The following is a 57,671-nucleotide window of genomic DNA, read 5'->3' on the forward strand; positions in this document are numbered from 1 at the left end:
AAAGCCAGGGGATGACTTGTGGATAGGAGTGAAAGGCTAATCAAGCCCGGAGATAGCTGGTTCTCCTCGAAAGCTATTTAGGTAGCGCCTCTTGTATCACCATCGGGGGTAGAGCACTGTTTGGGCTAGGGGGTCATCCCGACTTACCAACCCCATGCAAACTCCGAATACCGATGAGTGCAATCAAGGGAGACACACGGCGGGTGCTAACGTCCGTCGTGGAAAGGGAAACAACCCAGACCGTCAGCTAAGGTCCCAAAGTAATAGTTAAGTGGGAAACGATGTGAGAAGGCCCAGACAGCCAGGAGGTTGGCTTAGAAGCAGCCACCCTTTAAAGAAAGCGTAATAGCTCACTGGTCGAGTCGGCTCGCGCGGAAGATGTAACGGGGCTCAAACTATTCACCGAAGCTACGGGTTCAACAGTTTACTGTTGAGCGGTAGAGGAGCGTTGTGTAAGCGGTTGAAGGTGTGCCGGGAGGCATGCTGGACGTATCACAAGTGCGAATGCTGACATGAGTAACGATAAGGGGAGTGAGATCCTCCCCCGCCGGAAGACCAAGGGTTCCTGCGCAACGCTAATCGGCGCAGGGTGAGTCGGCCCCTAAGGTGAGGTCGAAAGACGTAATCGATGGGAAACAGGTTAATATTCCTGTACCCCTTTTGACTGCGACGGAGTGACGGAGAAGGCTAGGCCAGCACGGTGATGGTTATCCGTGTTTAAGGTTGTAGGCAAGGGTCTTAGGTAAATCCGGGTCCCTCTTTAATAGAGAATGCCGAGAACTGATGACGAACCAGCTACGGCTGGGAAGTGGTTGATGCCATGCTTCCAGGAAAAACTTCTAAGCTTCAGGTCAAAAGGGACCGTACCCCAAACCGACACAGGTGGTCAGGTAGAGAATACCAAGGCGCTTGAGAGAACTTGGGTGAAGGAACTAGGCAAAATGGCACCGTAACTTCGGGAGAAGGTGCGCCGGCTAGGGTGAAGGACTTGCTCCGTAAGCTCTGGCTGGTCGAAGATACCAGGTGGCTGCGACTGTTTATTAAAAACACAGCACTGTGCTAACACGTAAGTGGACGTATACGGTGTGACGCCTGCCCGGTGCCGGAAGGTTAATTGATGGGGTTAGACTCTCTTTTAAGAGAATCGAAGCTCTTGATCGAAGCCCCGGTAAACGGCGGCCGTAACTATAACGGTCCTAAGGTAGCGAAATTCCTTGTCGGGTAAGTTCCGACCTGCACGAATGGCGTAACGATGGCCACGCTGTCTCCACCCAAGACTCAGTGAAATTGAAATCGCTGTTAAGATGCAGTGTATCCGCGGCTAGACGGAAAGACCCCGTGAACCTTTACTACAGCTTCACAGTGGATCTTGATGTTGCTTGTGTAGGATAGGTGGGAGGCTTTGAAGTGTGGACGCCAGTCTGCATGGAGCCAACCTTGAAATACCACCCTGGCAATATTGAGGTTCTAACCCGGGTCCCTTATCGGGATCGGGGACATTGTGTGGTGGGTAGTTTGACTGGGGCGGTCTCCTCCCAAAGAGTAACGGAGGAGCACGAAGGTTGGCTAAGCACGGTCGGACATCGTGCGGTTAGTGTAAAGGCACAAGCCAGCTTGACTGCGAGACGTACATGTCGAGCAGGTACGAAAGTAGGTCTTAGTGATCCGGTGGTTCTGAATGGAAGGGCCATCGCTCAACGGATAAAAGGTACTCCGGGGATAACAGGCTGATACCGCCCAAGAGTTCACATCGACGGCGGTGTTTGGCACCTCGATGTCGGCTCATCACATCCTGGGGCTGAAGCCGGTCCCAAGGGTATGGCTGTTCGCCATTTAAAGTGGTACGCGAGCTGGGTTTAGAACGTCGTGAGACAGTTCGGTCCCTATCTGCCGTGGACGTTGGAAGTTTGAGGAGAGCTGCTCCTAGTACGAGAGGACCGGAGTGGACGAACCACTGGTGTTCGGGTTGTGTCGCCAGACGCATTGCCCGGTAGCTAAGTTCGGACGGGATAACCGCTGAAAGCATCTAAGCGGGAAGCCCCCTTCAAGATGAGACTTCCCTTGGCCCTAGAGGTCACATAAGAGACGTTGAAGACTACGACGTTGATAGGCTGGGTGTGTAAGCGTTGTGAGGCGTTGAGCTAACCAGTACTAATGACTCGAGAGGCTTGACCATATAACGCCAAAGCGATTTGCTGAATAAGCAAAGCCATACGCTAGAGAGTGTAGAGCAAGAACAAGCTTAATACTGAAAACGTTCCAGACGTTTTTCAGTACTTCCTCCATCCTTGGAGGTCGTTAAGAAACAGGATTCCAGGAATGAGAAGCGAAAGCTTCTGATTCAAAAGAATTTGCCTGGTGACCATAGAGCGTTGGAACCACCCGATCCCATCCCGAACTCGGAAGTGAAACGATGCATCGCCGATGGTAGTGTGGGGATTCCCCATGTGAGAGTAGGTCATCGCCAGGCACTAAATTAGAAAACCCTGATAGAGAAATCTGTCAGGGTTTTTTGCTGTATGCATAAAAAATACAAAGCTGGGACGCACGAAGGTAACCGTCCGGCAAACACATCTACCGATCCCGCATCAAGCCAGTAATGATGGTGTCCACTAAATGTTAAGTGGACACTTATTATGGATCAGTTAACCCCTTCGCTCCCAGCTCCTAAGACACGCCGCAGGTTCACACCTGAGTTCAAGGCCATGATCCTTAAAGCCTGCAAGGAACCTGGCAATTCTGTAGCGGGCGTAGCCCAGAAATATAATCTTAATGCTAACCTCCTTCACAAGTGGCGTCGTCAATTTGAACAAGAGCCAGCTACCGACTTCATCCCATTAACTGTCACCACTCCCCTGATTGATCAGCGTGACCAAACTGTGCGCATTGAACTACCCAACGGCACCGTTATCCATTGGCCCGCTGACCGTATCATGGAATCCGTCGACTGGCTCAAGGTCATGCAGTCGTGATTCGCATTAACCGCATCTGGCTGGCAACCGAGCCGATGGATATGCGGGCTGGGCCAGATACCTGCCTGGCTCGGGTGGTGAGCGTGTTTAGCGAAGCGAAACCTCACCAGGCTTATGTCTTTTTAAATGGCTCTTCAGGGATAACTGTGGGTAAAAATGAACATATTTTGAGATAGAGACACCAGTGGCTGACTTCTGATAGCTTTTTGTTGATGAACAAAAAAACAACAAAAGCCACCACTGATGCTGATTAAAACTATCCTCAATAAGGTTCATAAACTCAAGTCATTTGTTTATCAGGATGTAAAACTCGGCTTCTATCAAGGCTTGGAAGTGTTCTACGTGACTGTGGTTCCCCGAAAGAACAGTCATGCCCTCTGCTCAGGCTGCCAAAAACCAGCTTCAGGCTACGATCGACTTGCCGAGCGCCGCTTTGAGTTTGTTCCTCTCTGGGGTATCAGAGTTTTTCTGCTCTACAAAATGCGCCGGGTGGAGTGCAAAACGTGCGGCGTAAAAGTTGAACAAGTTCCATGGGCTGATGGCAAGAAGGAGCTCACCAAGGCTTACATGCAGTTTCTGGCAAACTGGGCCAGAAAGCTGTCCTGGAAAGAGGTTGCCTGTACTTTCAATACTTCATGGGAAAAAGTGTTCCATGCTGTTGAGTATGTAGTTGAATGGGGCAAAGCACACCGTTCACTCGACAATATCAAAGCCATTGGCGTTGACGAAGTGTCATACCAAGTTGGTCACAAATATCTGACCGTGGTCTACCAAATTGATCGTGACTGTACGCGGCTCCTGTGGGTTGGTCAGGAGCGTACTGAAGCTACGATTCGCAGTTTCTTTGCTTTCTTTGGTATAGAGCGCAGCCTGCAACTGGAATATGTCTGCTCTGATATGTGGCCACCCTATGTGAAGGCTATTGCCGAGTTTGCCAGTCAGGCACTGCATATTCTGGATCGCTTTCACATAGTAGCCATGCTGAACAAGGCTATAGATGAAGTCAGGGCGTCTGAGCACAAGCAGTTACAGGCCGATGGTTATGAGCCTGTTTTGAAAAAGACTCGCTGGTGTTTGCTCAAACGGAAAGAAAACCTGACCGAGAAAGAAGAGATCAAATTAAACACCGTGCTTCAGTACAACCTGAAAAGCGTCAGAGCCTACCTGCTCAAAGAAGAGTTTCAGGCATTCTGGGACTACATCTCACCACACTGGGCAGGAAAATATCTGGATCGTTGGTGTACAAGGGTTATGCGATCAAAGATAGAGCCGATGAAGAAAGTAGCTAAAACCGTTCGACGACACAGGCCTCTTATCCTGAACTGGTTCAGGGCAAAAAAGCATTCTCCAGCGGCATTGTAGAGGGTCTGAATACCAAGATAAAACTCACTACGAGAAAGTCATACGGCTTCAGAACTTATAAATGTGCAGAAATCGCTTTATATCATGCGCTTGGCAAGCTACCCGAACCAGAAATGACCCACAGATTTTACTGACGAGGCTTTTAAATAAGCGCGCCAACCGCATGAAGGTTCTGATACACGATGGCTTTGGTCTGTGGTTGGCTGCTCGCCGATTGCATAAAGGGCGTTTTGTTCCAGCACGAGTCTGGCAGCAACACCCTCTGGAATTAACCGACGAACAGCTTCAGGCTCTGGTCGTCGGGCTCCCCTGGTACCAGGTAGGAGCGGAACAAAGTATTGCGATCCTCTGACCTGACGCATTGCACTGGTAGAAAGGCTGGCTTCCCCGTCGTCAAACCGCTTTGGTTCGGGCACAGTAAAGCCCATGAACAAGACGACCCACCTCAATCAACTCAACGAAGAACAGTTGCGCGCACTGGTGGTGCAGCTGCAATCTGAGGTTCAGAAAAAAGAACAAACGATCACGACCATCTCGCTGGAGAACAGCAAGCTCAAACAAGAGATGTCCATCCTTAAGCGACACAAGTTCGCTCGCACCAGTGAAACCCTGAATCCACTGCAACGCAACTTGCTCGATGATCTCGTCAATGAAGACATGGCCGCAATCGAGGAACAGCTGGCCAGGCACGAACAACAGTTGCAGTCTCAAGCCAATGAAAAGCGCCAGCCCAAACGGGCATCGTTACCCCCTGAGTTACCACGCATCATTATCCATCACGAGCCGACTGACACACACTGCGACTGTGGCTGCCAGTTAAAACGGATCGGTGAAGATATCAGTGAAAAGCTCGATTACATCCCGGGCACTTTTACGGTTGAACGCCATATTCGGGGCAAATGGGTCTGCCAATCCTGTGAGACTTTAACTCAAGCCCCTGTGCCACCCCAGGTTATTGATAAAGGCATCCCGGCACCCGGTTTGCTGGCCCAGGTTCTTGTTGCCAAATACGGTGATCATTTACCGCTGTACCGACAGGAAAGCATTTTTGCCCGAGCGGGTGTTGAGATTGCCCGTTTGACCCTGGCCGACTGGGTCGGTCGCTGTGGTGTGGCATTACAACCTCTGGTGGATGCCATGCGCGAGTCCCTGCACCAACAAACGGTTCTGCATGCGGATGAAACCCCGGTGGCCATGCTGTCTCCGGGTAAGAAGACGACGCACAAAGCCTATGTCTGGGCATATACCAGTACACCGTTCGCAGGCATCAATGCTGTCGTCTATGACTTTGCCCCAACTCGATCCGGTAAACATGCCCGCCAGTTTTTACAGGACTGGAACGGGTCCTGTGGAAGAACCCTCGAAAATGACGAGTGAAGAAAATCAAAATCCTGTCGCCGAGACCAATCGCAGTGATTACATACAGCCTGAATAATCAGGCTGTATGCTCAAAGTCCATTAATCGGCAAATAGTTCAAAGCTCGCACTATTATCAGCATTGGAGTCAGCGCCTACATAAACATCAATCTTGGCAGACTGCTGCTTAAAGCACTTCTCCAGACCATAAAACGCCAGTTTTTCCGGTGTCAGGAACAGTTCAACTTCTTTGCTCTCACCCGGCTTCAGTGTGATTTTCCTGAAGTCTTTCAGTTCACGATGTGGACGGGTGGTGCTGGCGACGTTCTGACGGATGTAGCACTGTACGACTTCAGACGCTTCTACTCGGCCTTCATTCGTTACCAGCACAGTAACCTTCTGGGTTTTACCGAATGGCAGGGACTCTTTTGCCAGTTGCAGGTTCCTGTAGCTGAAGGTGCTGTAGGTCAGACCAAAGCCGAATGGGTACAGTGGCTCAACGGACTGATCCTTGTAGGGCATATAGTCCTGAAAGTCGCGCATCTTACCCAGCGGCTTACGACTGTAGTAGATCGGAATCTGGCCAGTAGAACGAGGAACAGTGATTGGCAGGCGACCGGAGGGGGACACGTCACCAAACAGTACACGGGCCACCGCATGACCGGTTTCAGTACCGGACTGCCATGCGTACAGCAGGGCGTTCGCGTATCGCTCAACATTTTCAGACGGCACTGGACGTCCAGTACACTGAACCACAACCAGCGGCCTACCGGTTTCACCGATGGCTTTAATCAACTCTTCCTGACCCGCAGGCAGAGCCAGTTCGGCAATATTACGGGCTTCGCCGGTACGGCGATGGCTTTCACCCACACACAGTACCACTACATCGGAACGATAAGCGCACTCAACCATTTCGTCGGCAAAGGCAGTGTCTTCCGTCAGAAGTTCAATATCCGGTGCGTTGGCTTTTATGCCTTCGTAAATGCTGGTGATGTCCTTCACCTTGCCGTCCAGACACCAGGAACCCAGATGCTGTCGTTTAGAGTGAGCGTGAGGACCGATCACAGCGACTTTCAGCTTCTGTTTGGCCAACGGCAGGATTCTGTAGTCGTTTTTGAGCAGAACCAGACTCTGTTCCGCCAGCTTCAGGGCTTCAGCCACATGGTCTGAACGACGCATGACTTCTTTATGACGGGTCTCATCGGCATAAGGACGCTCAAACAGGCCAGAACGGAACTTGGCTCGCAGCACACGAGTCACTGCGTCATCCAGACGCTCTTCGTTGATACGACAAGCCTTTAACAGATTGTCCAGATGATCTTCATAGGCTTCGTTGGTCATGGCCATATCGATGCCAGCGTCCAGTGCACGTTCAGCAGCGCCGTCAGTGCCTTCTGCCACACCAAAGTATGCCAGGTCAGAGATGGAACCCCAGTCGGAGATGACCATACCGTCAAAGCCCTGCTGATCTTTCAGCCAGCCCTGAACCAGTTCTTTGCTGCCGGATACCGGTGTGCCACCAAGGTCGTTAAAGCTGGACATGACCGTGCCAACTCCGGCTTTGACCGCGGCTTTAAAGGGCGGCAGATGAACATTGTGCAGAGTGTTGTCAGACAGTTCAGTGGTATCGTAGTCACGTCCACCTTCAGATGCACCGTAACCAACAAAGTGCTTGGCGCACGCCAGCAGAGAATCAGGATTCGCCGGACTCTCACCCTGAAAGCCCTGAACGACTGCTTCTGCAAACTGGCTGGTCAGGTAAGGGTCTTCACCACTGGTTTCAATGACACGACCCCAGCGAGGATCACGGGCGATATCCATCATGGGTGAGAAGGTCCAGTGAATGCCCAGAGAAGCGGCTTCACGGGCGATACCTGTATAAGCGTGACGCACCTGTTCCGGATTCCAGGACGCCGCCTGCGCCAGAGGAATTGGCAGTACCGTTTCCTGACCGTAGATAACGTCACGGGCAACGATTAACGGAATGCCCAGACGGCTGTCTTCTACCGCAGCACGCTGGATTTCATTCAGTTCAACCGGGTCAACGGTCAGGCCCGGCGCATTACCTGCCCAGGCGGTGTCTGCCAGGATACGGGACCCCCAACGACCCTGACGAACGCCTTCAAGGTATTCTTCTTTCTTTTGTTCAAACTCCAGCATCGGGGTCTGACACAGCTGGCCAATTTTTTCGGCCAGTGTCATCCGGGACAGTAGGTCTGCAATGCGCTCTTCTACGGGCAGAGTCGCATTCTTATATGAGTAACTCATGAAAATGGTTTCCTTATACTTCATTTATGGCGTGCTCAGGGAAGGCTTCAGCCATAAACTCTTCCATTTCAGCGGCCTGCTCTTCATCGCCCTGTTGAAGGCTTCTTTTCAGCAGTTCATGGGCAGCTTCCGGCACATAACGCTGATCCAGCTGAATGTAGAGATCAATAAACTCCAGCAGCTCCCCGTTAGAGACATTAGGCAGAATATCCAGGGCAGCGACCCTGGCCTGTTCATAAAAGGCAGGCCGAATGCCGAATACGCTGGACTCCCAGGTTTCAATAACCTGCTGGTAACCACCGAAGTATTCATCGTCGATACGCATTTCCAGCTTGTTCATGCCTTTGAGTGCTATAACCAGCTCGCCTTGTTTGTGCATGGCCCTGGCGAATTCAAAATAAGTGCTGGACTGACGGTAAGCGTGAATCCAGGCTGTGCAGAATGTGGTGATCACCAATAGTGCGACCAGACCAAGCTTTTTACCCGTGGTCATCTTGATAGCAGCCATTACTTAACTCCTACACCGGTAAACGCCTTGATGAAGTTCTTCTGCATAAAGAAGAACACGAATACGACAGGTACAGCGATCATGGTGGTCATTGCCCACAGCTGTTCCAGATTGCCGCCCGGTACGTTGGTCTGGAACTTGAACAGCGCCAGCTGCAGGGTCAGCATGGAATCGTCACGGATATACAGCAGTGGTCCCATAAAGTCGTTCCAGGCGTTCATAAACGTCAGAATACCTACGGTCGCCAGAGCAGGACGCAGCATGGGCAGAACGATCTTGAAGAAGATACGGAACTCGCCAGCACCGTCGATACGGGCTGCTTCCAGATAAGCGTTATCGATCTGCTTCATAAACTGAACCAGCAGAAAAATGTTATAAGCACTGATGGAGCCGGGAATGATCAGGGCGCGGAAGGTGTTAATCCAGCCCCAGTCGTACATCATCATGTACACGGGAATGGTGAACAGGATGCCCGGAATCATCATGGACGACAGGATCATCTTCAGCCAGAACTCTCGCCCCGGCATGCTCGTTTTCACGATCGCGAACGCTACCATTGATGACAGCAGGCAGTTCAGGAAGGTAATTGCTGATGCGACAAAAATGGTGTTGCCGAATATCCTGAACAGATCAATCGCTTTGAAGACTTCGATGTAGCCCCTCAAAGACCACTCTTCCGGCATCGCATTAGGCGCGTGCATGATCTCCGAACCCGTTTTGAACGAGTTCATGATCATAAAGAAGAAGGGATACAGTACCATGATACTGGCAGCGATCAGGCCGCCATAAATCAACCACTGTTGCTTTTGATTCTTGATCACTGGTTAATCTCCCTTAGTGGTAATCTTCATTTGCAGAGTGGTCAACACAAAGATGATCACAGCCAGCAACAGACCGATAGTAGAAGCTTCACCCATCTTCATCTGTTCGAAACCGGTCTGGTACAGGTGCAGTACCGGAGTCAGGGCAGAGCTGTACGGGCCGCCTTGCAGGTCAAAGTTCATGAACACTTCCACGAACATTTGCAGGCCGTTGATAATATTGATGGTCAGGACGAAGACAATCTGCGGCTTGATCATTGGCAGGGTGATTTTAGTCACCTTGCGCCACCAGGAGGCACCGTCCAGGTCCGCCGCTTCATACAGGGACTTGTTGATGCTGGCGATACCGCCAAGGAAGATAATCATCTGTACGCCGAACCATTTCCAGGCACTGAAGAGCGCGATCATTGGCATGGGTAGCCATTGCTCAAACTTCCAGAACACCGGCGCGTCCAGCATTCCAATGCCCAGCAGGTTCTCCTGGATCGGTCCCACTGGGCTGACCAGAAAATCAAAGATGATCATTGCCACGGTGATGGAGGTGATAACCGGAACGAACAGAATGGTGCGGAACAGGCTTGCCATGAATTCGATTTCGTTCAGCATCAACGCCGCCAGCAGAGCCACGACAAAGCTCAGGGTGATAAAGATGACCTGGTTGAACAGCACGTTAAACAGGGACAGCCAGAATTTGCCGTCAGAGACCACCGTAATCCAGTTACCGAGACCCACAAAACGGGTGTTCTCCGGATTCAGGACATTGATGTCCAGAAAACTGTTCTGGAACGACAGGAAAAAAGGGTAAATCAGGAAAACCAGGAAAAACAGTACCCAGGGTGATAAAAACAGATAAGCAACCCAATGCTCTTTAAATTTCATGACATACAGCCTGCGAACAACTCATAATTAAGTAGTACATAGATTCATTGCATTTGAAGCACAGGCCGGGTTGTGTGAAGCAACACCCGGCCTGCACTCGTTGTGGCAATGACGCGCTAGTTTCTTAATACCTTCCGGGCCTTCTGGCCCGCCCGGCGCACCGCTTCTTCCGGCTCCAGCTCGCCACGTAATACGACACGAGAGTAGTAACGCAGAACGATGTTGGATACGTCTGCGACGCTGGCAAACGATTCATTCATTACGGTGTTTTCCAGCTGATTCACAAACGGTATCGCTTCTTCCGTCTGGAAATGCGGGTGTTCTTTCAGAGACCGCAGGGTTGGCAGCTGTTGCAGAGCCTGGGCTGCTTTCAGGTTGAACCTGTCTTCCATCAGCAACTCAATCAGGTTCCAGCTGAGATCTTCAATTTCATGAGTGTTTTTGAACATCATCAGCGCACGGCCATCCAGGTTGGAGAAGTGTGGATCACCTTCATTACGAACAGGCAGCGGCGCAATGCCCACATCTTTGCCAATTTCCATCGGACCGCCCAGTGCGTCCTGCAGGTTCAGCCGCCAGCCGAAACCGTACTGAGGCCACATACCGATGGTGCGTGAGAAAAAGTCTTGCTCCATGGTCAGCGGTGAGTACTTCTGAATCTCGCGCATGATGCCCATGAATTCAGCCATGCCCGCTTCTTTACGGTCAAACACCGGGTGTGTTCCGTAACGGTTCAACAGCTGATATTCACCATTGTTGAAGTTGTAATACATCTGCGACAGCATGCTCCAGTACCAGCTTCCGGAAGATATCTCTTCGTTCCAGAAAACAGAACCATACACACGGCTGCCGTTCCTGCGGCGTGGCAGCTGGCTGATTTTCTTCGCAGCGTAAACGTACTCATCCCAGGTGACAGGCGGTTTTTCCGGATCCAGCCCGGCTTCAGCAAACAACTCCTTGTTGTAGATCATCATCTGCGTGGTGGCGTGCCATGGAATGAAATAGTTGCGACCGAAGTTTTCGGCCATGAAGTCCTGGTCTACACGCTCGGAAACGCCATCAAAACCATCGAACTGGTTCAGGTAGGCAAGCCGTCCCAGTCGGGCGTAACGGGCGACCTGATAACCGAAAATACCTGCGTAAACATTAGGATAATCACCCGCGGCCATACGGGTTTCGAGGTTGCCGTCACTGGTTACAACCAGTTCAACGCCAGGGTAACGGCGTTCATATTCCGGCTTGATGACGTCACTGACGAAGTTCATGTAATCGCCAGGCGGAACCATAAATTCAATGCGCTCTTTTGCCCATGCAAAAGGCGTCATCATTATCAGAGCTATTGTTAACCACTTATACATTCTGTTAACCGTTACTCATCAGTGCAGGTTCCTCTCCTGCATTCTGACTTTCCGGCCCCCCGATTCAGATCCGTGCTATGAAGCACATCATCCGTTTACCATGTTGGGCTGGGGGGGGATCGTACCAATCTCCCGCCAGTGTCGTTTTATTCGCTGTCGCTTTGAAGCCTGTCTCGGTCTCCGGATAAGGAAGGCCGTGACAGGATTTCCTGTTTTCAGACAAGATTTACAGCCAGATTTCCAGCTTGTTAGCGACGTCAGTCAGCTGTGCATCCAGTACCGACTTTTCAACCAGCACGCCACCTGTACGGTAAGCATTTGGCAGTTCAGTCATGCCAATGTCAGCACCGTTCAGCTCAATACACTTCGGCGTGAACTCGCCCTGATCAGGGTTGATGACCAGTTCACATGGCTTGCCGTATAAGCGGAAGTTCAGGGTGACTTTACCCAGCTTCTTGCTGATCACCGGGTCCAGCACCAGGGAGTTGCCTTCGAAGCGAACACCCAGAACGTTGCTGATCAGCTGGTTGATGTAGATGCCAGGACCACTGGAGTAAATCTTCCAGCCGCCTTTCACTTTTACTTCACCGGTCTTCAGCTTGCTGAAGTTCTCATAAGCGCCGTAACGGTCGTTGAACTTACCGTCGGAGCTGGAGAAGTATGCGTTGGACTGGCGCAGATCAGCGTTAGGAACAGAACTCTGGATGCCTACCGGCAGGATCTTGTACAGGTTGTCGTATACTTCATCCACCTTACCCATCTTCGCCAGGGCTTCGATGAAACGAATGTGCGCGTGGCAGTACTGCAGACCCACTTCACGACCCAGGTTCGCAGCCAGTTCCGCACGCTTGAAGTAAGTTTGCTTACCCGCCTTGTACTCGGCCATACGATCCATCAGGCGGACGCCGTCCGGGTGAACCAGTTTATCTTCGATGATAGCCATGTGCTGTTCAGCCATTTCCTTGTCGAACGTCTCGGAAATGATGGAACGGGACGCTGGCAGCAGACGGTACTTGATACCTGTCTTCTGGTCAGATGGGTGAAGCAGGTATTCCGGCTGTTCGATGTCACCTTCAGGGAAGTGCAGGAAGCCGGTGATTACGCCGTCCTTGATCAGGAACTTACGGTAGTCCGCTTCCATCTTCTCAGTCAGATCAGCAATGCGAGCTACGAATTCAGCGTACTGCTCCAGTCCTTTCAAAGCCCTGGTCATGGTCTTGAAAGTCTGCAGGGTCAGCGGGATAGTCCAGCCACTGACCATGTTCTCACGCAGGGCCTGGTTCGCTGGCTGCAGGGTATCATCCCAGTCGCCGTCGCCGTAGCAGGACAGGTGCGTACCTGGCACCAGGTTGTCGATAATGTGCTGCACCTGACGCTCAAGGTGAGCAAACAGGGTGAACTTCTCTTCGGTGAAGGCAAACTTCTGCTCGATGCTGGTGTAAGGAACCTGACGATCCAGTACCGCCACGTCGCCGGTGGTCAGGATGTAGTCAGCAACGGCTTTCAGAGGCCATACGACGATGTCACCGTGGGACTCTTCCTGCTGGATAGTGTTGTACTGGTCAAACATGAACCACTGTGGCCATGTGCCGGTTTCAACGTACTGGTGGCTGTAGATGCTTTCCAGAATATCCACGACTTTGTCGTAACGCTGCATGGACATGAAGAACTCAAATGGCCCCTGGGAAACATCACGGGTACCCCATGCCGCGCCGGAGTACTGCTCCAGACCGTGTGGCGTCGCGTAGTGAACCAGTGCGTTGTGGGTGAACCACTGCATGGTGTCGTTCAGTTTCCCGGCGTTGTATTCGTCGTTTTCGAAGGAAACGCGGAAGTTGTTGATCAGGTCGTTCTGTCCACGCTGGAACGCGGCTACTTCTTTGTCGAAGTCCAGAGTTTCAACAGTCTGCTGGCTGGCATCGGTCAGGGAACCGGCGATGGTGACAATGATCTTGTCGTTCAGCTGGCCTTTCAGCAGCAGGTAGCGAACGGAACCGTCTTCTTCACAGGTCACTTTCTCAACGTCAGTCAGAGCTTCGTCCAGCTTCATGGTGAAGCTCAGCTCAGGGTGGTGAACAGCGATCAGTTCGTGGTTGCCGGTCACGTGGATGTTGCGGTCGTTCTGGTTAACCGTAACAACGGCTTCACCTTCGTTGTTGCCCATGGTCAGCTGATTGCTGATCAGGATTTCCAGAGGCTCCAGACCTTTGGTTTCTACTTCCATCTGAATCGTAGTCGATTCAGTCGCGCTGAAGCTGCGAACGATGATGAAGCCACCGTTATGCTTGTATACCCAGCGGGAGAAGTTTGTGCCGGTTTCGAACGCGGATGGCATGGTCAGTATACGATACTCTCCGTTATCCCTGACCCAGATGCGCTGGCCGCTGGACTTGAACAGGTTCAGGAACGTACGGTCTACGCCCATCATCTTGTTGAAGGAGGTGTTGCCCAGTACGACATGAGAGTTGAACACACCGTACATGCCGTGAGTGGAACTCATTACGGAATTGCGGAAGTCGTGGCAGTTGCCGGAGGAAACCATGTGACCGGTGGAACGTTCCAGGTGCAGTTCTTTTTCCTGCAGGGTCACGTAGCGGCTGTCGGTGTGGAAGAAGGACAGCAGCTTGCCGTCTTTTTCTTCAGCGAAACGGCGCTCCTGACCGAAGAATCCGGTGACTTCTTCAGCGGTCAGCTCTTCACCCACCAGAACGGATTCACCACTCAGTGGGAATTCAGGCTGAGCGATTGCTACGGCCTTGTCGAAACCCGGAGCAACATAAGCCGAAGCAATTTCAGCCACCGGCCGGGCTTCAGCAACGTTGGAGTCCGCCATGTGCGGCTGAAAGTCTACATAGAAAACCGTGCTGTGCCTTGCACCGGCAGCCAGAACGACGTCAGCACTCTGCAGGGCAATGTAGCCCATTTCGTACTGGTATTTAACGTTAGCCAGAGTTGGCTGGAAAACGGCTTCAGGCTGGTTGGTCACCTTGTAGCTCTTGCCGAAGAACTGGATACCGTCGGTGGAGAAACCAACGACTTCAGACAGGGAGCCGACCTGGGAGCATGGGTTACCCGTGCTGCCCGGCAGGTTCTGGCGGGAGCAGACGGTGTAACCCGTGCCTTCCAGATGGAACACTTCGTGGTCCAGGTACTGGCTGGCGTACGCTTCATTGGTCTTAACCGCACCAGCGTCTGCCAGGGCTATGTCCTGACCGAAGATAACGTCGAAGGTCATGGCTTCGCCGGAGAGGTTCTCTACGTCTGCTGTGACAAAGGCAATACTTTGGTCTTTAGCCAGGGTAGCGATGACACGGGCACGGAAAAGATCGTTAGTCGTCTGCCAGACGACTTCACCAGCATTCGTGCGAAACGTTTCTGTCTCAGGGCTAAAAAAAACCAGTGGAGTGACACTGATCGCTTCGCCGGACTTAACACGGAGGTAAACGTTGGAAACTGCCTGTTCAAACTCTGGCGTTTCGTGCTGACCCACCATGACAGGACCTGACATGATGGTTTTCAGTACGTTACGCTCGTCGTAAGACAAGGTAAGCTGTCCATTAGTGAGCTCGTGACTCTTACTGGAAAAAGAGTGGCTGGAAACTGTGTAGTTCATTGGAGCCTAATGACCTCCGGTTAAAGATGCTTATAAATAGAATTAAGTGGCTGTGGGCGCAGGTCTCAGCACAGAGTTCGCCGCCCATAATAAATCGCTTAAATCAGGGAAATATTTTCGCCGGTTTCGTTATCAAACAGCTGACATTTATCCATGCGGAACTGGATGGACTGTTCAACAACTTTGTCCAGAGTCTGTTCAGGGCTTACCAGCTTGCAGATCAGCTGCCTGCCATCAGCGTCAAAGTAAACAAAGGATTCGGACCCCATCTCTTCCACAGCGTCGACTTTCACCCGGAAGCTGTCGGCATTACCGGAAGCAACGATGGTAATATGTTCCGGGCGTACCCCCATGGACACATCCCTGCCTTCGTACACCGCTACTTTTTCCTGTATCTGCGCTGGCAATCGAAAACGCTGCCCAAGAGTTTCGACCATCAGCTCGTCACCGTGGCGAATCAGTCTGGCATCCATCATGTTCATGGACGGGGAACCGATAAACTCAGCCACAAATTTGTTTTTTGGACGGTGATAAACGTTCATTGGCGTGTCCACCTGCATCACCGCACCTTTATTCAGGATGCAGACGCGGTCACCCATGGTCATCGCTTCAATCTGGTCGTGGGTCACGTAGATCATGGTGGCAGGACGGCCGGAGTCTTTCAGCTGCTGGTGCAGGCGACTGATTCGCATACGCATGGAGACACGCAGTTTGGCGTCCAGGTTCGACAGCGGCTCGTCAAACAGAAATACTTCCGGCTTTCGTACCATGGCGCGACCAAGCGCGACACGCTGACACTGCCCACCGGACATCTGACCCGGCTTGCGATCCAGCAGTTCGGTAATTTCCAGTAGTTCAGCGGCTTCGGCGACACGCTTTTCAATTTCTTCTTTAGGCTTGTTTGCAGTTTCCAGGCCGAAGGACAGATTTTCCCGCGCGGTCATATGCGGGTAAAGGGCGTAGTTCTGGAATACCATGGCAATGCCGCGATCTTTTGGTGGTACGTCATTACAGAGCTTATCACCAATTGTCAGATCGCCGGCGCTGATGCTTTCCAGGCCAGCCACCATTCTCAGGGTTGTGGATTTGGCACAGCCGGATGGTCCAACCAGAACCATGAACTCACCGTCCTTGATATCAAGGCAGACGTCATGGACAGCATGAAAACCATTGTCGTAAATCTTGTTGATATTGTGCAGTTTGACCTGGGCCATCAGGTATCCCCATCGAAAAATTCTTTGTTGCCATTACTTAAAATGATCCGGTGAGAGATCATGTTAAGTAATAACAAGGTGTGTGCAGCTGGCGTAAACCACAGTGACTATTAGATAATTAAGCAGTGCCTCAGGAGAAAGCATTTACAGGTCTTTATTAATCGCTACATTAATGGTTACTTCATAATGGTTACTTCATGAAATCGACCTGACTACTGCACATGCTGAAACGTTTCTTACCAAGTCGGTAGAGTACGGGAATTAGCAGCATAATTCAAGAATATTCACACCTCGAAACATGCGGACAAACAACTATTTACACAGCTTATACAGCCTGGCTATACAAACAACATAGCCAAGGCGGAATTGCCTGAAAAGCACGATAATAGATTGTTTTTACTGTATATCCTGTATTTTGACTGTAATAATTTTGACCTGTGCCTGTTGCAGAAACAGCAACATGATTTGACAATAATCAGAAAGATGTTCACAAAACTTGACTCATGTCACTTTGTTGAAATAATTCAGCAAAAAAACAATCAGAAGTAGACAATACAGACAGAAGTAGAAGCAACTTAAAACAGGAAGGGAGAAGGCAAATCAAAACCCGCATTCAGTCAATCGACCAAATGCAGGTTTTCCAGCATTTTACTCAGCAGCTAACAGAGTCGCCTTTGATGGGCGAGTATAATTGGCAGGTTCCGGATTACTGTAGTCATTGTAGGCGTTAAAGAACTCGGTACCCAGATATTCAGGTAGAGAGGCCAGGCCAAACAACATTGTAGAGAAGTCCACCCCCTCAATGGCGTTAGAGCGCCACTCTGGTTGCGTCTTACTGTAACGCCACAGCACGGTGCCACCTTCCGGCAGCTCATAAACCGCTTTCTGGCTATCATCACGGTACATGGCGATCAGATCGTCCTTTGCCCGCTCTGAGTGAGGAATAAAGCCGGCAATGATAGTAGGAGAAATCATCATATGCGGGTTTTTGGTCTCAATGCCCTCGTGTACAATACGGTCAACACAATAACCGTCCGGACAGGAGCCTGCACCACTGCCCCATTCAAATTCCTTCATGCCTTCAAAGCCCTGACTCTGGAACCAGGAGTAGTCTGCCCGGGCTGCGTTGGCAGAAGCCTGCTGGTATTCTTCCGAAGCAGAGAAACCGTTCAGCAGGTAATGGTTGAACAGGAAGTTGAATTTGGAGGTAAACCAGGTTCTTCCTTCAGACAGAACCGGGATATCATTGTAATAGGATACTGGCAGATTCTTTGGTGTTTCATACCAGTGATTCCAGAATCGTCTTGCGTCCCGCCCCTGCTTGCCCTTTTTGAAATCAATGGCCTGCTGATTGGCTAGAGCAGCAACGATCATATATTCGTTGAATGCTTTGGTCTTTGGAGGCATATTGTTGCCATCATTATCTTGTACCAGATAAATCTGACCTCTGTTGATGTCGGCAATAAACTGGGTCAGGTCAGTCGTTTCGTACAGCTCGTCAACCAGTGCGGCTATTTCCTTGTTCCCAGGGAAGTAACGTTTGATGAACATGGCACCACATAACATAATGGCGCTGTCGATTGGGCTCCAGTCTACTCCAATCTGCTCGCCATTCTGGGTGTTGTAAAAGTGAATATAAGTATTGGAAGGGTTGCGTGGAACCGAAATGTCCGGCCCTTTGCCAGCCAGCATTCTCAGGGTAACCAGAGCCAGCTCTTCAGCTTCGGGCTCCCAGCCCATTTCATGACCGATCGCCAGGGCTATCAGACCCATACCGGAGTTAGCAATAGAGCCTCGATTACTGCCATGCTCGAAATACAGTTTATCTTCATAAGAGCCGTTATCATTGCGCGCCTGCTGCCAGAACTTGTAGCTACCTTTAAAAAGCTTCTCAATAATTTCTGAATCAGTTATTTCAGTAGCCGCAACTGGCTGTGTCGTCATTGCGGTGTCAGCGGCAATTGCACTTGCCATAGGTGATAAAGCAGCACTTACTAGTAGTGTGGCCAGAATTTTTTTCATGTAAGGCTCAAATCTGAATAGTCAAAATCATAGGAGGAATACAGTAAAAAAATCCTATCAGAAGATTTCGTTATGTTTTGTGATCTGGATCAAATAGGGTGAAACGTTTCATCGTTTATGTACATGAAGTGATTCGAATTGGATAATTGCCCATATATCAATATAATTCTTTCACTTAATTACTATCATGCAACACGGCATATCGTAATAATCCAGAATATGCAGTGTGAACAGAAAAAACGTTGCAGGTGAAAATTTCACCTCATCAGACCATTAGAGATGTAAACTTGTGAAAGCCACTATTAAAGATGTAGCCAGAGAAGCGGGGGTATCCATTTCAACCGTATCTTACGCGATAAATAATAAAGACAGGATCAGTTCTGAAACTCGTAAGCATGTGCTGCATGTAGCGAAACGACTTAACTACGTTGCCAATGGCAATGCCAAATTGCTTAAGCAAAAACATACCCGTGCTATCGGTATATTTTTCAACTCATGGTTTGGCCCTATTTACAGTGAAATTGCACGGGGGATTGAAAAAGCCGTTCATCAGGCAGGTTATGACTTGGTAGCCTGCAGCCTTTATGGCGAAGAAAACTCCACGGCTTACAAATATCTGCGTGACCGTATGGTGGATGGCGCAATTATCCTTGCTGACTCATTTGATGACGACTTTCTCAAGTCTACCGCTTCTAATGATCTACCGCTGGTCGTGCTGGATCGTGAAGTAGAATCACCCCATATTTTCAGTGTTCTGATTGATAACTTTGGTGGCGCTTTCAACGCCACCAAAGCATTAGTACAAAGTGGATGTAAAGAAGTTTACTTCCTGGGCGGCCCCAAAAGTTCTTACGACAGCCAGAAGCGACTGGAAGGCTATATTGCGGCTCTGGGTTTCTGTGGTGCCACGGTAAACAGCAAGCACATTCTTGAATGTGATTTTACTGAAGAGGGTGCCTATCAAAAAATGAAAGTCCTGTTTAATAAAGGCACCGTGCCGCACTCAATATTCTCAGCAAATGACGAGATGGCTCTGGGCATATATCGTGCTGCCCGTGAAAATAACCTGAAAATTCCGGAGAATATAAAAGTTATCGGTTTTGATGACATTCGTGAGGCAGAATTTGCAGTTCCTCCATTAACAACGGTATCCCACCAGAAATACGAAATGGGTATAAATGCTGCCGAAATCCTGTTCGAAGCCATTAAAAGCCCGGCCAAAGACTCAGATAAGTTAAGAATTCAGGCAACCAGGCTGATTGAGCGCGAAAGCGTATAAAGCGTATAACCTGTCTCGGCGATTCGGGGAACCCATAGGAGCCTTTGGGTTCCTGAATGCTGACTTAAGCGGGCATCCTGTTATTCAGACCAGAAAATCGGGTTTGAGTAGAACCACAAATCTTCCCATTCGTTGTCCGGATTATTGCGGTCAAACGGCTGTGGCTCCAGTGTATCGGTATTAGTGCCACGCAAACGTACATAGCCTTTTTCGTACTCAAGCGGAATCTCTACATCCAGAATAATGCGACCATTTTCGATCTTCCATTCATCCTTGTAAATACGTTTCAGCACTTTAGTCGTTGAGTTTGTATCGGGCTCGAGATCAATATCAGGGTGGATCGCACCGACAATAATGTCGACCCGGTTCAGAACAGGCAGATCACCGTTGTGGTTAGGCTCCATTGCAGCGCCGATATCAATATTCAGGTGAAGTTTTTCCACACCACCTGTATTGAGGGTGTCGCCCATCGTCGCACCGTTCTCGCCCCTGGCAGTACTCAAGTTGAGATCCAGCGCATTAATAAGGTCACCAAAGGTTACAAAGATACGACCATAGCGTAAGCCATTCATGATATCAGAGTATTCTTTCTCGGCGTAAACCCAGGTTTTAGAGTATTCACCCGGCCAGTAGTCATTACCCGGAGCAAGTTCATTCGGGTTATTACGCAACGGATAGAGGTTACTGGTATGTTTATGAAAGTCGGAATTGGAGGTAATCCAGTAAGGGCGACCACTGCCCAGAATATGGTCCCATGCACCACCTACGACAGCTGTCATCTGATCCATGCCGCCAATAGACGGGGCGCCGCCGTAACCTCCACGAACAGGAGCCGCCTGATGACCCGGGGCGCCTTCCATACCCACTTGCACTTCAGGTGCCACATCGTACCAGCCTTTCATGCGGGGTGGTGTAATCTGGCGGAATTTACCCAGCTCACGGGAGGATCGGCTTGGATGATTCAGGAATACCAGGGGCTTTTCCTGAAACCTGTCCAGCCACTCCAGGCCTTCCAGCATGTAGGCGTTGCGATGACTTTCAATTTCAGCTTCTTTGCGACCAAACTGACGCTGGAAGTCACGCATGGTCTCACGCTCAAGGTCGTTGATTGGAAGAATCAGGGTAGCATGGCCGTGTACAGGAATGTTCCATTCATGACCATAGAAAATCACCATATCATCCACTACTTCACGCGTCTCAAGCAGTTCAGGATAGGCATGCTCAAAGTTGATCATGGAGTGACCCGGATCACCATGATCCGTGTTAACAATCCAGCTCAGACCGAACTTTTTTCCCATAGTCGTGTTTTTCAGGTAAGAATATTTAGCATCCCCACCTTTTATAAAATTGCCATCCATATCAAAAGTCACACTCCAGTGAGTATGAACATGATGGTCACCCGCCAGCCACTGACGATCTTTATCATCGGCATCTGCGCCAACCGATACAGCCAGTAAGCTGGCCAGACAGGAACTCAGCACTTTTCTGCGAAACATATACTATGTCTCCGTACAACCGTTTCGTTTTAATGGAAGCCCGCCATGGGGTAACGGGCAAGAGGGGAAGACAGGCTCACTTGGTAGAATGAGCCTGTTCACCTGTCAGTCCTGAAAGGTGAACAGGCCAGGAGTTGCGTCAGGGGTTTGTTGTCAGCTGAATATTGGACACTCTGAACTTAACGCCATTGAGGGTATCGTTGCCACTAACACCCCTCGCACGAATATTCAGGGCCTTGTTCAGATTCAGGGCCAGCGTATGCTCAATGGCACCGTTACCGCGGGTAAAGAGAGATTTCAGGGGAATAGTGACCCATTCGCCTTTATCCTCTGCAAAGCCAGGCTCAAGATAAACCACTTGAGAGTTATTGGAGCGATCACCTTCCATATTGACCTGAATCTGCTTTGTCGGGTGAGAGGCATAATCTTCAACAATGATCCAGAAGCGCAGGTAGCCGTTGTCAATAAGACGACTTACGTCTTTAAACTCCTGATCTGCAGTACGCAACAGCACGCCACCATTGCTACCCGGATTGGCATTATTGTAATGCACGACCATTGACTGTCCCTGCCAGCTGATTCTTGGTGACGCTGACCCCCAGGAAGCAGGTGTCCTGGCCCAGCCTGTAGAAGGGGCGTTATCATTCATTTTGTACAACCATGATACACCCTCATCATCCGTTCGAATGACTTCATTGGTGTCTGCCGGATCAGTACAGCGTAATACATCGCCCGCTGAATCCGTTTCACGAATCATGGTGACTTCACTGATATCGAAACGCACATCAGACTCAGAGTGAATTTCGAGAGGAATCACTGTCTTGTTGAAGCTTCCGAGGGTGTCGCGGAAGCAACTGGTTGGAACTTTAATGGTCTGGTATTCCGGAGAGCCCGCAATAGCGTGAAAAGCGCTGGTGAGATCAACATAGTGCGGATCGGCAATTTCTACATTCTTATCAGTACTCGCCGTCATCCTGATGGATTTAATGTCGTAGGAACAGTTGCGCCCGAACTCATCACACACTTCAGTTTCCAGTGGCCGGTCATGAACACGAACAGCAAACTGGATAGTCCCACCGACTTCGTAGTAACCCAGGTCAACAGGGAGGTTGTTGGCGGTTTTCAGTCGTATTTTAGCCGGTTGCCCTTTAGTGACCTGGACGCTGATATTGCCCTGCTCTTCAACGGGCTTGTCCATTACGCTGGCAATAATGTTATCGCGAACAACAGGTATGCCCGGGATGACATCAGCGGTCAGGCCAGCATGATCTTCTATCTCAAACATCATGTTATAGGAAGCGTCCTGACCGTACAGGTAAGTTCTTCGAGCCAGGTTCGAGCTGTAATCGAAATCATCCTCTAAACAACCGGTGAGTAGAGATATCGATAAACCACCGAGAATCAGGGACCTGACAGCATTATTCATAGAAATATCCAGTTTCTTATATAACAAAATAGGTATTGCCAATGATGAGGAGTATTAACTTCCTGAAGTACTGATTATTCAAGGGACTCATCAATATAAATTGAAACGTTTCATCAGCGAGGTGAGGATAAGTGAGTTATCGGTCAATATCAAGACCATACACATTCACGCATGGTGACCCAAAAACGATATAGGAACTCGCTCAAAGCGGATGAATAAAGGCTTTTCACAAAAAATAAGAGCTTTCCCTATACGCATCCGTCTGTTTTTTTATATGTTTTTATGTTGTTAGATTGATGCAAATCAAAAGAGCGTGATAAATATTGGTATTAGTTGAATCTATTTGTCTACTGCCGTACTATCGCTTCAGCGGAAACGTTTCTGCAAATCATGATGATAGATTAAGTCGTTTATTGCAGGGCTTGACACGCTTCAGGCTTTAACAACCACAACAGATTTCCGTGTAGTAAGGATTTTGTATGAATAAGACCGTTAAATCGATACTTCTTGGCAGTCTTTCGCTGTCAATGTTAGCAGGCTGCAATAGTGATGATAGCAGGGAGGATTCAACAGACCCGGCTCCACAACCCCCGGAAATTGTAGCTGAGGAAGTGGTTATCTATGGTCCGGAAACCACCCGCGACTTTCATATGCGGGTCACTAACAGGAATAATTTTACATTTGATATTCCTGAAGACCTGACTTTGCGAGCTGGCAATATCACCACTCAGCCAGGCCTGACAGTAGACCACACCCATGCGGAAAAAACGAAGTATGGCAACCCGATTAACATAATAATCGGTAGCAACGATGAAGGCTCTGTCATGATGACAAGCACCACCGGCCAAATCATTGACCTATCTGAGGCAACGATTGACGGCACCTTGCAGTTTGACCTGAAAGTCAACAGCAAACCAGCAAAAGGCTCCAAGGTCTTTCTGACAATGAGCCACGAGAATCTGTCCGTTGCAAACCCACTACCGCCAATACCAAGCCCTACCGGGATCTCAGAGCAAACAATAGACATCACAGGCGCTTTCAACGCTTACTCTGGCGGGGCAAAGCAGACGGTAAGGGTTCCACTCGCCTGTTTCAACACTGAAGAACATGAGTTTGATTTCAGCCAGACTATCATGCCTTTTGGCCTGCATAGCGACAGCAACCTGGATATCGACCTGAGCAATATCCGCTTTGTGCCAAATTCAACAGGCCACCGTTATGAACTGCAGTGTCAAAAGCCTGACAATGTCCAAACACTGGCCTCCTCGAATGCTCATAATCTGTTTACGCGCGGCAACAACCCGGATAATGATGATGGCTTTACCGGTTGGGCCAGGAAATACAAAACATGGAATGGTGGTGGAAGCACAAAAATCAGAACCGATGTTGTTAATAAGGACAACAACAATACCCGTCATCTGCTAGTGACCTTTATTGAGTCCCAGCCCGCTGGCAGGGGTGGCCTGCTGCTCGACCCGAACAACAACAATATGGACTGGTCTGAGTTTGTGGAAAATGGCGTTCTCAGATTCCAGTTGCGAGTAGATGACTACGCCCTGCATCCAACCCGGCAGTTGCAGGTAAGTTTTGAAACCGCAGGAAACAACTCCAACAAAATCACGCTCGATGAAAACTGCTCCGAAGGAGGCTGGGGCTGGGTTGAAGTACCCGTTAAAGAGCTGATCACCCGTGCAGACGGCGTCGTTGACACTACCATCATTCAGAACGTAAGAAACGCCATGCATCTCGCGCCTGCTGATATCAGAGGCCAGGACACACTGCAAGGCATCGCCTACAGACTGATTAACGTCACGCTCCAGCCGACACCAGGCAATGAAATTACAGAAGGCTACTGCCAGAGGAAATAATAAGCGAATCAGGGAACTCACCATTTAAAGGGTGTACGCCGACTTATTTTCAAAAGCCGAATTAACTTTTTACTTGTTAGTTCGGTTTTTTTATGTTTTTTGCACCTTGCTATTCTGTATGATCAGAAAAACTGCATCAGATCATTGAAGTCAAAACAAATTTGTTTGACTATATATCCACCTTTTAATTAACAAATGTTGTTGCCTGTTGACACGTTGTCGAATGAAACAACAACGCATCTGTAGTAATTAACCATGTTTAAGAATGTACTCACCGCAGTGGCAGCCGGTGTATTAACCTTTGCTCCCGTTAGCTTTGCTGATTCTGCGCCAACTAATGATACAACCCCAATGAAAGCCCGCTTTAAGTTTGATATTAACGAACTCCATGATTGCTATAACGACGGTGAAATCATGTTTTTTCGTAATGGCAGGATGACTTACGCAGGCGACGACTTTATTCTGAGGGAGCCGAAACAGTGGCTTGTTGGGGGCGAAGTGAAACCCGGCGATAAAATTGGTTTAGAACTCTCTGAAGTCAGAATTGAACACGAAGAAATGTCCCTTACCTTATTTGACCTGAACGGCAAGCGGGAACTACGTAATCAGAACAATATGCCAGAAGCTGGCGACCAGTGGGAAATCATCATCAGCGACGGCGTTGTTGCTTTTGGTATTGGTTTTGAGCACAAAACGGCCATGCTGGCACTGTCTTTTGATCTCTTTGACTTAAACAACCCTGAAAACAGGACACGACTTGATTACAGCCTGAGCTGTAATCAGGAGCCGATTCCTGAACAGAACAGGCAAAAAGGGTAATGAATCCAGTCTTCGAGCCAGCTTCCGGAATAAACTGACCAAGCACCTCGTTAAACAAAATCCCATTCCCATACAGAAACATGGGAGTGGGTTTCGCTATAAAGATTGTCAGCGAACTATGTCAGGTATCAGGGTAAAAAGAGATAAAATGCTTGCGATGCTAAAAAAAATCCACGAATCAGCAAATGTGGGAATACTGATCCGTGGTGTCTCAAAAAACAACACTGCCAGATAGGCAATCAGGAGATTTTACAGGTGCCACTCCAGTCACGAGTAGTTAAAAATGAAAGTTAATGCCCGCTTTTGTGAACAACTGCTTTCTGTCACCGGCACCTCTTAAGTTTCCTGTGTAAAAACGATCGTACTTACGATAGGAGACTTCCAGTAAAGCCTGTAGGGTTTCATTAATTCTGTAAGTGTTCAGGAAAGTATATCGGTTTATGAAATAACCGGTATCTGTATCTTTATTGAAGTTTTTATTTCTCTGAAAAGAGAACTCTGAACGAAGACCGTTAGATAATGAATGGTTAAGTGTTACTTTACCAAACTGGTTCAGGTTTGTTTGACCAAGATGATTCTTGTTTTGGTTGCGCGTTAATTGAAACTGAACATGGCGATTAGGACGATAGCGATAGCCTATCTGGTAACGAGGATCCTGCGTTTCATAATTATTAGTCTCATCTATCTCTGAGCCATCATCAATATAGAAGCTCTGTTCTCTGTAGCGATAGTCAACATGGGCATTAAAGTTGTGACTACCAAAACGCTTATTGCCACCGACTTTAATGATATAGGTGTCTGTATTATTTAAACGCCCACCCTGATTGCTTCTGCCAAACCCACTGAAATTGGTATATTCAAACTCGGCAAACCAGTTAGCGGTAGGGCTCAAAACCTGTTCAAATCGTGGAGCCAGCTTCATCCAACGGGTTGGAGCGTCAATCAACTCACCGTTTTCTCCTCGGCTGACATTTGACTCATTCATGGCATAACGGATACGCCAGTTAGGATGGAATTTGGTGTTACCATCGAAAAGTACTTTTTTAAACTCGCTGCGACGCTCTCTGTTTCCATAGGTGTTATCGGATAGTTCAATACCCGAAAAGATACGGGTTCGCTTCGGACCATTTTTGTACAACCATGGGTTATTTCGTCTTCTTTGCTGTCGTTCGTTGCGTGCATTACGTGCATTGTTAGCAGACATATTGTAGCTATCAAAAACATCCGAACTGATCTCAGGAAGATTCAAACTTTCTTCCCAGGCTTCAACAACTTGTTTCTCCAGTGCCGTAACAGGTAATGCAACTGAGCCAAATACAAGAGGAAGTAGTAGCTTTTTCATATGATTTTTTCGCTAATCTTTATTCGTTACCGCTGGAATATAAAAGAGCTGCATTACTTACGTGGTTTCATACGGGCAGCAAATTATTTGAACAGCATGAAAGATAAACGTTTCGACCAACGTCGTCAATATCGAATAAGTACATTTGTTTTCGTTAAAAATGACTACAGAACCCTAGAATCACGGCTTTTCGCATAATCACACACATGAAAAGGCCTGATAAAACCCGCTAATGTTTGACTTGTGTCATGCTTTGCCAGCTTTATGCTGTCTAATTCAGCCTATTGTAAATAGTAAACATTTCTCAACTTTGTATCTGCTACTTGAGCATTTAAACAACATCACAATTAAACAAGTGTGTCGGGCGCATAAAACGCATAAAAATTGAATAATTAACGCACACCAAAATTCTATAGGTCTTAATAAACAGCTACTCGCTACTCCATGAGGGTAGATTACTGACCTGTATCATAGAAACAATTCTTTGGCATTTTGTTCTCAGTTTGATCCTTATAGAGTGTGCAGTTTTTACACTTATGAACTCAACTTCCTGTAAGCGATAAATAGAATGGCTGTCGCCTGTAGTGAAAGAGGTCATACTTTTTACAGTAAAGGGCATAACAACCTCATGACTTTGCCGTCTTTAAAGAAAGTTGCCTTAGGGCTAACATTTTCAGCTCTGGCCTGCAACGCCTCTGCAGGCCCGGTTCCGGCACAACGAGCAGCAGAACTTCAACAGCAGCCTAATATTGTCATCATCTTTACCGACGATATGGGCTGGGGAGATGTGGGGTACCACGGCTTTGACGATATTAAGACACCCAACATTGACAAACTGGCAGCCAATGGCGCGCACTTTCCCCAGGCTTATGTTTCCGAATCTGTCTGTGGCCCATCCCGCTCCGGTATGCTGACCGGTGTCTATCAGCAGAGAATGGGCATCTATGGCAATTCCAGCGAAAACCATATTCCCCATGACCAGCCTCTGGCGATGGAAATAGTGAAAGACCAGGGGTATGCGACTGCTGTCATAGGAAAATGGCACCTTGGCGACCCGACAGGTAAGCCGAATGAGCGTGGCGCTGACTTCTTTTATGGCTTTCTGGGTGGCTCTCATGACTACTTCCGCTCCCAGACCGTAGATACGGGCAAACTGCTCCTGGCCCCTATTTATCGTAATGACGAAGTAGTTCCTCCAATTCAGGAGCAGAACGGCTACCTGACTGAAATGTTCACTGATGAGGCCGTTGGCTTTATTGAGCGCTCGGTTAAAAAAGACAAGTCGTTTTTCCTGTATCTTGCCCACCTGGCTGTCCACCACCCATGGCAGGTGCCAGAATCTTATGTTGAGCGACTGAAAGACCTGCCTGTGAAAGAAGGTATTGCTGGTGAAGAACGCCGGCACTTTGCCGGAATGGTTCTCGCGTTGGACGACAGCATTGGTCAAGTCATGGATACCCTGAAAGAACAGGGTGTTTACGACAATACCCTGATTGTTTTCATGAGTGATAATGGTACTCCTGCCGGTCAGGGCTTTGCCCAGCCACGTCGTAAAAAGCGGAACGAGACCACTATGTCCAGCCCCGGCCCCTTCAATGGCTTTAAAGGCACTAATTATGAAGGAGGTATTCGTGTACCGTTTGCCATGCAATGGCCTGGCGTCATTCCGGCTGGCCTGAAGTATGAGCCAATGGTAAGCGCACTGGATATTGTTCCAACCATTGCTTCCCTGTTTGAAGGTACCAATACTGGTATATTCCCGTTTGATGGCACCAACCTGCTGCCTTATCTTCTCGGTGAAAAGCCTGCGGATGCCATCCCTCACGAGACGTTATACTGGCGTCGTAACGAAGAGTACGCCATTCGCGATGGCGACTGGAAGCTGACCTTCAATCGTTCACACGGTCCTCAAACCATCCGTCTGTTCAATATGGCGAAAGATCCGGGGGAGTGGGATGATCTTGTCAGCAGGGAGCCAGGGAAAGCTCAGGAGCTCAAGGATAAGTTTGACGCCTGGGAAGCCGGTCTGCCGGTCAACAGGCTCAGCCACAGACCAACTAACCGAAACTTTGATTACGATAAGGGTCATCGTGTAAACGTCAAGGAGTTTAACCGTAACACGCCTTAATACCTTGCTGGTTCAGGGGTATCACCTGCTTGATACCCTTGCCACACGGCTGTTGGGCAGGAATAGACTATGAACACGGGGCATTGGTGGCTGAAAGAAGGGATTGTCTACAGGAAAAAAGAGCCTGGAAGATCAGGCTCTGTCAGTCAATCGTTCAGGATTACGCCCTGTCCTTACGCTGCGAGGCTCTCCACTCCTGCATGTCCCTGCGCTGCTTTCTTGAAAGCATCTTGTTGAGGGCGTCGTTGTAATTGTTACGGTTAGCTCTGCGGGCCGCGTTACGGGCATTCCGATCATCAGGAAACTCTTTGTTTGCGGCCTGCTGCTGTCGGTACAGATTTTTCTTCAGCTCCATCAGTTGCTTTTGCTTGTCTTCAGACAGGTTGAGTACGCGGGTCTTCTCCTGAACCTGTTGCCTGAAGCGCATCATGAACTGCGGTGGCACCTGATCGGCGTGGGCTGTTGGAGCAGCGTGAGCTGCGGTAACGCTCATGGAAGTGCTCAGAACAAGACCTGACAATATGCTTACGATAGCCTTTTTCATCTTTTACTCTTAAAACAACAACGATTAGAAGAATTTACACGAAATGTTTCGGCAATATTGACTTTACATAACGGAAAGGATGAGTTCAACACTCCTGTAACGTATATGATAAGAAGTAGCTCAAAATATTACGCAAAGTTAAACAATTCTGATACAAGTCAATTTATTAGTCATAAGAAATAAGAACCGGCATGTACTGAGTGATAGTGGTCTGCTTTTAAAGGCGAGTTGAAGTGTGGCGTTTCCATCCCGAGTATGAAAACGCATCAGCAACTCAACGCTGGCCGACTTACGGGAAGGGGTAGTGGGCCAGAACTGTTATATCGCGTGAATATTGACCCCAAACTCAACTTTATTAATCAATAATCCAATAACAATATCGTGCATCTTTTCGAGCTTTGAAAAACAAATTGTCTTTCTGGCCAACCGTTTAATCCAAGTCCGAAAATTAAGGTTTTTACGCTCTATCTTCTGAGTGTTTGCTTTACCAATAATATGCATGTTTTCATCAAGGTGTCGCTCATAGGCTCCCCAATCATCGGTGTAAAATTTATTAATACCAAATGGCTTCAGAAGTGTTTTGAGTTCTTTAAAAACTTCATCTTTCCGTTTTCCGAAAACATAAGCAAGCACGGTATTTGTAGCGTGATCAACAGCATACCAAAGCCAGCGTTGGTTCGATTTATCATGAACATACGACCACTGCTCATCTAGCTCAGCCTCTTGGCAGACAAGCCCTACATGAATAATTGCATCTGACTTGAGATCAATAGTTTGAATATTTGGGTTGACCTTTACCAGACCGCTTTCTTTTTTTTTAGAGTCTTTATTACTGTTGTCTTGCTTATTCCGAGTACTTTACTTGTATCCCTGATTCCGCTGCCATTTATTGCCATATCGATGATTTTTTCTTTAACGCCAGGCTCACAGGCCTTGTAGCGATATTCAAGCATGAAGGTTTTGATTTCACATTTGTCATTACAGCAATAGTATCGTGGAACATCATGAGTGCTGTATCCGAAAGGCCGAACTTGGTTACTGCCACATGTTGTACAGAGGACTTGCGTAAGGCACATTTTTAAACCGCATTTTTCAAAGTTGCCGAATGTCGTATTTTAGCAGACAGGGCTAGAATCACAGAACTGTGCCACTACCCGGGAAGGCTTTATCTCCACCAAGCTTTATTATTCGGCCGCAAATCTGATTTAATGCCGCCTGGTCATGGCTGACCAGTATTAAAGCGCAACCAATTCTCCGGGTATGTTTTAGCAGTAATGAGAGTGTTTCAGAAGCGACTATCGGATCCAGTCGGGAGACAGGTTCGTCTGCAACCAACAGTTTCGGTCTCATCATCAACGCTCGAAGTAAAGCAAAGCGTTGCAGCTCACCGCCTGAAACCTGCGAGGGTCTTCTCTCAAGCAGTTTTTTATCCAGCCTGAGCCTGTCAAGCCAATGTGGTATTTCAGCTTTATTAAGGCTGTGCAGCCTGCACAGATCATCCAGGTTCTGGCTCAATGTTATGGTCTGGGGGAAAGCGGAGGGCGGATCCTGATACAGTTTTAACATTTTTCCACGGGTAAGTAAGGGTGAGTGCCGGACGCCCCCTTCATCGGTTTTAACAAGCCCCAGTATCATGTCTGCAAGAGTGGATTTACCGGCTCCACTGCCCCCTGACAGGCCGATTATTTCACCTTCGCCGATGGTCAGGTTCAGGTCTGAGAACAGTGGTTTGCCACCACGCGTTTTGCTGGCCCGGCTGATGGTCACCAGAGGGCTTTCGTCGTATGAAAGGTTTGAGGTTACTGCCGAAAACACAGGAGAGTGCGCGGCAATCAGTGCTCTGCCGTAAGCTGAAGCCGGGTTTTGAAGAATGTCATGGGCTTTTCCCTGTTCAACACAAGAACCCTGTCGCATGACTATAAGGTCGCCTCCTAGCGCCCTGGCGACATCAATGTCATGTGTGATGGTGAGTAATGAGCCTTTATCGCTTTGCTTCCGTAAAAGCTCAATAATCCGTGACTTATGGCTGGCATCCAGCCCTTTGGTCGGCTCGTCCGCGATCAGGACATCCGCACCTGCCGCTGTGGCGCATAGATAGGCAAGGCGCTGCGCCATACCTCCGGATAGCTGGTCAGGCACTTTCTCTCCATCAGTGCCTAGACCCAGTTCAGTCATACGTTTCAGGGTAATATTTGCCGATTCTTTCTCCGACAGGCCATTAACCAGCTGTTCAACCAGGGCAGCCTGCTGTTTGCCTGGCATAATCGGATCAAGGGAAAGCCAAGGTTCCTGAGGGAGCATAGCAATACGACATCCCCAGAGTTGTTCCAGCTCATCCAGCGTGTGATCGTCACGGCCAAAACGCCTTATATGACCAGAGCAGGTGAGTCCGGCTGGCAAAGCCCCCATAATGCTTTGGGCCAGCAGGCTTTTTCCGGAGCCGGTTTCGCCAAGAATGGTAACAGGGTTGCCAGTGCTCAACGTCAGGGATAAGCCGGAGACAATACATTCATTTACGGAATGAATGGAAAGATTTTCTATCTCAATAACGGGAGTCAATTCTCTTGAGGCTGCTGCTGCCTCGTCGAAGGAAAGCTGGCTGCGTGCTACAGAATGACCTGCAAAACTATTCATGTTCACCTCCTGCAATGAGGTGAAATCCAAGTACCAGTAAAATGACTGCGGTCAAAGGTTGGAGCAGCACCCATGCTGCGTCAGAGTAATAGGGAAACAGTTCGACCATCATCAGACCCAGTTCTGCGTGGGGAGGTCTGAGTCCAACATAGACAAAACCAATGGAAGCCAGTGCAAGCACAGAGTTACCGGCACCAAAGCAGGCCAGAGTATAAATATCTTTCTTGCAAGCCGGCCAAAGATGACGCTTAAACACATACCATGGGCCAAATCCGTAAAGCAGGGAAGCTTCAACTTCCGGGGAGTTCATGACAGTGATGGTTCTGGCGCGAATCACCCGAAAGTATTCGACCCACAGAACCAGAGAGATCGCTATATATAAAATGAAGAATGAACCGGGAACCAGCGCGCCAAACAGCAGCACCAGAACCAGTCCCGGCAACGCCAGCAGAATATTGACGACAATGGACAGAATACGGTCAATCCAGCCCCGCTTCCAACCGGCAACAACGCCCAGTGACACACCAAGGGTAGCGGACGTCAATACACTGAATACTGCCATCAAGATAGAAGTCTGTAACGCTGATGAAAGACGGGCCAAGTTGCTTCGACCAAACTGGTCTGTGCCAAGAGGCTCAGCCAGGGTAGGCGCATGAAAGACCTGATCCAGATTCTGACTTGCCGGATTGTGTCCCCAGAACAGGGTTTCCAGCACCACCAGGCTCAGCAGGAACAACAGCAGTGCCGCCCCAAGATACTGTGAGGGCCTTAATTGAATGTCGGCTTTCATTACGATAAGGTCTCTTCTCTCTGTCTCGGGTCAAGCTTGAATACAATAAGGTCTGCTACCGTATTGATAGCTACAAATATCAGGCCCATAACCAGCGCAGCCCCCTGAATCATCGGTACGTCCCGGGCGAAGATGGCATGGGCCAGCGCATGGCCAATACCCGGCCAGGAAAACAGGGACTCTATCATGACGATACCTTCAATCAGGTTGATCGCCTGTATGCTGACAAAGGCGACAACCGGCAAGGCAATATTGGGAGATGCGTGATGCGTAAAAGCCTGCTGTTCTGTTAATCCCTTAAAACGTGCAAACCGGTAAAAAGGTGATGCCAGAACATCGCAGGTTGAATTGCGAATCATCCTGCTGGATATGGCGGCCAGCGTCAGAGCCAGAGAGAGGGCTGGCAGTATAAGGTATTCGCTGCTGCCAAAACCGGCGACGGGAAACCATCCCAGTTTCAGGGAAAAAGCAAGGACCATCAACAGGCCAATGACAAACACGGGCTGCGCCCTGAGTATAACCGATACCATTAACGACAGCCGGTCACCTGCTCCGCCAGCATGCCGTCCGGCATAAAGTCCAACAGGGACGGCAATGAGCAAGGCAAAGAAACTGGCAAAGACAGCCAGCTCCAGGGAGCTTCCCAGCTGATGGGCAAGTTCCTGAGTAACCGGATTTTCTGAAACCAGAGAATCGCCCAGGTTAAACCGGAGCAGATTTAGCAGCCACTCCAGATATTGAACAATAGCGGGACGATCAAGGCCCAGGTCTGCCCTCACGGCTTCTGCCGCAGCCTGGCTGACATAGTCATAGCCGTAGCGTCCGGCGGCGATACGGTAGGCAAAGTCACCGGGCAGCAGTCGCATCATAATAAACGTCAACGTCCCTACGCCCCAGGCAACAAAAGCAGCCTGTGCCGCACGCCTGAGAAGAATTTGTTTAATCAAAATACATCTCCGAAGCACGGTAGTTTTGCTCAAAAGGATCGTAGTAAAAGTTTTTGAGTCGTTTGTTGACAGCGATTTGCTGAGTGTAAAAAATCACCGGAATAACAGGCATCTCTTCTGCAAGAATCGAAGCGGCTTGCTGTGACAGTTTGAAATAGGCTTCGCTGTCCAGAGTCAGGGTCATCTCACTGAGAAGTTGGTTTAACTCGCCTGAGGTCCAGTTCATGTGTCCCCAGTCGCTGCCAAGGTGGGTTCTGGTATCGTCAAACAGTAATGCCAGGGGATCATTGGCCCAGGCGAAATTCCGGGCCACCAGTGCCAGTTCAAGTGTACCTTGCTGATGCAGGTAAGGGATGTCACTGGAATTGCCGACATAAATAGTTACTTCGATACCCAGATCCCATAACTGCGCCTGGATAGCTGTTGCCACAACCGTCATTTCAGGGCGGTCGGCGTAGGTCACAAGCCCCAGGCTGAAACGTCTGCCATCGCGAACGCGAACACCGTCATCACCGGTAATCCAGCCTTGACCTGTCAGGATTTCCCTGGCTTTTTGCAGGCTTTTCTGACCTTCCAGCTCCTTCATGTGCCAGTCGCCCAAGGCGGGCGGGAACAGCTGGTAGGCTTCGGAGCCGGGTACCCTGATAATCCTTTCGGCAATGCCTTCACGGTCCAGGGCAAGGCTCAGGGCTTGCCTTGTTTCGACAGTATTCAGATAAGGGTGTTCATTATTCAGCTTCAACAGCAGTGTACGGGGAATGGACTCGCTGTAAACATCAACATTCGGAGCCTGCTCCAGCATGCTGATGCTGGCCGGGTCAAGCGTATAGATGATGTCTGCCTGTCCGCTTCGTGCCTGCAGTGCCCGGCTTTCAGCACGGTGTCCAGTAAGGTACTGTATCTGCCTGATTCTGGCCGGTTCTCCCCAGTAGTTATCAAACCGCTCTACATCCAGCTTGTGAGGAGGGGACAAGAGCTGGATCTGGTAAGGGCCTGTGCCTTTCAGTATGGCAATAGCCCTTCCATTTTTTTGCTCAAAAGACGATGGAGCGGCAATAGCAGTTGAAAAGTGGGACAGTACGTAGAGTAGTGGCCGATAGGGTTGTTCCAGTTCAAAAACGACTTCATAATCACCTTCAAAATAGAGCTTATTCAAAGGTAGCTGATGAATAATTCCGGGCTTTTTCAGTGCCTGTTGCAGGGAAAAGACGACAACTTCTGCCGTCATTGCTGTCCCGTCATGGAATAGTACGTCAGGGCGCAAGGTGAAACGCCATGTCAGACGATCGTCGCTGGTTTGCCAGTGGGTAGCCAGTTTAGGTTGTATACTGCCGTCTGGCTGAATTTCTACCAGGGTTTCAGTGACCTGGAAGCGTGAAAAGATATAACCGTCTTTGGACAAATCCTGACTGGTGTACTCAAAGGGGGCGCCAATCACCAGCGTCTGATTCAGGTCAACGCCCTTATAGGACGCTGCCAGCCAGATGGTTAGCATGATAGCTACAACGATAAAAGTTTTTTTAAACATTCAGAAAATTCTTAGGTTGCACTTTGAAAGAGTTCTAATACTAACTGGTGATAACAGCCCCACACGCATAAGCTTTCCTGGGAGCCTGTGTCAGGGCTAAAGACGTTTTGTATGAAAAAACCCGCTAGTTAAAGCGGGCTGGAATTAAGTGGGTAAATCGTCAGGAGATCAGTGCTTATCTGCCGTTGGCTTTTTTGTTGTATTCCTTGACGTCGGTGATTTCACCAGCGTAGAAGCCCATGTTACGGTTCTGGGGTTTGTAGCTCAGCTTGTTAACAGGCAGAGTCGCTTCCCAAGCGTCAAACTTGTTCTGCAGCTCCTGGGCTTTCTCCGGGTGCTTACTGACCAGGTCGTCCCATTCGCCAGGATCGTTTTCGATGTTGAACAGGCGGATAGTCTGAGGGCCACTCTGGCTGTTCCAGGTTAGTTTCCAGTCACCATCGCGGATCGCGTAATCGTCGTCACGACGCCAGTACATGGTTTCATGAGGTCCATCTTCACCCATTTCACCTTTCAGGTAAGGCATCAGGTCTTTACCGTCAAACGGAGTAGCACCAGACCAGAGCTCAGTACCGGCCACTGCGGCAATGGTTGGTACGATGTCCATAGAGGAAACCATCTGTTTATATTCCTGACCAGCAGGAATTTTACCTGGCCAGCGTGCAACAAACGGTACACGAATACCCCCTTCATAGGTGTCACCCTTGAAGCCGTTGAATGGACCAGGGCTCGACATGGTGGTTTCGCCGCGCTGCTTCTGGACAGGCTGCGCAAAGCCCTGGCCACGAGGTGTACCATTGTCACTCATGAAAAATACAATGGTGTTATCGTCAATGCCGTGATGCTTCAGTGAGTCCATCACTTCACCGATGCCATCGTCCAGTGCCAGGGCCATGCCTGCAAAATGTCTGCGCTCCTCACCGGCAATACCTTCAGCGACCGGCAAATCTTTCAGCCGTTCAACGTAGCTTTCGGGTACCTGCCATGGGTGGTGAACGGCAAAGTGAGCCAGATACATAAAGAATGGTTCTTTACTTTTCACGGCCTCATCAATGAATTCAATGGCCTCGTCAGTAAACAATTCAGTCAGATAGCCATTGCTTTGCTGAATAGGCGGCTCTATTTCGGTATTGCGATAGATGGGCGCGAAACGCATGTGGGCATCAGGGTTGGTGGTGGACTTAAAGTAGTCGTGACTACCGTCCAGGAAGCCATAGAAGAAGTCGGCACCACGTTCGTTCGGCAGGCCCGTTAGTTCACCCAAGTGCCACTTACCGATTACTGCAGTCTGGTAGCCGTTGTCCTTCATCATTTCCATGGCCAGTGGCTGGCTGGATGGAATATGGTTTTCGTTAAAGTTACCGTAGATACCAAAGCGCTGCTGGTGAACACCGGTGATCATACCGGCACGGGACGGGCCACAGATGGAAGCGGATACGTAAGCCTGTGAAAACCAAGTGCCTTCTTCTGCCAGTGCATCAATGTTTGGGGTTTTTATATCTTTGTAGCCATGGTAGCCAACGTCGCCCCAGCCCATATCGTCTACATAGATGATGATGACGTTAGGCCTGGTAGCTTCTGTATTTACAGAGGTGGCCTGTGTCGGTGCTGCAACCGCTGCCGCACTATGGACAGTTGCTGAAACGGCCATTGCCAGCAAAGCTTTTTTAAGCTTGGACATTCCTATTAAACCTTTTGGTGCAAAGTGAGTATAAACGTTTCTCTTATTCGCGTAAATCTACAGAGTAGACATCGTTATATCAATACAGTGCTGCAAAATAATCTAATCCATTGTACACAATGAGCTTTAACGTTGATGCATGTCACTTGTGTTGTAATTATTTTGATTAAAGTCAATAGAGGTGATGACTTATGGGAACGAGTGGAAGAAGATGCAAGAAAATTATATTACGAAATGTTTCTACATTCTCTGCGACATTTAAAGCTTTCTTCACAGGAGCTGCATCTGTATGTATCACATGATGGGCTACAGATATAAGTCGAAATAAATACATCGAGTGGAACTCAATGATAAAACTAAAGCGGACAATATTGTGTGTTTGTATTTCAGCCTATCCTTTAGCCGGTTGTAACGATCAATTCGGAAGTGAAAATCTGCCTTCTTTTGTTGAAGGCGTGCCGCCAACCGGGGAAGCCTCTCCAGGTACTCCTCCAGCTTCAGATATCGCTACGAAGCTGCTCGTTGGATATGAACCGGACGAAACATTACCAGAACTCAGCGTGAATGGCGGCAGTGCAGCGGTTGAAATCTCAATGGCCAGGCAGGGTTCTCACGCTTATCCGACAGAAAAAGATTATTTCCTGAGTCTTGGCTGGGAAAACCATAGAGATGATTACCTGTCTATTCGCCATGATTTTTCGTCGGACGTGATTGACTACGACAAAGCCGACTTCATTATGCTGGATCTTTATGTGCCGGAAGGGCAAGAGGTATCTTCAGTGGATATGAAACTGGAGGGACAGGTTTTTTCCAGTATAAGCAGGAATGTTGTCAACGGTGGCTGGTCTACGATTGCTATTGATGTACGGCAGCTTAAGGATAAAAGCAGCTCTACCCTTGAAGAGTTACGACTGTTCACCTCTGATACCCATGGTGAACTTTATCTCGATAATATCAGGCAGATTTCTGCCAGCCCCGAAGTGGTGGAGGTTAACTCTGTCCATAGTGCGGCTGAAGTGGTCTGGAGACATCTGGATCCGTCTTTCTGGCTGAAAGATTTTAAAGGGTATAACGTTTACCGTTCTGTTGTTGGTAGCGACTATAGAGAGAAACTGAACGACCAGCCGGTGACCGTCAGTGCGTATATTGACTTTGATGCGGATGACAGCCAAGAAGCCGATTACTTTGTCAGCAGCGTTATTGGTAGCACAGAGTCAGAGCTGACTTATGTCGGTCGGGGCAAGGCAGCAAACCTGTCTGACAAAGAGTTCTTGGACAGTTTACAGAGAACGACATTCCGCTACATGACGGACTATATGCATCCGCACAGTGGCCTGACACGAATTTCATACCAGAAAGCAAACCAGAGCAACAATTGCGGCCCTTTTCATACGGGAATGGCGACCATGGCTCTGGCTGCGGGGGTGGAGAATGAGTTTATTGATCGTGAGGACGCTGCCCGCCGCGTGGTGAAAATGCTGCGTTTCATGAAGTCCGCCGATCGCTTCCGAACCGGTTGGCCACGCTGGGTACGTTGTCATACCGGCAGGCTGGCGGGCCTGGACAGTCCTGATGATGGCGCAAACTTGAGCGATACCGGCATGTTCCTGCAGGGGGCGCTGGTCGCTCGTGAGTACTTCACTGAAAACAATGCGCTGGAAGCGGAAATTCGTGAACTGGCATCAGAGTTGTACCACTCCGTTGACTTCAACCTTTTCCGTGATTTTGACGGAAAAACCGAAGGCGAAGTGCTGATGTGGCACTGGTCACAAACGACAGGGTTTGAAGAAAGCCTTTTGTTAAAAAGTTTCCAGGAAACTTTTGGGGTGTATGTACTGGCCCTGGGTTCACCTACTCACCCGATACCGGCAGAGGTTTACCACTCCGGTTGGGCAGCCGGTGGTGGCATCAGTTATAACCGCTACATTAACGGCGAGCTGTCCAGGCATGACGACACCGGGAAGTTATACAATGGCAACCGCCTGTGGGGGGGAAATAAGCAAGAACCGCTTTACTCAGTCCATCACAACTATATTGCCATCGACCCCAGAGACCTGAGGGATGACTATGTCAGCTTCTGGGACACGGCACACAGCCGGGTTGACCTGCAGTATAACTACGGGTTGATGAACCCTGAAGATCACTCGAGTTATGGTGAGCTGGAATGGGGCATTATGGCTGATCACGACCCTTGGGGTTATCAACGCCACGAGGTGGAAGGCAAACCCGGTATTGACGATAATGGTACGATTTCAATGGGCGCACTGGTCGCCTCAACACCTTATCTCCCGGAGAAAATTATTCCTGCGATTCGCCACCTTTACGATAAATACCAGACAAAGGTTTACGGCGGCTATGGATTTTATGACTCCTATAACAAGGATGCTGACTGGTGGTCTGCCGACCACCGGAAATATGTCAGCCTGAATCCGACTTCAAATGTTGTCGCCCTTGAAAACCACAAAACAGGCTTAATTTGGGAGCTCTATGACAAAGCCCCTGAAATACAGGAAGCTTATCGCAGAGGCGGCTTTGTCAGGGATGCTGATGCGGGGTTGATGGTCAGTTATTTTGAAAATGAAGGTCGCTGGGATGTGGACAACCTGCCAGATCTGTCGGCGATGACACCTGAGTGGGAAGTTCAGGTGAGTACCTTCCACGCAACACCACGAGACCGGGCAACAAACTTCGGGCTGTTGTATCAGGGTTGGCTGACTGTCGAACAATCCGGTCACTATACCTTCTATACGGATTCGAACAGCCCGAACAGGCTCACAATTGATGGGAAAAAAGTCATAGAGGGTGAGGCAGGCATTGAAAACTCCGGCACGATTTATTTACCAGCCGGTGAACACCCGGTATCTGCCGAGTATTTTCAATCAACCGGTATGCGGCAGTTTACGGTTTCTTATGAAGGTCCGGGGGTAGAGAAAAAGGTTATTCCTGTGAAACGACTGCGGACTTCTGAACGCAAGTCCTGAAACTTTTAATCAAGTCTGCTGGAAAAGCTCCTCACCCCCATGCACCGTTCCGGGGTGAGGATGGCACAGCGTTAACTGTCTTTCCTGATAGCAGTTGCTGCACGCTTCGGCAGCCAGGCTTTTGTGCCATTACTTAACAGCACCTCCTGCCAGTTTTCCGATTCCTGCAGCAGAATAAACTCGGTTCCCTGATTCAGCGGATTGGTGAAGGCAGGGGCATAGACTATGCCGGGTCCTTTGCGGGCAGTGATGTCCATTGCCGTGATGACGCCGGTACTGACTGCAGGCGTATAGTTGAGCTTGAAAACGGTCAGAGCACTGGTCAGCAGCATAATGCTACCTGCGATGATGATGCGGCTCTTCTCCGTTCGGTCAGAACGGATATAACCCCACACCAGCCACCAGAACACCAGATAAACGACTATGGAGAAAAATAGCCAGGTGTCGGAGCTGGCTACCTGGTGGGTTGTTGCCAGCCATGGGTTGCCAAAGCTGTCAGGCAAACTGTCGAGCCTCTGTGTACGGGCGTATTTGAGATTGTGCGTCAGCTCATTGCTGCTATACCCAAGCTCTTCCGCGCGACGATACCAAAGAATGCTTTCACCATAGCGATCTGCAAGGAACCAGCTGCTGCCAATGTTGTAAGCCAGAATCGCCTGGTTAATGCCATCAACATTCCACAAAGCCTGTTGTTTGCCCGCCATCAGCGTGTGGGCTTTACGGGCTCTGTGCGGATAACTCTGGCTCAACTGCAATGCCTGCTTGTGTTCCTTTCTCAATGCCTGCAACTGACCATCCAGGTCAGTGATTTCTGCCTGACTAATATCAGGCAATGACAACAGCATCAGGGTGAATAGTAAAAGCTGTTTCATGACCGTACTCCTTTTACTGCTGGCACTCTGTCACCAGGCAGGGCCTTATCAAGGCACTGCATCAGCCCGACAAATGCTGCATGCCGGGCTGATGCAAGCTGAGTGTCGTTAGTCCGGGAGGCATAATCCTGTTGACAGCAATCCAGCCACTGACAAACCTCCTGATTCAAAGCGTCGCTGATACCCGACTGAGACAGTGCAACGGCCAGAGTCTGGCTATTGAGTTTCGACGGTGGCAGCGCTATACGACGATAAAAGTATGCACTCAGCGGAGCCAGGGGGTCACTGCCTGTTTTCAGCTCATCACACAGTTGTGTAATTGCACTGTCGCCACGACAGGCTTTCCACTTTTCCTGAATAGTCGACAGAGCACCGAACAAAACCAGTCCGGGAGGTGAGACCAGCAAAGCAAGCAAGAATAACGCCCGGAACGGGTTTTTTTCCTGAGTCTGGCTTACCAGTTCCTGCGACCAGTTATGCGACCAGATGCCATTCTGGTCAGGTTTAACCGGGTTTCTCAGCTCCATATCATCAGACAGTGCGCTGGTACTAATGTTAAACCGCTCAACAGGTATCACGGTCAGGGGAATTGGTGGTGTAGTATAGTTGTGGAAATGCCCGGTTTGCGGGTCAAAATAACTGAAGATCACAGAAGGAATTTCCGTTGTATCAGCATTCCCCGGAAACAGACTCTGTCGTACGATTTTCACACCATTTTCGTAGGTTCCCGGCCCGATATCTGCCGGGACATCAAAGCTGTTGGTGAACGCTGTCATCGTGTGCAGTTCAGGCAATCTGGCTACCTCAGGATCCGGATGCGTAATCTCAAAGCGTAACTGCATGGGTTCGCCCTGATGCACTTCATCCGGTTCGGCAGCAACAACAATGTCCGGGCGACCAATCATGCCTGAAAAGTTTTCAGGAACTTCCGAAGGTAAAGGCTTAACTTCAAATCGCAGAGGTTGCGCTCTGGTCATCAGTCGAACAGGGGGCTCACGGGTTACACTCCGTTCAGCCTGGAAGAAGTTGTTGTCAAAATGAGCAGGAAGCCGTGAACCCCTGAAATCCTGAGGGCTGTTTCTCATCAGTACGGGGTCCGCACTGGCCAGCAACAGGGAAGGAGGCAGTTCAAAAACACCTGCCTTCCGAGGCTGCACCTTGTAATGAAAATGAATGCGGAAGAGATCGCCTCCCATACGGTGCCAGCGTGCAATAATACGACGGCTGCCAACCGGCAGGCCAATGGCGTTCTGGTCAGATGAGACGAAAGCATCCCAGGGTTCAACCGGCAGAATGTCAGCATGCTCAAACACCGGAAGCAGAATGTTAACCGCTTGCAGCGCATTCGGATGAATGGAGGTGATCCATTCAAAATTCACACTCAGGGTCTGCCCCAGATAAACGCTGTCTGTATCGTAGCTGACATGAATGCTCATATCGTCGGTTTCCACAGGCGTGGAAACGGTGACATTTTCATTGCTGCCGGTCTGGTGACTGCCCAGGGTGAAGACGGGTAACGTCAGCTTACCGGCTTTCAATGGGGTTAGCCTCACAGGAAAAGCCAGGGCAGGCTTATTGTTGCGCTCCAGTCGCACCGCCGACCGCGTGGCAACGGCAAAATCCGCAGTGTCCGCAATCTCCAGCTCCATCTTCCCGGCTGGCGGATTCAGGGCAAGAATAAGAAATTCTGCAGATTGTCCCTGCCACATTTTGCCTTCTGGCTTTTCCAGCACAAGCTGCCAGTCTTTAGCGGCACTGCTGGCAAAGGCTGCCGGAAACACCAGCAGCAACAGCAGGCCGACCATAGGTTGCTTTAAAAAAGGTTTCATAAACATAACGATTACCAGTCCCGGTCAACAGCATTCTGACGTTGCTGATCCAGTTGTTGCAGTTTTCCCTCAAGTGTCCGAGCCTGATCCATAATGTCGACAGAGCTGGCTGACGGGGTCGACTCCATCATGTCCCTAAACATCGTATCCAGATCGCCGAAATTGGGGTCGCCCTGACTGCCGCGACCGTTCTCTGCGGAGTCCTCCCCTTCCTGGTCGGAATCGCCGCTACCTTCATCAGCCTCGTCAGTATCCTCACCCTGCATGTTGGACTCAGCATCCTGCATCTGCTCCTGCTCGATAAACTCTTCATCCTGTTTAAAGGTACTGACCAGGTCTTCATACATGCCAGACTGTTCCCGGGCCAGCCATTCCAGATTCCTCCGACTGGCTTCGTGGCTCGGATCGGTAAGCAGGATGGCACGCAGCACATGCCGGGCTTCACTCAGGTAAAGCTCTGGATCAATAAACTCTCCCTCACCCTCTATGCCGTCGATAAAATCAAGCCCCATTGCCGCGTCAAGACTCTGGGTGGCAAGAAAAATCAGCGTAGTGGCAAGGTTGTAGTTGGCTGTCACTGTCGCATGCTGGTCGTCGGCAAGATTTGCCATTCTGCGATAGGTATTGGCTGCCTCGGTATAGTTTCGCTGTTCTGTCAGGGCAGCAGCCTGCTGTTCCAAGTCGTGTACGGTTGCCGGTATGTCGGCATGCGCCATATTAACCATCAGCAATAACAGGCATGACAGCGTAGTCGAATGCTTCACCAGTGCAGGCTTGTGCATCAGAAAAATCAGCAGCATGAAGATAGCGATGGTTATCAGGTAAGGGTAACCTTCGACATATTTCATCACCTCACCCTGATCCCTGCTGTCTGCCGGCCACATAGCCTGCATCTGACCGAGCAGCGCCGACAGGTCCAGCCAGGTGGTGCCAATCGGGAAGTAAATGCCCTGCTCAGCCTGCTGCGCCAGAGACTGAAGGTGATTGTCGTCCAGTCGGGACCAGTGCTCACGTCCCTCGTCCAGTGTCCAGCCAGTGCCGTCGCGGTTAGGAACTCTGGCACCAAACTGGCTGTCACCCAAGCCAATGACCATCAATCTAACGCCCAGCCGGTTCAGCAACGCCATGGCCTCAACCGGCTCATCACCCATGTCTTCACCATCAGTGATCAGGATGATATCCACCGCTTCCGGTGCATTGTCGTCTGCATTGCCGGCATCAACCATATTGTTAAGTACCATCATCAGGGCATCCCCGATATGGGTCCCGCCTGTGGCAACACTGCCCGGGCCAATGCTATCGAGCAAGGTATTCAGAAAGACACGGTCCCGGGTGACAGGCGACCTGATCGAAGCTTCACCGGCAAAAGCGACCAGCCCGAACCGGTCGTTGGATGGCAGGTTAACCACTCGCTTTATAGCAGCCCGGGCAACTTCCAGACGGTTAGGGCGGGCATCTTCTGCCAGCATGGACCGGGATACGTCCAGCAGGAAAACAATGTCACGTCCCTGGTCCTGTATTCCCACAGGCCGGGGGTTCCATGCCGGACGGGATAAAGAAAGGGATGCCAGCGCAATGGCCAGCAGCATCGCTCCGAAACGTCGGTTAATTGGTGGCAGCGACAGGACTGAACTGAGCTTTTTCAGGTCGCTCCTGCTTTTGTGGTGCTGGTATAACGCCAGACAACACGTGACCGGTACCAAAACAAGCAGCCAGAGCCACTGGGGTGCAAGTAATGTCAGTTGGTTCATCCCAGCCTCCTCAGCCAGGTCGCGCTCAGCAGCACAGACAACATCAGAAAAAGCAGCGTCATCAGGGCGAAAGGCTGGTAGGCAGGTACCCGGTCGGTGAAAACAACGGTCTGTAATTTAGAGGTTTCCAGCTCGTTAATGGCCTGATATCCGACGACCAGTGACTCATAGTCATACGCGCGGTTATAAACGCCTCCCGTCGTTTCAGCCATGGCCTTCAGTACCCAGTCAACCCGCACTTCTTCATTGTCATCATCGAGCATGTCTTCTGGCTGGGTGCCAATAAAAATGGTGTAGATTTTAATACCCCATTCCTCTGCCAGGGCTGCAGCCATCATGGGCGAATACTGGCCTGCGTTGTTTTCACCATCGGTAATCATAATGATGACCTTACTTCTGACTTCCTGACCCTCTCTCTGACTTTTTTCATATTCCCTGAGTTGGGCAGCAGCCAGGGCAGTGGCATCACCTATTGCCGTACCGTCTTCATCAAGACGAACGGGCGGTTCAACATGACGTGCCATGGCAACCAGGGCGTCGTGGGAGTTCGTCAGAGGACTTATCACCCTGGGGTAGCGGGCAAACGATATCAGGGAGATCAGGTCAGCATTGCGCCCTTTCAGCTGATCACCATCACCGAGAATAAACGCCTCCAGAACGTCTTTTGCCACTGCCATACGATTGCTACGTTTACCGTTCATCTCCATACGGATATTCATGGAGGAAGAGACGTCGAGAACGATGGCGATGGCAATGCCTTCCTGCTGTTCCGACAGTTCGGAAACTTCACGGTAGGGCTGGGCCAGGATAAAAACCATGGAAGCCAGTGCCAGCAGAGGCAGTGCCGTTGTCAGCCACATCCATTTCTGCCGATAGCTGACCGGCAGGTTCTCAACCAGCAGCAGGTGGGAATAACTAATTCCCTGTCGTTTATTCCGACACCACAGATAAACAGCCAGCAGCGGTATTGTTAGCAGCAACCACAGCAGCATCGGGTATTTAAAGCTCATCCCCACTTCTCCTGACACTGGTTGCAGTATTTGACAAACTGCTCTACAGTTTCTTCCGGTGAGCGACTTTCACTGAACCGGAGGCATTGGTAACGATGCAACAGGGGTTCATCCGTGGTCAGCTTGCCGGTCGGGTCAGACCCTGTTGCCACCATTAGCCACTGCCGTAAGCCGTCCCAGTCTGCTGAACCCGAGACATGGGCCTGTCTGGCAATATCGGCGGCAGAAGGAGTAGCAGCAGGCAGTTGTTGTATTTTCTTTCCGCGCCTGACAAAGGGGGCGAATACCAGGCCGGCTAAAGCCGTTATCAGCCAGAAGATGGTTGCCTTTGCCATGAGGACTGCCGTCTGTTCCGGCTCGTCCAGCCTGATAATGCTCTGCACATTAACCTGCAGCTCATTAAATGTTGACCTGACACTGACCGTCCCGGGCTGCGTATACAATTGCCAGTGATTCGGGCCTTTGAACACATCGACACTGAAGGTAGGTACCTGGTGCTGCCCTGGCAACAGGAAGGTGACATCCATGTAAATGATGTATTGCCACAGGCCGTCAACCCAGTGAAGCGGGGCTACCTGACTCGATAGCAACTCCATTGCACCCCATTCCTGGGCTTCAGGATCAAAGATAATTTCAAGGTCTTCATTGTAACGAACGGTCAGGGCCAGTTCGATTTGTTCCCCTGCCGTGATGGCGTCTGGAAAAGATTCCAGCGATACCGTTACCTGATCATCCATGGCCCGGGCCGGTTCATTCCAGAAGAATGCCAGCCCGGCCAGTAGCAGTAATGAAAACAGTGTTGTATAAAATGATTTAGCCACAGGCAGCTCCTTCAACCCTCTTTTTTCGGGCATGAAAGAAGGAGAGTAGCGTTTCCGCCGGGTCGTCATCCACATGATGCACAACCAGGTCCACTCCCCATTGCGCAAATGCTTGCTCCCGATCTTTTAAACGTTTGTCCATTCGACGCTTGAATAATTTCTGCACAGAACGGTTAGCCAGGTCGAGCCATTGGGTCTCTCCGGTCTCGGTATCCCGCAGGTGCATCAGCCCGCCTCCGGTCAGTGATGTTTCTCCGGGGTCATCAACAGCAATGGCGATGACTTCATGGTGATGGCCGAGTATGGCAAGACGTTCCATAAAGCCTTCCATGAAGAAATCAGAAATCACAACAATGACTGAGCGTTTCAGCTGTAACTTGTTCAGGTGATCCAGCGACTCTGTAACACAGGTGTTAGAAACCTTTTTTGGCTCTTCCAGCACAGACGACAAACAGCGCATAAGCTGGTTACGGCCTCTGGTCGGCGGCAAAAAACTGTCCATTGTGTCACTGAACCTGAGCAAACCGATCCGGTCATTACTGCTGAATGCTGCCATACCTAACAGACCGCACAGTTTTGCAGCAACGGTCTGTCGTTTATTGTCGGTACTTGACCAGGCGAATGAGGGCGAATTATCGACCACTAAAATCAGGTTGATTTCCCTCTCTTCATGGAAACGCTTGATATGCACTTCGCTACTACGAGCCGTTACGTTCCAGTCAATCGTACGAACATCATCGCCCGGGCTATACACCCTGACCTCATCAAATTCCAGTCCCTGACCTTTGAAAGTCGAGCGATATTGCCCTGCCAGCAGGTGGTCTACCCGGTGCTTGCAGAACAACTGCAATTGATGCAGTCGCTGGGTTAAATGGTCATGCATATCAGTTGGGAATGGCTACTTGCATGAGAATCTGCTCGATCAAGGCGTCGGATGTCATACCCCTGGCTTCGGCCTTGTAGCTCAAGGCAATCCGGTGGCGCAGAATATCCGGAGACAGGGCGCGGATATCTTCAGGCAGAACATGGTCACGACCATTAATCACAGCCGCCGCACGAGCGGCCAGAGCCAGGTTAATGGTGGCTCGCGGAGAAGCGCCGAAACGCACCAGATCTGCAATATCCAGCCCGTACTCGTCAGGATTACGGGTCGCGGAAATCAGATGCACAATGTATTTTTCCAGGGACGGAGCCATATGAACGTTTTCAATTTGTGCGGTCAGGGTTTCCAGGTCCTCCCTGGTCAGTACACTTTTAACGGCAACGTTCTGCTTTGGTCGGGACATACGACGCATTACTTCCAGCTCTTCGTCAAACGTCGGGTAGTCAACTTTCAGTTTGAACATGAACCGGTCAACCTGAGCTTCAGGCAGTGGATAGGTACCTTCCTGTTCAACTGGGTTCTGTGTCGCCAGAACCAGAAACGGGTGTGGCAGCTGACTGATTTCCTTACCCAGGGTCACCTGCTTTTCCTGCATCGCCTCCAGTAAAGCAGACTGCACCTTCGCTGGTGAACGGTTGATTTCATCAGCCAGTACGATATTGGCAAAGACCGGTCCTTTCTCTGCGGTAAATTCGCCGGTGGACGGGTTATAAATCAGGGTACCGGTTACGTCGCCCGGCAACAGGTCAGGCGTAAACTGGATACGACTGAAATGCAGTCCGAGGGCTTTGGACAGGGTGTTGACTGTCAGGGTTTTTGCCAGACCGGGAATGCCTTCAATCAGAACATGGCTCCGGCACAACAGGGCCAAAACCAGGCGGTCGACCAGATCGTTCTGACCGACGATTACTTTGGCTACTTCCTGACGGAGGATGGCAATTTTTTCCAAAGCCTTAACAGGCTGGCTGATAGCAACTGTCATACAATGAGTACCCTGTATTGGTCTGTCGGGTGAAAACAAGTAATGTGAGATGTCAGCGCTTCTTTTGCGGGAAAGGTTTACTGTGAGACACTTCAAAAATAGAAACGTTTAAATTATCTCAAAAAATTCCATATAAGAAAGAATGCTGACTCGAGTCGACAGTCAAGGAACTGACGTTCTGTCGTCATCCCCTCAAAAGCAGGAATGCACTGATCCTGGTGGATTCCCGCCTCTCATTCCAAGTATCAGGCGTTACGCTGCGCTCTTCTCCACTTCTGCAGGGCTTCACGCTGCTTCTGTGTTGTCATCTGCTCAAACCTGGCGTTGTAAGCCTCACGGTTAATTCTGCGAGCTGCGTTACGAGCCTCTCTGTCATGCGGAAATTTGCGGTTAGCAGCCTGCTGCTGGGTGTACAGGTGCATCTTCATTTCAAGCAATGTCTGCCTTTCTGCTTTGGACAACCTCAACACCTTACCTTTTTCCTTGATCTGCTTTTCATAACGGTTCATGAAATCGGCAGGAACCTGCTTGCGCAGTTGAGCCAGCTCATAATCACGAACAGCTTCCTGCTGCTTTTTGGTCAGCAGTTCAGCAAAGGCTGCATCGTAACGATCCTGGTTAGCCTGACTAAGAATGCGCATTGAATATTCGTCATGACCATGAACAGCTTCTACATTGCTGTTATAACGGTACAGGTCGGTTTTCAGTTTTAACAGTACTTCAGATTGTTGCTGGCTCAGGTTGATAATGTCAGACTGTTGCTGAATTTCTTTTCTGAACTGAACCAGCGTTGCATCAGGGATTGCCTGATCAGCAGCAACACCTACAGAAATACTCAGGGCAAATCCGGCAAAAATGCCTGCGACAGATTTCTTCATAATGACTCCGGAGAAATGATAGAAACGTTTCAAAAGACCTAACTTATATCAGTACTTTCTCAAACAGTAAAGAAACTTGCGCATAAAATACCTGTCGACTATCCGTATTTGTGCTTTATTACCAAGACCGATCAGTTCCAACTTCAGAAAAATTGCATTCTACAAAGCCGTTTCGCAAATCGGCTTCATTGCTCATTTCGGCCGATAAGTCGTAGATTTGTTGCTCCAGATCTTCGTCATCTGTGTACTGAAAGGTGAGTTCGTACTCCCAGCCATCTTTTTCCAGCTTCTTTGCGTCATAATCACACAGGATATAGTCTTCAATCTGCTGGCGAGATTTGCCTTTCCCACGGACAAACTTGCTGTTGTTTTCGACCTGAAGCCACAGAATCACCCTTGTAGTTTTCAGCTCTGGGATCGAGCCAGATTTCTTTACAGTATTCAATGCCCGGTAAATCGTGGCTTCACCTAACCTGAATTCCTTGGCCAGCTGACCAATCGTAACTCCAGACATTCGTCGTGAGTATATCTCCTGACACTTTGCATCTGTCAGTTTGGGTGGTCGACCAAACTTCACTCCGTTCTCTTTGGCTTTGGCAATACCTTCAGCCTGTCGTTCTGTACGCAGGTCATTTTCAAACTCGGCTATGGATGCAAGCATATTGAACATAAGCCTGCCAGTGGACGTGCTGGTATCAATGTTTTGATCCAGCACAAGCAAGTCTATGCTTTCTTGCTGGAATCGTTTGGCGAGTTGCGCAAGATGGACCACGGATCGGGCAAGGCGGTCGAGTCGAGTAATAACCAAAGTGTCGCCCTTGCGCAGATAATTCATACATGCCTGAAACTCAGGACGCTCGGCAGTTCGACCGCTTCGCTTTTCCTGATAAGTCCGGTCGCACTGTGCTTTGCTTAATTTTTCTAGCTGCACTTCCAGACTCTGGCCAGTGGAACTGACGCGGGCATAGCCAATTCGGGACATAAACTATCAGATATCTTTAGAGGTTTTGATTGATGACTTATGATAGTAGTTTTGATAGCTATTTTTCAATGCTATCAAAATGTATACTTATTGATAGCTTACGGTTTTGGCTAAAATGGATTGATTCGATTATAATGAACGAATCGAACGATATCAGGGAGATTAAAAACGATGCACGCTCTTTCAGCCAATGAAGCGAAAACCCATTTTGGAGATATGCTGCTAAAGGCACAGCGCAGCCCGGTTCAGATCAGCAAGAATGGCAAGCCCGTTGCCGTCGTTATCTCAGCCGATGAATACAAAAGCATTGAGGAACTCAAATTGCAAATGTTGCAGTTAAGGGCTGCTCAGGCCAAGACTGATATTGCAGCAGGCAAACTGGCTGATGGCGATGCATTCTTTGATGAGCTGGAATCAGGTCAGCACGACTAATGACAACCTATCGCTTAACCCTGGATGCACAATCTGACCTGATCGAAATTCGCCGATACACAGTAGCGCAATGGGGAACTGATCAGTCCAGGAAATATTTATCGGAACTCCGGAAAACCATTCACCTTCTTGCTGAGACACCATCCCTCGGAAAACACCGGCCAGAAGTCGGGTCGAATGTGTTGAGTTTTCCTCATGGAAGCCATGTCATCTATTACGTGATGCATGAGGGAGTGTTGGTGGTATTTGGTGTATTACACAAACGCATGGTGCCGCTCAATCACCTGGTCGAACGAGAGGTTGTTTAGTGGCGTTGGCCGACGGGCATTAATCAAGGCTGGCAATGAAGAAAAACCAAAAACGTATTCAGCTATTATCGGATACAGAAGTTGAAGAGCTTTATTCACGACCCGAGTTTAACATCCATGAGCAACAGCTTTACTTCACGCTGACAGCTTCTGAACGGACGGCCCTGACGCAGTTCAGCAACACCAAAACTCGCATCTATTTCATCCTGCAACTGGGTTACTTCAAAGCCAGACAGCAATTTTTCAACTTCTCGCTGGATGAAGTCATTAGCGACGCCCTGTTCATCGTGAGCACTTATTATAGTGAATCGGCTGCGTGGTCGATCTCCGGGCGAATTTCCCGTGACTATGTGCGAGTTCAACGACAGACGATCCTTTCACTCTATGGCTATCGTAGCTGCACATCGAAATTCGCACCTGAAATTCAGGTTCATATGGAAGATATGCTGCGTCACTACCCTAAAGGCCACAGTGCTTTTCGACAGGCGTTGGCTTACTTTGATCACCAGAAGATTATCATCCCTTCCTATACCACGCTTCAGGATATTTTCAGCCAGGCGTTTGCTGCCGAAGATAAGCGGCTTTCGACCATTATCGAGTCGATACCATCATCGGTCAGTGATGAGTTGGCTGCATTAATTCACAGGGAGGATGGCATTACCGCACTGAATATCATTCGCGCCGACCAGAAAGATTTCCAGTACACGGCGGTCAAAACAGAAGTTGATAAAGCACAGCGTATCGAAAAGCTATACGTCTTCGCCAAAAAGTTTATCCCTTCGCTGAATCTGGCAAAAAATGCCGTACGCTATTATGCCGATCTTGCCGAGCAATATGCGGCTTCGCGTATGCCGATCTTGCCGAGCAATATGCGGCTTCGCGGCTACGGCGACTAAATAAGCCTCAGCAAACGCTTCACGCTTTATGCTTCATTTTCCATCGCTATCAGCAGATCATGGATAACCTGATCATCAGTTTCTGTTACCGCATGCGAACAATTATTGATGCAGGCAAAGTCCACGCTTCAACGGAACAAATGGAACACAGTTCCAAAGTCGTTACGGACTTCCCAAAGTTGGCTAAATTTCTGAAATGGTTCCCTGCCCGGAACTCAAACCTGACTCAGGAAGAACTGAACGCCATTGCCTATGGCATTCTGCCGAAAGAACAATTCTCTGTACTGGCTGAATTTCTGGATGGGGAGTCCTTCGATAAAAAAGCAGCTCTCTGGGAATATTACGCAAAATCCTCGCGGATATTCTCACTCTATCTCAGACCTATTTTCCTCACCGTTACGTTCGAGTACTTCAGGGAAAGTATTCATATCAGTAGCTTAATGGATGTATTGAAATCACATTACGCGAGTGGCAAGAGTCCGTCAAAGTTGGAAATTTGTGATGATCTGGGGTTAACCGTACCAAAAAGCATGGTGCGATATCTGAAACGGAAACCCACAGATACGCACCTGGACCCGTATCTGTTTGAGTTTTATGTGTACCAGAAGATCTATCACGAAATTGACAGGGGCAGGCTGTATTGCAATGACAGTGTGTCCTACTGTGATATCAATACCGACCTGATCGACGATTCTTTAGTAGACGACGCGGAAGCAATTGCTGCAGAGTTTGGCTATCCCAAGATTCCCATCTATTGTGATCAGCGCCTTGACGAGGCTCTTCAAGAACTCAATGACGCTTGGATACGTACGACAGACAATATTCAGGAGAATAAAAATCCAGGATTTAATATCCGAAAAACCCGGACAGGGCAACAACGCTGGAGCTTACTTTATGATAGTTCAGAGAAGCTGGACGATGCCTTCTTTAAAAGCCTGCCTAAAGCTGAAATAGCCAATATCGTAATGTTTATTGGTGACCGAATCGGCATGTGGGATAGCTTTACCCACATGAAGGACCGCTACACCAAACGGAAAAACCCTTTACCACTGGTGATAAACGCTTGCTTGCTTTCAGAAGCCTTTGGGTTTGGCGCTCTTAAAATGGCTGATATGTCGGATCTCGAATTGAACCAGTTACGCTCGATACGGGAGGATTTTGTTCGTGTTGATACCTTGTGTGCAGCAAATGATATTGTCAGCAACCATATTCACTCGCTGCCGATCTTTAGACAGTGGGAGGGTGTGCTGCCTAATTAATGTACTGGAGGAAGGTTGTGTGTGACAGGGAATCCGTAACGGCTCATTTTTGACCAAAATGCATTCCAGGATCCGGATGTGCAAACCAGTGCCCTTAACGTCAGCAACATCGATGCTCCCTGCTCCTTCCAGCGCATTCCTGAACGGCACATTCTCTGTTTCACCAATGTTTTACAGCCTGCTTCAGTCACTCCCGAACCTATCGGCAAGTTCTGCTCTCTCGCTTGCGGATAAATCATCTGATGCCAATGATTTTTGAAATACGTTCTGGCACTGATTAACTTTTCCAGAGACGCAGTACGGTTGTTGCCTGGCTTTGCACTATCAAGCTCTTCCTGAAGTCTTTTGGCTGCACCCTTTTCATGTTTCAAGTCGTGTAGTTTCTGCTTCAACCATGCATGCCTCTCCTGTGATGCTTTTTTGCCGGGATAAAGAGCCTCAGCAGCCCCGGCAACATATTCAGAGACATGGTAAAAGTCCAGCACCTGCACGGTTGTAAAGGGCTCTAAAAAAGTCCAGTTATCCGCTGCTCCGTCAGCAATTCCCACATAAACTGCATCAGGATATCGCGCTTTAACCTTGTTGATTTCTCTTGAAAATCTGCTTTTAAAGGTTCCCTTGCCGTATTCTGGTGCCTCTGCACAATAGATGGTATGGAGCCGCTCCCCTTCGTCATCATAAAGGCTTATCGTGCCACACATGGCTTCACGATAGCCTTCGTAATAAAGAAGGTTGGCTCCATCAAGGCCGATGCCTATTGTTTTTACTGCCTTAGGCAAATCGGGTATGTCGTATGCCCATTTTTCTTCTTTTGCCTGAGCGATGCTTGCTACGACATCAGCCAGATCTCTAAGCGTCGAACGACTACTCTTGCGGCCATGGTTTTGTAGTAAGTCTTCTTCTACCTGGGGAGCAGCCATTTGTGCATATTTCCAACTGACGAGCCGGGCAAAAGCAGGAGTCGAGTTGACAATGATTCGCGCATTCTGATCCAGGGGACAAAAGGTTTCACCACCCTGACTGCTTTGATATACATAGCGTGCCAACTTAGCGGAACCCCATGAAGTTTCATACACTTTGGGTTCTTTTTTGTGCTTGCTGCTCATGGTAATCCCGCCTACTTTTATAGGCGAACCATCGGTGTCCATGGCTTCAAGCTGTTTTTCTACCCCAAGCACGCCTGCTTCGTTGAGGCTACCCTGAAGAGCAGTCTCAAAGTCAAGCATTGAGTCACCATGCTGGATGGTAATCAGGATCTGCGTTTCGTTGTTTTCTGAAGAGATAACTTGAGCGGGCATATGGTGAAGGCTGTAAGATTTTCAATATCTTAAAATAGACAGAAAATGTTGTTTCTTCCTACATTAATTACCGCTTACACCCAATATAAGTGTTCATAAGATATAAAGGCCAGTGAGAATCGTTAGCGTTCGCAACGCTACCACTATCGTTGACTTAAAGCAAAAAAGATCGGAAAGTCGCTATATCTCTACGGTGATTGCTAGCCTTGCGATCTGTTTTTGGTATGCTCCGCAGAATGAAGAAGTACATAGGTCAGGCTTTAAAACTTCTTCGATGGGTGATACTAAGGCACCACTTTCCTGGTCGCATCCGGCTTACATACAAATCAGGAATCTTTCCTCAGTTGCTCAGTTATAAGTCAACTGATGTTGAGAAGATTCTGGCGAATATGCCTGCATTTAAAAACTATAAAATTAAAAACTCAACCAACAGCATTGTCATTGAATATGATGCGTCGGTCATCAGGCCGGAGTGGATTAATGCGATGTTTTCTGAATCGGACACAGAAGCAAAAAAGGCTTGTTATGAGGTTGCCCGGCAACTGAAATCAGAAGGGTTAAGCAATGAGTAATGACTCAAAATATAAGCAGGACAAAACTCCTCATTGGCATAATGAGCAACCTCCTCCTTGTATGGGCTGCCAACATTCTGGTCATGAGCGTTACGCTGATGAATATATGCGACATGCGCCACCCCCGCCTTATTTTGGGCATCCTTATTATCAGTACCCACATCCGGGCATGATGCCTCCTTCTCCATATCCTTCTGAGGCACAGTCACAGCAGAAGCCACAACAACAAGCAGCCAGCCCCCTGACTGATCAGGCGCAAAGCATGGTTGAAGGTGCTTTGGGCGAAGACGCGGGTATTTTTTTAAAGAACTGCTTGGCACCCTTGGCATGGATGATAGAGAGTTCTGGAAAGGGGCTGTGATTGGAGCCGCGGCAACGCTATTGCTCAGTAATAACAATATCCGTGACAAATTACCTGACCTTCTGTCGGGCATTGATAGTATGACGCAAAGGCGTTCTTCTGACGCGGAAGGTGCCTCTGAAAACGACAGTGATGACTGATGTATTCAGCTTAATAAGTTTATAAAGCCTGAACACCGATCGTGTATCAAACTGGAGAATAAAAATGAATGATAACCGTTTTTGGCAAGGCGCAATGGTAGGGGCTGCGGCTGCATTTTTACTCAGTAATGAAAAAGTGCGTAGCAAGTTGTCAGACCTGATCTCCGGTACGGGTGGTATGGTAAAAAGCGGCAGTTCAGTTGTTAAACAGACTGCGAGTCAGACTGCAGAGGCTGTCAAAGAAAATGTTGCTACCGGCGGTGAAATTTTCCGCGATACCTATGCAGCCGGTAAACAGGGTTTTCAGGAATCGGTTGAACGACACAGTCAGATGAAGGATGAGTTTGATAAAGGTAACGAAGAAGGGCTGATACCCACTCAGGAGAAACCTGCTCAGACTGAGTAATGCTGATGAGTAATTCAAACAAGAAGCTAACCCGAATATTTCATAAAAGGAGGCAAGTTCCGCCCAATCACTTGATATAATTGGGTCGACCAAAAGAAAGCTTCGGAAGAAGCAAACCGGAACTTGCCATGCCCAAATCTACACAAGAACAGCTTCGTTTTCATCCCTCAAATGGAAAAACCATCCGGGCAGACTTCAATGGTGGGGAGTTATCTTCTGACTTTGGCACTCTGCTGCTACGGGAAACCATTCTGCAGAGCGGTCTTATCTGCAAAATGACTGATGCCATCAATGACAGACGCCATCAATCCTATATCGACCACTCCCTGAAAGAACTTCTGGTTCAGCGGGTTCTGCAAATGGCCTGCGGCTATGAAGATGCCAACGACAGTAACCGTTTGCGTAAAGACCCTATGTTCAAACTGGCCACTGGTCGCAATCCGTTGGACAGCGATAACCATCTCGCATCAGCGCCCACTTTTACCCGGCTGGGACAATCTATGACCCGCTCCGACATTTACAGGATGGCTGAAGCATTTGTGCATCACTTTATCAGCAGTTACAAGCTGCCACCCCCGGTGATCGTTATCGATCTTGATCATACACCGGCCATTACTCATGGTGGCCAGCAGATGAACCTGTTTAATGCCAAATATCAGGACTACTGCTACTTGCCCCTGATGATTTTTGAGGGACTCAGCGGCAAGCTGATTACGGCGATTCTTCGTCCGGGGAAAACCCCAACGGGCAAGGAAAATGCAGCCATTCTCGAACGGGTCATTCGGCTGCTTCGGAAAAAGTGGCCGAAAACCCATCTACTGGTTCGGGGAGACAGCCACTTCGCTCAACCAGAGTTAATGTGGGTGGTTCAGAATGCCCCTCATTCGGATTATGTCTTGGGCAAAGGTGCAGGCCACAAAACGGCTTTGCGGCCAAAAGCCAAAGAGTTGTTGGATGAAGCGCGTCAAGCTCTGAAGGTCAAGACTGAGCTGGCAAGACTGAACAACATGCCAGAACCTGATCGGCTCAGACTTTACGGGGAAGCAGAATACCAGGCCAAGAGCTGGAAAGGTCTCGATACCCGGATAATTTACAAGGCGGAGGTCAACCAAAAAGGCGACAACCCTCGTTTCATTGTGACGTCGATGAAGGAAGCTTCTCCAGAGGTAATTTATGAAGAGCTTTACTGTCCAAGAGGACAGGATGAGAACTTCATCAAACATCTGAAAAGTGATCTGTCCGGCGACAGATTGTCCGATCAGGGCTTTTTGGCTAACCATTTGAGAATGTTTTATGCCTGTGCCGCTTATGTTTTGCACTATGAGTTAAGAACCAAGACTTTGAAAGGTACGGAGCTGGAAAAAGCGCAGCCATCAACGGTGATCATGAAGCTCTGTAAAGTTGCAGTCAAAGTGGTTGAATATAAAGACCGAATTAAACTTCATCTGCCACGTAGCTGCCCATTCAAGAGGCTTTTGCAGCATGTGACAGAAGTCTTTTACCAGATGCCGATACTTCGACCGGGGTAGCAACTTTCATAAGACTCAATCAAGGTACATAGCAACCAGATGAAAGAGCCTTGGGGCTTTCCGTTATCCTGAAATAGCAGGATTCGTTGATTAGCGTCTAATCTGTAAGCAAGTATGGGCTGCAATGTCTTTCACATGGTTAACAGAGCAACAGGCTTGCGGAAAAGTCCAAAATTAAGAGGATGGGATGGTAGTTGCTGCTTGTTTATGAAATATCCGGGCTAAGCACTGCCAGTCGAGCGATGATCGCGGGTGCCATGGTCGGTGGAGGTGCATCCATTGCAAGACACTGGCAGGCTTACAAACAGGGTGAACTGGAATCCGGCGTCCTTGTGGCTGACGCTGCTAGATCGGCTTTGCAGGTAGGCGCTGTGAGTGGTGCAACCAATTATGTTGCTGAGAAAATGGCAGGTCGCCCAGTGTTGTCAATGCTGACAGTGCTGAGTGCAGGTGCGGCTGGATTCTATTTGCTGGATCAACTTCTGGATAACAAACACAATGACCAGACATAACCCGCCTCCCGGCTATCCATATGGTTACAGTCCGTATCCTCAAGTTCCTGTAGCGCCACAGTTGGCTTCAGCAGGCGTGGTAGAGGGAGACACTTCAGCTGAAGCTTCAACCTA

At 49.2% G+C, this 57,671-nt stretch carries 46 protein-coding genes, 2 rRNA genes and 2 pseudogenes (1 of these 50 only partly in view); 22 read left to right on the forward strand and 28 right to left on the reverse strand.

The window, feature by feature from the left end; genetic code table 11:
• From EZMO1_RS04300 to tnpC, 7 genes and pseudogenes are all read left to right on the forward strand, one after another.
• A 23S ribosomal RNA gene (locus tag EZMO1_RS04300) occupies window positions 1-2,176 on the forward strand; it begins 781 nt to the left of the window's first position.
• A 178-nt stretch (window positions 2,177-2,354) separates the two neighbouring features.
• Window positions 2,355-2,470, forward strand: a 5S ribosomal RNA gene (rrf, locus tag EZMO1_RS04305).
• 166 nt (window positions 2,471-2,636) lie between these two features.
• Window positions 2,637-2,972: an IS66-like element accessory protein TnpA gene (tnpA, locus tag EZMO1_RS26080; protein WP_051789875.1), complete on the forward strand. Its 336-nt coding sequence runs from the start codon at window positions 2,637-2,639 to the stop codon at window positions 2,970-2,972.
• Complete coding sequence (locus EZMO1_RS27205; RefSeq protein ID WP_034875228.1) at window positions 2,969-3,148, forward strand: IS66 family insertion sequence element accessory protein TnpB; 180 nt, start codon at window positions 2,969-2,971, stop codon at window positions 3,146-3,148. Before tnpA ends, EZMO1_RS27205 begins: the two co-directional genes overlap by 4 nt.
• A gap of 67 nt (window positions 3,149-3,215) precedes the next feature.
• Window positions 3,216-4,468: pseudogene (locus EZMO1_RS04320) on the forward strand (ISL3 family transposase).
• A 29-nt stretch (window positions 4,469-4,497) separates the two neighbouring features.
• The gene (gene tnpB / locus EZMO1_RS27985) at window positions 4,498-4,686 is read left to right on the forward strand and encodes an IS66 family insertion sequence element accessory protein TnpB (protein ID WP_160174050.1); all 189 of its coding nucleotides are present in this window, start codon (window positions 4,498-4,500) and stop codon (window positions 4,684-4,686) included.
• A gap of 74 nt (window positions 4,687-4,760) precedes the next feature.
• A pseudogene (tnpC, locus tag EZMO1_RS04330) lies at window positions 4,761-5,678 on the forward strand (IS66 family transposase); the annotation flags it as partial.
• A 114-nt stretch (window positions 5,679-5,792) separates the two neighbouring features.
• On the opposite strand, the gene EZMO1_RS04335 reads toward tnpC, so the two are convergent.
• The 8 genes from EZMO1_RS04335 to EZMO1_RS04375 all read right to left on the reverse strand — a co-directional run bounded on the left by EZMO1_RS04335 (window position 5,793) and on the right by EZMO1_RS04375 (window position 18,325).
• Window positions 5,793-7,958, reverse strand: a complete 2,166-nt coding sequence (locus EZMO1_RS04335; protein WP_034875758.1) for a glycoside hydrolase family 3 N-terminal domain-containing protein — start codon at window positions 7,956-7,958, stop codon at window positions 5,793-5,795.
• Window positions 7,959-7,971: 13 nt separating this feature from the next.
• Complete coding sequence (locus EZMO1_RS04340; protein ID WP_236632005.1) at window positions 7,972-8,466, reverse strand: hypothetical protein; 495 nt, start codon at window positions 8,464-8,466, stop codon at window positions 7,972-7,974.
• Window positions 8,466-9,287 carry a carbohydrate ABC transporter permease gene (locus EZMO1_RS04345; RefSeq protein ID WP_086936384.1) on the reverse strand — a complete coding sequence of 274 codons (822 nt, stop codon included), beginning with the start codon at window positions 9,285-9,287 and terminating at the stop codon, window positions 8,466-8,468. Before EZMO1_RS04345 ends, EZMO1_RS04340 begins: the two co-directional genes overlap by 1 nt.
• A gap of 3 nt (window positions 9,288-9,290) precedes the next feature.
• Entirely contained in the window at window positions 9,291-10,166 is an 876-nt protein-coding gene (locus tag EZMO1_RS04350) for a carbohydrate ABC transporter permease (protein ID WP_034875224.1), read from the reverse strand.
• 116 nt (window positions 10,167-10,282) lie between these two features.
• On the reverse strand, window positions 10,283-11,494 hold the full coding sequence (locus EZMO1_RS04355) for an extracellular solute-binding protein (RefSeq protein ID WP_244886727.1): 1,212 nt from the start codon (window positions 11,492-11,494) through the stop codon (window positions 10,283-10,285).
• A 256-nt stretch (window positions 11,495-11,750) separates the two neighbouring features.
• Window positions 11,751-15,137 carry a GH36-type glycosyl hydrolase domain-containing protein gene (locus EZMO1_RS04360; RefSeq protein WP_034875221.1) on the reverse strand — a complete coding sequence of 1,129 codons (3,387 nt, stop codon included), beginning with the start codon at window positions 15,135-15,137 and terminating at the stop codon, window positions 11,751-11,753.
• Window positions 15,138-15,235: 98 nt separating this feature from the next.
• Window positions 15,236-16,351 carry an ABC transporter ATP-binding protein gene (locus EZMO1_RS04365; protein WP_034875219.1) on the reverse strand — a complete coding sequence of 372 codons (1,116 nt, stop codon included), beginning with the start codon at window positions 16,349-16,351 and terminating at the stop codon, window positions 15,236-15,238.
• 648 nt (window positions 16,352-16,999) lie between these two features.
• Window positions 17,000-18,325, reverse strand: a complete 1,326-nt coding sequence (locus EZMO1_RS04375) for a hypothetical protein (protein ID WP_152557035.1) — start codon at window positions 18,323-18,325, stop codon at window positions 17,000-17,002.
• Window positions 18,326-18,662: 337 nt separating this feature from the next.
• Here EZMO1_RS04375 and EZMO1_RS04380 point away from each other — a divergent pair, with 337 nt between their 5' ends.
• Complete coding sequence (locus EZMO1_RS04380; RefSeq protein WP_034875205.1) at window positions 18,663-19,652, forward strand: LacI family DNA-binding transcriptional regulator; 990 nt, start codon at window positions 18,663-18,665, stop codon at window positions 19,650-19,652.
• Between the two features lie 80 nt (window positions 19,653-19,732).
• Here EZMO1_RS04380 and EZMO1_RS04385 read toward each other — a convergent pair whose 3' ends face one another.
• Entirely contained in the window at window positions 19,733-21,148 is a 1,416-nt protein-coding gene (locus tag EZMO1_RS04385; RefSeq protein WP_051789871.1) for a CehA/McbA family metallohydrolase domain-containing protein, read from the reverse strand.
• A gap of 139 nt (window positions 21,149-21,287) precedes the next feature.
• Entirely contained in the window at window positions 21,288-22,574 is a 1,287-nt protein-coding gene (locus tag EZMO1_RS04390) for a putative glycoside hydrolase (protein WP_034875203.1), read from the reverse strand.
• A 479-nt stretch (window positions 22,575-23,053) separates the two neighbouring features.
• On the opposite strand from EZMO1_RS04390, the gene EZMO1_RS04395 reads away from it, so the two are divergent.
• Both EZMO1_RS04395 and EZMO1_RS04400 read left to right on the forward strand, forming a co-directional pair.
• Window positions 23,054-24,442: a putative glycoside hydrolase gene (locus tag EZMO1_RS04395; protein WP_034875201.1), complete on the forward strand. Its 1,389-nt coding sequence runs from the start codon at window positions 23,054-23,056 to the stop codon at window positions 24,440-24,442.
• Between the two features lie 255 nt (window positions 24,443-24,697).
• Window positions 24,698-25,261, forward strand: coding sequence for a hypothetical protein (locus tag EZMO1_RS04400; protein WP_034875198.1), 564 nt, complete (start codon window positions 24,698-24,700; stop codon window positions 25,259-25,261).
• Window positions 25,262-25,538: 277 nt separating this feature from the next.
• Here EZMO1_RS04400 and EZMO1_RS04405 read toward each other — a convergent pair whose 3' ends face one another.
• Window positions 25,539-26,603, reverse strand: a complete 1,065-nt coding sequence (locus tag EZMO1_RS04405) for a hypothetical protein (RefSeq protein WP_034875197.1) — start codon at window positions 26,601-26,603, stop codon at window positions 25,539-25,541.
• A 568-nt stretch (window positions 26,604-27,171) separates the two neighbouring features.
• On the opposite strand from EZMO1_RS04405, the gene EZMO1_RS04410 reads away from it, so the two are divergent.
• The gene (locus EZMO1_RS04410) at window positions 27,172-28,731 is read left to right on the forward strand and encodes a sulfatase family protein (RefSeq protein ID WP_082211982.1); all 1,560 of its coding nucleotides are present in this window, start codon (window positions 27,172-27,174) and stop codon (window positions 28,729-28,731) included.
• 160 nt (window positions 28,732-28,891) lie between these two features.
• Here the strand turns inward: EZMO1_RS04410 and EZMO1_RS04415 are convergent, their stop codons facing one another.
• The 7 genes from EZMO1_RS04415 to EZMO1_RS04450 form a co-directional block, all read right to left on the reverse strand.
• Window positions 28,892-29,224, reverse strand: a complete 333-nt coding sequence (locus EZMO1_RS04415) for a hypothetical protein (protein ID WP_034875195.1) — start codon at window positions 29,222-29,224, stop codon at window positions 28,892-28,894.
• A gap of 369 nt (window positions 29,225-29,593) precedes the next feature.
• Window positions 29,594-30,351 (reverse strand): IS1 family transposase gene (locus tag EZMO1_RS27990; RefSeq protein ID WP_420809906.1). Its coding sequence is split into 2 segments (ribosomal slippage): window positions 29,594-30,084 and window positions 30,084-30,351, totalling 759 coding nucleotides; the frame shifts between segments, so codons are not numbered across the junction.
• Window positions 30,352-30,409: 58 nt separating this feature from the next.
• Window positions 30,410-31,909: an ABC transporter ATP-binding protein gene (locus EZMO1_RS04430; RefSeq protein ID WP_201772177.1), complete on the reverse strand. Its 1,500-nt coding sequence runs from the start codon at window positions 31,907-31,909 to the stop codon at window positions 30,410-30,412.
• Complete coding sequence (locus EZMO1_RS04435; protein ID WP_034875193.1) at window positions 31,902-32,699, reverse strand: ABC transporter permease; 798 nt, start codon at window positions 32,697-32,699, stop codon at window positions 31,902-31,904. The genes EZMO1_RS04430 and EZMO1_RS04435 overlap by 8 nt, the downstream gene beginning before the upstream one ends.
• Window positions 32,699-33,646 carry an ABC transporter permease gene (locus EZMO1_RS04440; protein ID WP_236632003.1) on the reverse strand — a complete coding sequence of 316 codons (948 nt, stop codon included), beginning with the start codon at window positions 33,644-33,646 and terminating at the stop codon, window positions 32,699-32,701. Before EZMO1_RS04440 ends, EZMO1_RS04435 begins: the two co-directional genes overlap by 1 nt.
• On the reverse strand, window positions 33,639-35,174 hold the full coding sequence (locus EZMO1_RS04445) for an ABC transporter substrate-binding protein (protein WP_034875191.1): 1,536 nt from the start codon (window positions 35,172-35,174) through the stop codon (window positions 33,639-33,641). Before EZMO1_RS04445 ends, EZMO1_RS04440 begins: the two co-directional genes overlap by 8 nt.
• A gap of 175 nt (window positions 35,175-35,349) precedes the next feature.
• Window positions 35,350-36,855 (reverse strand): sulfatase family protein, encoded by a 1,506-nt coding sequence (locus EZMO1_RS04450; RefSeq protein WP_086936385.1) that lies wholly within the window; start codon window positions 36,853-36,855, stop codon window positions 35,350-35,352.
• A gap of 371 nt (window positions 36,856-37,226) precedes the next feature.
• Between EZMO1_RS04450 and EZMO1_RS04455 the strand changes: the two genes are divergently transcribed.
• Complete coding sequence (locus EZMO1_RS04455; RefSeq protein WP_034875190.1) at window positions 37,227-39,836, forward strand: glucoamylase family protein; 2,610 nt, start codon at window positions 37,227-37,229, stop codon at window positions 39,834-39,836.
• A gap of 71 nt (window positions 39,837-39,907) precedes the next feature.
• On the opposite strand, the gene EZMO1_RS04460 is transcribed toward EZMO1_RS04455, so the two are convergent.
• From EZMO1_RS04460 to EZMO1_RS27535, 9 genes are all read right to left on the reverse strand, one after another.
• Entirely contained in the window at window positions 39,908-40,708 is an 801-nt protein-coding gene (locus EZMO1_RS04460; RefSeq protein ID WP_034875188.1) for an SH3 domain-containing protein, read from the reverse strand.
• The gene (locus EZMO1_RS04465) at window positions 40,705-42,537 is read right to left on the reverse strand and encodes a BatD family protein (protein ID WP_187300049.1); all 1,833 of its coding nucleotides are present in this window, start codon (window positions 42,535-42,537) and stop codon (window positions 40,705-40,707) included. Before EZMO1_RS04465 ends, EZMO1_RS04460 begins: the two co-directional genes overlap by 4 nt.
• 11 nt (window positions 42,538-42,548) lie before the next feature.
• Window positions 42,549-44,288, reverse strand: coding sequence for a VWA domain-containing protein (locus EZMO1_RS04470; protein WP_034875184.1), 1,740 nt, complete (start codon window positions 44,286-44,288; stop codon window positions 42,549-42,551).
• On the reverse strand, window positions 44,285-45,298 hold the full coding sequence (locus EZMO1_RS04475; protein WP_034875182.1) for a VWA domain-containing protein: 1,014 nt from the start codon (window positions 45,296-45,298) through the stop codon (window positions 44,285-44,287). Before EZMO1_RS04475 ends, EZMO1_RS04470 begins: the two co-directional genes overlap by 4 nt.
• Window positions 45,295-46,119, reverse strand: coding sequence for a hypothetical protein (locus EZMO1_RS04480; protein WP_034875180.1), 825 nt, complete (start codon window positions 46,117-46,119; stop codon window positions 45,295-45,297). Before EZMO1_RS04480 ends, EZMO1_RS04475 begins: the two co-directional genes overlap by 4 nt.
• Window positions 46,112-47,002 carry a DUF58 domain-containing protein gene (locus EZMO1_RS04485; RefSeq protein WP_034875168.1) on the reverse strand — a complete coding sequence of 297 codons (891 nt, stop codon included), beginning with the start codon at window positions 47,000-47,002 and terminating at the stop codon, window positions 46,112-46,114. The genes EZMO1_RS04480 and EZMO1_RS04485 overlap by 8 nt, the downstream gene beginning before the upstream one ends.
• Window position 47,003: 1 nt before the next feature.
• A complete protein-coding gene (locus EZMO1_RS04490) occupies window positions 47,004-47,984 on the reverse strand; it encodes an AAA family ATPase (RefSeq protein WP_034875167.1) in 981 nt (326 codons plus the stop codon).
• A 245-nt stretch (window positions 47,985-48,229) separates the two neighbouring features.
• The gene (locus tag EZMO1_RS04495; protein WP_034875165.1) at window positions 48,230-48,862 is read right to left on the reverse strand and encodes a hypothetical protein; all 633 of its coding nucleotides are present in this window, start codon (window positions 48,860-48,862) and stop codon (window positions 48,230-48,232) included.
• Between the two features lie 118 nt (window positions 48,863-48,980).
• On the reverse strand, window positions 48,981-49,844 hold the full coding sequence (locus tag EZMO1_RS27535; RefSeq protein WP_034875163.1) for a recombinase family protein: 864 nt from the start codon (window positions 49,842-49,844) through the stop codon (window positions 48,981-48,983).
• A 171-nt stretch (window positions 49,845-50,015) separates the two neighbouring features.
• Here EZMO1_RS27535 and EZMO1_RS04505 point away from each other — a divergent pair, with 171 nt between their 5' ends.
• Genes EZMO1_RS04505 through EZMO1_RS04520 form a run of 4 tightly spaced genes read left to right on the forward strand, consistent with a single transcriptional unit; the run spans window position 50,016 to window position 52,739 of the window.
• Window positions 50,016-50,276: a type II toxin-antitoxin system Phd/YefM family antitoxin gene (locus EZMO1_RS04505; protein WP_034875162.1), complete on the forward strand. Its 261-nt coding sequence runs from the start codon at window positions 50,016-50,018 to the stop codon at window positions 50,274-50,276.
• Window positions 50,276-50,584 carry a type II toxin-antitoxin system RelE/ParE family toxin gene (locus EZMO1_RS04510; RefSeq protein ID WP_034875155.1) on the forward strand — a complete coding sequence of 103 codons (309 nt, stop codon included), beginning with the start codon at window positions 50,276-50,278 and terminating at the stop codon, window positions 50,582-50,584. Before EZMO1_RS04505 ends, EZMO1_RS04510 begins: the two co-directional genes overlap by 1 nt.
• 35 nt (window positions 50,585-50,619) lie before the next feature.
• Window positions 50,620-51,480, forward strand: a complete 861-nt coding sequence (locus EZMO1_RS04515) for a DUF4158 domain-containing protein (RefSeq protein WP_051789868.1) — start codon at window positions 50,620-50,622, stop codon at window positions 51,478-51,480.
• A gap of 59 nt (window positions 51,481-51,539) precedes the next feature.
• The gene (locus EZMO1_RS04520; RefSeq protein ID WP_051789866.1) at window positions 51,540-52,739 is read left to right on the forward strand and encodes a Tn3 family transposase; all 1,200 of its coding nucleotides are present in this window, start codon (window positions 51,540-51,542) and stop codon (window positions 52,737-52,739) included.
• On the opposite strand, the gene EZMO1_RS04525 is transcribed toward EZMO1_RS04520, so the two are convergent.
• Window positions 52,736-54,037, reverse strand: a complete 1,302-nt coding sequence (locus EZMO1_RS04525; RefSeq protein WP_034875154.1) for an ISKra4 family transposase — start codon at window positions 54,035-54,037, stop codon at window positions 52,736-52,738. The two genes, EZMO1_RS04520 and EZMO1_RS04525, sit on opposite strands and share 4 nt — an antisense overlap.
• Before the next feature lie 236 nt (window positions 54,038-54,273).
• On the opposite strand from EZMO1_RS04525, the gene EZMO1_RS25300 reads away from it, so the two are divergent.
• The 6 genes from EZMO1_RS25300 to EZMO1_RS04550 all read left to right on the forward strand — a co-directional run bounded on the left by EZMO1_RS25300 (window position 54,274) and on the right by EZMO1_RS04550 (window position 57,557).
• On the forward strand, window positions 54,274-54,609 hold the full coding sequence (locus tag EZMO1_RS25300; RefSeq protein ID WP_082212030.1) for a hypothetical protein: 336 nt from the start codon (window positions 54,274-54,276) through the stop codon (window positions 54,607-54,609).
• On the forward strand, window positions 54,602-54,970 hold the full coding sequence (locus EZMO1_RS26085) for a hypothetical protein (protein WP_145912467.1): 369 nt from the start codon (window positions 54,602-54,604) through the stop codon (window positions 54,968-54,970). Before EZMO1_RS25300 ends, EZMO1_RS26085 begins: the two co-directional genes overlap by 8 nt.
• Complete coding sequence (locus EZMO1_RS26530; RefSeq protein ID WP_222842191.1) at window positions 54,937-55,110, forward strand: hypothetical protein; 174 nt, start codon at window positions 54,937-54,939, stop codon at window positions 55,108-55,110. The genes EZMO1_RS26085 and EZMO1_RS26530 overlap by 34 nt, the downstream gene beginning before the upstream one ends.
• A gap of 64 nt (window positions 55,111-55,174) precedes the next feature.
• A complete protein-coding gene (locus tag EZMO1_RS04540; RefSeq protein WP_201772176.1) occupies window positions 55,175-55,516 on the forward strand; it encodes a hypothetical protein in 342 nt (113 codons plus the stop codon).
• Window positions 55,517-55,644: 128 nt separating this feature from the next.
• On the forward strand, window positions 55,645-57,045 hold the full coding sequence (locus EZMO1_RS04545) for an IS1380 family transposase (protein ID WP_034873155.1): 1,401 nt from the start codon (window positions 55,645-55,647) through the stop codon (window positions 57,043-57,045).
• 194 nt (window positions 57,046-57,239) lie between these two features.
• Window positions 57,240-57,557 carry a magnetosome protein MamC family protein gene (locus tag EZMO1_RS04550; RefSeq protein WP_222842192.1) on the forward strand — a complete coding sequence of 106 codons (318 nt, stop codon included), beginning with the start codon at window positions 57,240-57,242 and terminating at the stop codon, window positions 57,555-57,557.
• Window positions 57,558-57,671 lie beyond the last annotated feature (114 nt).

The organism is Endozoicomonas montiporae CL-33 (assembly GCF_001583435.1).
In the GTDB taxonomy this organism is placed as follows: Bacteria; Pseudomonadota; Gammaproteobacteria; order Pseudomonadales; family Endozoicomonadaceae; genus Endozoicomonas_A; species Endozoicomonas_A montiporae.

Coding starts and splice junctions, on each gene's coding strand:
- EZMO1_RS04415 (WP_034875195.1), bottom strand. CDS start 29,224: ATGAGCGTTACCGCAGCTCACGCTGCTCCAACAGCCCACGCCGATCAG.
- EZMO1_RS04515 (WP_051789868.1), top strand. CDS start 50,620: ATGAAGAAAAACCAAAAACGTATTCAGCTATTATCGGATACAGAAGTT.
- EZMO1_RS04365 (WP_034875219.1), bottom strand. CDS start 16,351: ATGGCCCAGGTCAAACTGCACAATATCAACAAGATTTACGACAATGGT.
- EZMO1_RS04475 (WP_034875182.1), bottom strand. CDS start 45,298: ATGAGCTTTAAATACCCGATGCTGCTGTGGTTGCTGCTAACAATACCG.
- EZMO1_RS04355 (WP_244886727.1), bottom strand. CDS start 11,494: ATGATGACGCCTTTTGCATGGGCAAAAGAGCGCATTGAATTTATGGTT.
- EZMO1_RS04395 (WP_034875201.1), top strand. CDS start 23,054: ATGAATAAGACCGTTAAATCGATACTTCTTGGCAGTCTTTCGCTGTCA.
- EZMO1_RS04385 (WP_051789871.1), bottom strand. CDS start 21,148: ATGTTTCGCAGAAAAGTGCTGAGTTCCTGTCTGGCCAGCTTACTGGCT.
- EZMO1_RS04335 (WP_034875758.1), bottom strand. CDS start 7,958: ATGAGTTACTCATATAAGAATGCGACTCTGCCCGTAGAAGAGCGCATT.
- EZMO1_RS04520 (WP_051789866.1), top strand. CDS start 51,540: ATGGATAACCTGATCATCAGTTTCTGTTACCGCATGCGAACAATTATT.
- tnpB (WP_160174050.1), top strand. CDS start 4,498: ATGAAGGTTCTGATACACGATGGCTTTGGTCTGTGGTTGGCTGCTCGC.
- EZMO1_RS04410 (WP_082211982.1), top strand. CDS start 27,172: ATGGCTGTCGCCTGTAGTGAAAGAGGTCATACTTTTTACAGTAAAGGG.
- EZMO1_RS04465 (WP_187300049.1), bottom strand. CDS start 42,537: ATGAAACCTTTTTTAAAGCAACCTATGGTCGGCCTGCTGTTGCTGCTG.
- EZMO1_RS04460 (WP_034875188.1), bottom strand. CDS start 40,708: ATGAAACAGCTTTTACTATTCACCCTGATGCTGTTGTCATTGCCTGAT.
- EZMO1_RS04450 (WP_086936385.1), bottom strand. CDS start 36,855: ATGTCCAAGCTTAAAAAAGCTTTGCTGGCAATGGCCGTTTCAGCAACT.
- EZMO1_RS04375 (WP_152557035.1), bottom strand. CDS start 18,325: ATGGCAAGTGCAATTGCCGCTGACACCGCAATGACGACACAGCCAGTT.
- EZMO1_RS04390 (WP_034875203.1), bottom strand. CDS start 22,574: ATGAATAATGCTGTCAGGTCCCTGATTCTCGGTGGTTTATCGATATCT.
- EZMO1_RS04540 (WP_201772176.1), top strand. CDS start 55,175: ATGAATGATAACCGTTTTTGGCAAGGCGCAATGGTAGGGGCTGCGGCT.
- tnpA (WP_051789875.1), top strand. CDS start 2,637: ATGGATCAGTTAACCCCTTCGCTCCCAGCTCCTAAGACACGCCGCAGG.
- EZMO1_RS04360 (WP_034875221.1), bottom strand. CDS start 15,137: ATGAACTACACAGTTTCCAGCCACTCTTTTTCCAGTAAGAGTCACGAG.
- EZMO1_RS26530 (WP_222842191.1), top strand. CDS start 54,937: ATGGATGATAGAGAGTTCTGGAAAGGGGCTGTGATTGGAGCCGCGGCA.
- EZMO1_RS04545 (WP_034873155.1), top strand. CDS start 55,645: ATGCCCAAATCTACACAAGAACAGCTTCGTTTTCATCCCTCAAATGGA.
- EZMO1_RS26085 (WP_145912467.1), top strand. CDS start 54,602: ATGAGTAATGACTCAAAATATAAGCAGGACAAAACTCCTCATTGGCAT.
- EZMO1_RS04490 (WP_034875167.1), bottom strand. CDS start 47,984: ATGACAGTTGCTATCAGCCAGCCTGTTAAGGCTTTGGAAAAAATTGCC.
- EZMO1_RS27535 (WP_034875163.1), bottom strand. CDS start 49,844: ATGTCCCGAATTGGCTATGCCCGCGTCAGTTCCACTGGCCAGAGTCTG.
- EZMO1_RS04510 (WP_034875155.1), top strand. CDS start 50,276: ATGACAACCTATCGCTTAACCCTGGATGCACAATCTGACCTGATCGAA.
- EZMO1_RS04505 (WP_034875162.1), top strand. CDS start 50,016: ATGCACGCTCTTTCAGCCAATGAAGCGAAAACCCATTTTGGAGATATG.
- EZMO1_RS04340 (WP_236632005.1), bottom strand. CDS start 8,466: ATGGCTGCTATCAAGATGACCACGGGTAAAAAGCTTGGTCTGGTCGCA.
- EZMO1_RS04485 (WP_034875168.1), bottom strand. CDS start 47,002: ATGCATGACCATTTAACCCAGCGACTGCATCAATTGCAGTTGTTCTGC.
- EZMO1_RS04470 (WP_034875184.1), bottom strand. CDS start 44,288: ATGAACCAACTGACATTACTTGCACCCCAGTGGCTCTGGCTGCTTGTT.
- EZMO1_RS04495 (WP_034875165.1), bottom strand. CDS start 48,862: ATGAAGAAATCTGTCGCAGGCATTTTTGCCGGATTTGCCCTGAGTATT.
- EZMO1_RS04350 (WP_034875224.1), bottom strand. CDS start 10,166: ATGAAATTTAAAGAGCATTGGGTTGCTTATCTGTTTTTATCACCCTGG.
- EZMO1_RS04400 (WP_034875198.1), top strand. CDS start 24,698: ATGTTTAAGAATGTACTCACCGCAGTGGCAGCCGGTGTATTAACCTTT.
- EZMO1_RS04525 (WP_034875154.1), bottom strand. CDS start 54,037: ATGCCCGCTCAAGTTATCTCTTCAGAAAACAACGAAACGCAGATCCTG.
- EZMO1_RS04430 (WP_201772177.1), bottom strand. CDS start 31,909: ATGAATAGTTTTGCAGGTCATTCTGTAGCACGCAGCCAGCTTTCCTTC.
- EZMO1_RS04445 (WP_034875191.1), bottom strand. CDS start 35,174: ATGTTTAAAAAAACTTTTATCGTTGTAGCTATCATGCTAACCATCTGG.
- EZMO1_RS25300 (WP_082212030.1), top strand. CDS start 54,274: ATGAAGAAGTACATAGGTCAGGCTTTAAAACTTCTTCGATGGGTGATA.
- EZMO1_RS04435 (WP_034875193.1), bottom strand. CDS start 32,699: ATGAAAGCCGACATTCAATTAAGGCCCTCACAGTATCTTGGGGCGGCA.
- EZMO1_RS04405 (WP_034875197.1), bottom strand. CDS start 26,603: ATGAAAAAGCTACTACTTCCTCTTGTATTTGGCTCAGTTGCATTACCT.